We start from the raw sequence: 56,169 nt of genomic DNA, 5'->3' as shown, positions 1-56,169 counted from the left end.
GCGCTGCCAGGCAACCCGGAGGTACGCGTGTTAGAAAGCGGACGTGGACCAGCCCCCACCCGCCGGCATGCACTGGCGGGGCACACCCGTCTCCCGACGCTCCCTCCTGCTCGGCCTCGGCGCGGTCGGCGCGTTCCTCGCCGTCGACCTCGGCGCCGTCGCCTACGCGAACGACTGGATCGGCGGCGCGACGACGCTGACCCGGCAGTCGTTCATCGACCGGTTCCAATCGGTGTTCGGCGTACACCCCGGCTTCCGCCGCAACCACGCCAAGGGCGTCGCCGTCCGCGGACGCTTCGAGAGCACCGGCGACGCCGGCGAACTCTCCAGCGCCGAGGTGTTGCGCGCGGGCACGTCACCCGTCGTCGGCCGCTTCTCGCTGGGCGGCGGCAATCCCGCCGCCGTCGACGCCGCCGGGACGGTGCGCGGCCTCGGGTTGGCCATCGGGTTCCCCGGCCGCCACCAGTGGCGCACTGCGATGCTGAATCTGCCGGTGTTCACGGTCAATTCGCCGCAGGGCTTCTTCGACCAGTTGCTCGCGTCGAAGGCCGACCCCGCGACCGGCAAGCCCGATCCCGCGACCATGGCGGCGTTCCTCGACGCCCACCCCGAGACCGTCGCCGCGACCGCGATCGTCAAGGCGCACCCGCCGACCCCCGGCTTCGCCGACAGCACCTTCTCCAGTCTCAACACGTTCTGGGCGGTCGACGCCTCGGGCACGCGCACGCCGGTCCGGTGGGCGCTGGTCCCCCGGCAGGCCGCGCTCCCTGCGGCGAAGACGGGTGACGACGTCCTCTTCGACGCCCTGGTCCGGCAGCTGAAGACCGCTGCGCTGCACTGGGATCTGCGGTTCACCGTCGGCACCGACGACGACCCGGTCGATCCGACGCTGCCCTGGCCCGGCGACCGGCGGGTGGTGCACGCGGGGGTACTCACCCTCGACACCGTGGAGACCGAAGCCGCAGGCAACGCCCGCGACGTCAACTTCGACCCGCTGGTGCTGCCCGATGGCTTGGAGCCGTCCGACGACCCGATCCTCAGCGCGCGATCGGCCGTCTACGCCGCGTCCTACCGCGCGCGGTCGGGTGAGCCGAAGTCGCCGTCGGCCGTCCAGGTCGACGAGGTGGCGTCGTGACCACGCGTTTCCCCGTCCGGTCGCGGATCCTGCACTGGGCCACCGCCGTCCTCGTCTTCGCCGGGCTCCTGATCGGCTTCGCCATGGTCAACTCGATCGGCTCGTACGCGGCGCTGGTCGCGGTGCACATGACGATCGGCGTGACGATCCTCGCCATCGTGATCGTGCGGCTGATCAACCGGTACACAACCACGCCGCCGAACTGGCCGTCGACGGTCGGACGGGTCGAGGGCAAGCTGATCTCGAACCTCGAACGCCTGATGTACGCGCTGCTGGTGGCCCAACCGCTGGTCGGCTGGGCGATGGTCTCGGCGGCGGGTCGGCCCGTCGTGGTGTTCGGCGGCCTCGCGCTGCCGCGCATCGCGCCGTTCGACGACGGGCTGTTCTTCGTCCTGCGGCAGGCGCATTCGGTGCTGGCGTACCTGCTCGTCGTCGTCATCGCCGCCCACGTCAGCATGATCCTGATGCACACGGTGACGCTGCGCGACCGCATGCTGTCCCGGATGACGTTCGGGAGGACCACCAAGTCCTGACCGAGGTGACACACTTCGGGAATGACCGCACCGGGCGATCCGCGCGTCCTCGCCGACGTCGGCGGAATCGTGGTGGTCGAGCGCGGTGCGCTGGTGGTGGTCGTGGACCGGCGCACCGGCTCGTGGGCCACGCTCGCGTTCGTACTCGGCGTCCTGACGACGGTGTTCGGCCTGTTCGGCGTCGCGACCCTCGGTTCCGCCGCCATGGGCGATGCCACCGTGCCATGGCCGATCGGCGCGGTCGCGTTGGCCGTGGGACTCGTCTTCGGGACGGCACTCAGCGGCGCGATCGCTCACATCCGACGGGTCAACCGCACCGCAGTGGAGGCCTACCGTCCGGTCGCCGTGTTCGACCGGGCCCGGCGGGTGTTGGTCGACGCCGACGGCGTGGCGGTCTGCGCTCTGGACCACGTGCGGTTCCAGCGGAAGACGCAGCTGACCTCGAGTTCACCGATGCTCGTGGCGACCACCCCCGCGGGCACACGAATCATCAAGCGCGGCAACCCATTCAATGGCGGCCTCGGCGACCTTGACGCGGTGCTGACCACCGCGGTGTTCGGCCCGCCGCGCTAGAGCAGGCGGACGCGGCCCATGCGGGCGAGCACGTTGCTCGTCACGGCGTCGACCGCGACGTCGACCTGCTCGCCCGTCGCGAGGTCCTTGACGCCGATGGTGCCGGCCTCGACGTCGCGGTCGCCGACCACCAGCGCGATGGTGGCGCCCGACCGGTCGGCGGCCTTCATCGCGCTCTTCATGCTGCGGTCGCCGTAGGCGAGGTCGGTGCGGATCCCCGCCGCGCGCAGGGCGGCCGCCACCTTGGCCAGTTCCAGCTTGGCCGCGTCGCCGAGCGGCACGGCGAACACGTCGACCGCACTGGTCTGGCCGACCGTCCTGCCCTCCGCCTGCAGGGCTAGCAACGTGCGGTCCACGCCGAGCCCGAACCCGATGCCGGACAGGTCGCGGCCGCCGAGCTGGCGCATCAGCCCGTCGTAGCGGCCGCCGCCGCCGATGCCGGACTGGGCGCCGAGACCGTCGTGGACGAACTCGAACGTCGTCTTGGTGTAGTAGTCCAGCCCGCGCACCATCCGCGGGTTGATCACGTACGGCACCCCGAGGGCGTCGAGGTGGGCGAGCACCGTGTCGAAGTGCGTCCGCGCGACCTCCGACAGGTGGTCGAGCATCAGCGGGGCGTCGGCGGTCATCTCGCGGACGTGCGGACGCTTGTCGTCGAGCACGCGCAGCGGGTTGATCTCCGCCCGTCGCCGGGTGTCCTCGTCCAGGTCGAGCCCGAACAGGAACTCCTGCAGCAGCTCCCGGTACTGCGGCCGGCAGGTGTCGTCGCCGAGCGAGGTGATCTCCAGGCGGAACCCGTCGAGCCCGAGCGACCGGAAGCCGCCGTCGGCGATCGCGATGACCTCCGCGTCCAGCGCCGGGTCGTCGACGCCGATCGCCTCGACGCCCACCTGCTGGAGCTGGCGGTAGCGCCCCGCCTGCGGCCGCTCGTACCGGAAGAACGGTCCCGAGTAGCAGAGCTTCGCGGGCAGCGCGCCGCGGTCGACGCCGTGTTCGATGACCGCGCGCATCACGCCGGCGGTGCCCTCGGGCCGCAGCGTCACCGACCGGTCGCCGCGGTCGGCGAACGTGTACATCTCCTTGGACACCACGTCGGTGGACTCGCCGACACCGCGCGCGAACAGCGAGGTGTCCTCGAAGATCGGCAGCTCGACGTAGCCGTAGCCGGCGAGGCGTGCGGATTCGAGCAGACCGTCGCGCACGGCGACGAACTGCGCCGAGGCGGGCGGCAGGTAATCCGGGACGCCCTTGGGCGCCTGAAACTCACTCATCTAGAGACCTTCGAGGAACGGGTTGGTTCGGCGCTCGGCGCCGATGGTGGTCTTCGGGCCGTGTCCCGGCAGGACCACGGTGGCGTCGTCGAGCGTCAGCAGCTTGTCGACGATGGAGGTGTAGAGGTCGCGGCCGCTGCCGCCCTCGAGATCGGTGCGGCCAATCGACTTCTTGAACAATGTGTCACCGGTGAACGCTAGGTCGACCGGGCCGTCGGGGATCCGGAACGTCACCGACCCGCGGGTGTGTCCCGGCGTGTGGTCGACCGTCACGGTCATGCCGCCCAGTTGAATCTTGTCCCCGTCCCGGTCGAGTTCGACCACCTGGCGCGGTTCGCCGAACAGCACGCCGACGGCGAGCTGCGCGAGCCGCGGCCCCATCCCCTTGATGGGGTCGGTGAGCATGCTGCGGTCCTCGGGATGGATGTAGGCCGGACAGCCGTAGGTGTCCGCCACCTTCTGCGCCGACCAGATGTGGTCGATGTGGCCGTGGGTCAGCAGCACCGCCGCCGGGGTGAGCCGGTTCTCGTCGAGGATCTTGCGCAGCCGCGGCATCGCCTTCTGGCCGGGATCGACGACGATGGCGTCGGCCCCCTGCCGCGGCGCCAGCACGTAGCAGTTGCACTGCAACCAGCCCGCCGGGAACGCCTCGATCAACACACCGACCAGTTTCCCATCCCCACCCGCCGGCCGGGTTCCGCGGGTCGAACAGCCCGTCGTCAGGATCTGCTGGCACACTCGGACCCGACTGTGAGCGCGGTCGCCGGCCCGGTGACCCAGTCGATCACCAGGAGGACAGCGGCGGTGCCGACCAACGAACAGCGCAGAGCGGCGGCCAAACGCAAGCTCGAACGTCAGATGGAACGCCGGGAGACCCAGGCCAAGCGGCGGCGCCTGGTCACGATCGGCGGTTCCGCACTCGCTGCGGTCGTCGTCATCGGCGTCGTGGTCGCCCTGGTCGTCACCAACCGCGACTCCGGCAGCACCACGGCCTCGGCGTCGACCACCACCGCCGAGTCGACGTCGGCGGCCCCCACGCAGCCGAGCGCCGCGGGTTCCGCACTGCCCGCGTTCGCCCCGCCCGCCGATCTGGGTGCCGACTGCCAGTACCCGGCCGCGGGGCCCGCCAGCAAGAAGGTCAACCCGCCCCGTACCGGCAAGGTGCCGACCGATCCCGCCGAGGTGAGCGCGAGCATGGGCACCAGCGAGGGCAACATCGGCCTGCAGCTGGACAACGCCAAGGCGCCCTGCACCGTCAACAGCTTCGCCAGCCTCGCGCAGCAGGACTACTTCAACGACACCCCGTGCCACCGCCTGACCACCGGCGGCCTGGCCGTGCTGCAGTGCGGCGACCCGACCGGCAAGGGCACCGGCGGCCCCGGTTATGCATTCGCGGACGAGTACCCGGCCAACCAGTACCGCCCGGACGACCCGGCGCTGCAGTCGCCGGTCATCTATCCCCGCGGCACGCTGGCGATGGCCAATGCCGGACCCGGCACCAACGGCAGCCAGTTCTTCCTCGTCTACCAGGATTCGCAGCTGCCGCCGAACTACACCGCCTTCGGCACCATCGACCAGACCGGGCTGGCCACGCTCGACAAGATCGCGGCCGCCGGCGTCGAGGGTGGCGGCGGCGACGGCCCACCCGCCAAGCCGGTCCAGATCAAGCTGATCGCGCTCGACTGACACGCCACGAGCCCGGGTCGCCGAGGTGACCGTCCCGCCGTACCGCAACGGGTACGAGCACGGGTACGGCTACGCGCCGCCCCCGCGGGGCACCAACGGGTTGGCGATCGCGGCGCTGGTCTGCGCGGTCCTGTTCGCTCCGCTCGGCATCCTGTTCGGGCACCTCTCGCTGTCGCAGATCAGGCGAACCGGCGAGCAAGGCCACGGGCTGGCGGTGGCCGGTCTGGTGATCGGCTACGTGCTCACGGTCGTCGGTGCGTTGATCCTCGTCGCGACGCTGGTCGTCGCGAGCCTCGCGATCCGCGCCGTCGACGACTGGCGGCCGGGCAGCCCGGGCTTCCCGGCCACGGATCCGGTGCCCGCTGCGGACCTGCCGACGTTCGCTCCCCCGGCCACCCTCGGTTCGAACTGCCAATACCCGGCGACCACCGAGCCGGCGAGCAGGCCGGTCGCTCCCCCGCGCACCGGCCGGGTGCCCACCACGCCGCCCACCGTGTCGGCGACCGTCGACACCTCCAACGGCCCGATCGGTCTGCTGCTCGACAACGCCCAGGCACCGTGCACGGTCAACAACTTCGTCAGCCTGGCGCAGCAGGGCTTCTTCGACGGCACCCGATGCCACCGGTTGAGCACCGCCCCGCACCTCGGCGTCCTGCAGTGCGGCGACCCGACGGGCACCGGCACCGGCGGACCGGGCTACCGGTTCCCCAACGAGTACCCGACCAACCAGTACCGGATGACGGACCCGGCGCTCACCAGGCCGGTCGTCTACCCACGCGGAACGCTCGCGATGGCCAACGCCGGACCGGGCACCAACGGCAGCCAGTTCTACCTGGTGTTCGCCGATTCCAACCTGCCGCCGGCCTACACCGTGTTCGGCACGATCGACGACGTCGGGCTGCAGCGGGTGGACGACGTCGCCGCCGCGGGCGTGGCGGACGGCTCCGACGACGGCCCGCCACGCGAGCCGGTCACGATCGACGCCATCCGACTCGACCCCTAGCGGCTCGACACCACCCGGTCGGACGCCTCCTCGTTGGCGCGGGCGACCACCGATCCGAGCAGACCCGGGACGGCCGCCTCGACCTCGTCGTGGCGCAGCCGCTGATGGATCTGACCGTCGAGCACCAGCCGCTCGATCAGACCCGCCTCACGCAGCGCCTTGAAGTGGTGCGTGGCCGTCGACTTGTTGATGCCGTCGTAGAGCAGCGCGCACTGCGTGGGCCGGCCGGCGTTGCTCAGCCTGCGGACCATCTCGAGGCGGACGGGGTCGGCCAGGGCGGCGAGCACGTGCTGGACGCCGGCCACGGGCGCCGGGTCGGTCGACATCGTGCCCTCCGTCACAACTGGTTTGATGATCATCAAACCCCAGCGTACCGTCGATCGAGTTCGACGTCCGTCAAACCCTACGCAGGAGGCACCCGGTGACCGTGGTCGCAGCCGACACGACTCCCGTCGACACCCAGCGCTGGGCGTACTCGCTGCTGCTGGTGCTGTCCGGTGTCGCCCTCGGCGTCTCCGGCCTGCCCGCGCCGCTGTACCGGATGTACGAGGAGGTCTGGCACCTCTCCCCGCTGGCCACCACGATCGTGTTCGCCGTCTACGCCGTCGCCGCACTCGGCGCGGTCCTGGTGTCGGGACGCATCTCCGACGTCGTCGGCCGCAAGCCCGTCCTGCTCGGTGCGCTCGCCGCGATGATCGTGGGCCTCGGCGTGTTCCTGATCGCGGACAACATGGCGCTGCTGATCGTCGCCCGCGCCATCCACGGTGCAGCTGTCGGATCCATCGTCGTCGCCGGCGCCGCGGCGCTGCTGGACCTGCGGCCCGACCACGGCGTCCGGTCCGGCCAGCTCAGCGGCGTCAGCTTCAACGTCGGCATGACGGTCGCCATCCTCGGCTCGTCGCTGCTCGCCCAGTACGTGCCCCACCCGATGCGCACCCCGTACGCGGTGGTGGCGGTCGTCTGCGCCGTCGTCGGCATCGGCATCGTCGCGCTGCGCGAGCCGCACCTCGACCGCGCCAAGGGCCCGATCCGCATCGCGAAACCCGCGGTGCCGCGCGAGATCCGGGGCGACTTCTGGTTCTCGGCGCTCGGCGTGATCGCCTCCTGGTCGGTACTCGGCGTGCTGCTGTCGCTGTACCCGTCGCTGGCCTCGCAGCAGACCGGCGTGCACAACCTGGTGTTCGGCGGCGCCGTGGTCGGCACGACGGCGTTCTCGGCGGCCATGGCCCAACTGCTCGCGACGCGCGTGCCGGCCCACCGGTCGGCGATCATCGGCGACGTCGGCATGGCCGTCGCCCTGATGCTCACCATCCCCGCGCTCGCGACCCATCACTGGTGGCTGGTCCTCGGCGCCGCCGCGCTGCTCGGCGCGACGTTCGGCCTCGGCTTCGGCGGATCGCTGCGCCACCTGTCCCACGTCGTGCCCGCCGACCGACGCGGCGAGACGATGTCGGCGTACTACCTGCTGGCCTACACGGCGATGGCCGTCCCGACGATCGTCGCCGGCTGGGCGGCCACGCGGTGGCCGCTGTCGGAGGTGTTCCCCTGGTTCGCGGGCGCGGTCGCGCTGGCGTGCCTCGCGGCCGCGGGGATCGGTGCGCTCAGCACCCGCCGCGCGGCGTCTCAGCCCAGGACGGTCTGACGATCGGTGTGGAAGAACGTGACGGCGGTGGCGAGGGCACAGACCGCCGGCCCCGAAGAGCACGTAGCCGCCGTCGATGATGGTGGCCACGATGCCGCCGAGCACCGCGCCGGTGATGAAGCCCAGATAGAGCAGTGAGTACCCCAGCCAGTCGTACATCGTGCCGCCGCCACGGGCGTGCCGCTCGATCCCCTGCCCGAGCTTGACCAGGGTGCCGGTGACGTAGCTCAGCGGTATCGACACCTCACCGTTCTTCACGAACGCGGCGTTGAGCGCACCGACGGAGAACGCGACGATCACGATCGGCACGTAGGTGACGTCGTTCTGCTGAAATCCGTTGAGCGTCAAGTCCGTCAGGCCCGCGGCGAAGAGCCCGACGGTGGTCAGCACCGTGGTGCCGTGCGGATGGTTCGACCAGAACCGGCGCCGTAGGTACATGGCGGCCACCACGCCGCTGACGAACGCGACGATGAGGAGTCCGGCGTTGATCGCCGACGGACCGATCACGCCGCGTTCGGCGGTGGTCTCGAAGCCCTGCAGCACCGCACGTTCGGTGTTGCCCGTCATGAACGTGACGAAGTAGCCGTCGGAGTCGAGGAACGCCGCCGCGCCGATCATTCCGGCGACCGCCGCGAGCACCCACGACAGCCGGGCCTCGGTCCCGATGGCGTCTTCCTTGGTGATCATCGCCGCTCACCGCCCACGGCGGCGGGACGGTGGGCCGTCGGCGAGCGACGACGGGCATGACGACGGGACATAGGAGAGACCGCTTCCACGTATTGGATGGCGCAGACGGGCGCCGGGCGTCCACGGGAGGCACTGTGCGTGCCGCGCACCGGAGGCCACGACGGACCTCGACGGTGAGGTTGATCAATGCTAGCAAAGGCGGCCCGCAGACGCCGGTTCTCGCCCGACGGCGGGCGGGCCGGAAGGCATCGCGAGAAACGTTGCAAACCAATGTTTTCCGACGTATTGCTAGGGCGCACGCATGGAACGGGTCACACAATCGTCACCGCTGTGACCGGCTGGCGAACGCCGGAGCGGCTACGCCGCCGACGTCACCCGGTAGACGTCGTAGACGCCCTCGACGTTGCGCACCACGTTCAGCACGTGCCCGAGGTGCTTGGGATCGCCCATCTCGAAGGTGAACCGGCTGATCGCCACGCGGTCGTTGGACGTGGTCACCGACGCCGACAGGATGTTGACCTTCTCGTCGGCCAGCACCCGCGTGACGTCGGACAGCAGCCGGTGCCGGTCGAGCGCCTCCACCTGGATGGCGACCAGGAACACCGACGAGGGCGACGGCGCCCACTTGACCTCGATGATCCGTTCCGACTGCTGCTGCAGCGACTCGGCGTTGGTGCAGTCGGTGCGGTGCACGCTGACCCCGCCGCCGCGGGTGACGAAGCCCATGATGTTGTCGCCCGGCACCGGCGTGCAGCACTTGGCGAGCTTGCACAGCACGCCCGGCGCGCCGGGAACCGACACCCCGACGTCGTCGCTGGTGCGTTGGCGCACCGGCATCGTCGCGGGCGTCGACCGTTCGGCGATCTCGTTCTCCGCCTCGTCGTCACCGCCCAGCTGGGCCAGCAGGCGCTGCACGACGTGGCGCGCGGAGACGTGTCCCTCGCCCACCGCCGTGTACAGCGCCGAGACGTCGAGATAGCGCAACTCCCGGGCGAGTGCACCCATCGAGTCCGCACTCATCAAGCGCTGCAACGGAAGTCCGCCGCGGCGCACCTCGCGGGCGATCGAGTCCTTGCCTGACTCGAGGGCCTCCTCGCGGCGCTCCTTGGCGAACCACTGCCGGATCTTGGCCTTGGCGCGCGGCGAGACGACGAACGTCTGCCAGTCCCGCGACGGCCCCGCGGTGGGTGCCTTCGAGGTGAACACCTCGACCGCCTCGCCGTTCTCCAGCTTGCGCTCGAGCGCCACCAGCCTGCCGTTGACGCGGGCGCCGATGCAGCGGTGTCCGACCTCGGTGTGCACGGCGTAGGCGAAGTCGACCGGCGTGGACCCGGTGGGCAGCGTGATGACGTCGCCCTTGGGGGTGAACACGAAGATCTCCTGCACCGCGAGGTCGTAGCGCAGCGACTCGAGGAACTCCCCCGGGTCCGCGGCCTCCCGCTGCCAGTCGAGCAGCTGGCGCATCCACGCCATGTCGTCGATCTCGTTCGCGGCGTGGGTGGCGGGCAATCCGTTGCGGCCCTTGGACTCCTTGTACCGCCAGTGCGCGGCGATGCCGAACTCCGCGGTCTTGTGCATGTCCTCGGTGCGGATCTGCACCTCCAGCGGCTTGCCCTCCGGGCCGACCACCGTGGTGTGCAGCGACTGGTAGACGCCGTAGCGGGGCTGCGCGATGTAGTCCTTGAAGCGACCGCCCATCGGCTGCCACAGCGAGTGCACGACGCCGACGGCGGCGTAGCAGTCCCGGATCTCGTCGCACAGGATCCGCATGCCCACCAGGTCGTGGATGTCGTCGAAGTCGCGGCCCTTCACGATCATCTTCTGGTAGATCGACCAGTAGTGCTTGGGCCGGCCCTCCACGACCGCGCTGATCTTCGAGGCGTTCAGCGAGGCGGTGATCTGGGCCCGCACCTTCGCCAGATACGTGTCGCGCGACGGCGCCCGGTCGGCCACCAGGCGGACGATCTCCTCGTACTTCTTGGGGTGCAGGATCGCGAACGAGAGGTCCTCGAGTTCCCACTTCACGGTGGCCATGCCGAGGCGGTGGGCCAGCGGGGCGATCACCTCGAGGGTCTCGCGCGCCTTGCGGGCCTGCTTCTCCGGCGGCAGGAACCGCATCGTGCGCATGTTGTGCAGCCGGTCGGCGACCTTGATCACCAGCACGCGCGGGTCGCGGGCCATCGCGATGATCATCTTGCGGATGGTCTCGCCCTCGGCGGCCGAACCCAGCGCCACCTTGTCGAGCTTGGTGACGCCGTCGACGAGGTGGCCGACCTCCGTGCCGAACTCGGTGGTCAGCGCCTCGAGCGTGTACCCGGTGTCCTCGACGGTGTCGTGCAGCAGCGCCGCGATCAGCGTGGTGGTGTCCATGCCCAGCTCGGCCAGGATGTTCGCCACCGCCAGCGGATGGGTGATGTACGGATCGCCGGAGCGGCGCAGCTGATCGGCGTGCCGCTGCTCGGCGACGTCGTAGGCCCGCTGCAGCAGCGCCAGGTTCGCCTTCGGATAGAACTCCTTGTGCACCGCCACCAGCGGTTCGAGCACCGCGTTGACCGGACTGCGCTGCGCGGTCATGCGGCGCGCGAGCCGCGCCCGCACCCGCCGCGACGCACTCGACGTCGCCTTGGGCGCCTCGGCGTCGGACACCGCGTCGGCCGGGATCACCGGCATCGGCTGGGTCTGGGTCAGGGCGTCGGCCCGCGTGTCCTCACTGGTCACCGCCACCACCTCCTGCCCACGACGCGCGCATGGTCGAGGATATCCCTCAGGACCCGATGTTCTTCGCGCGAGCGCTCATCACACCAAATACAGGCTGCTGACCGACACCGGCCGGACGCGGTCGCGTCCACCCAGCGCGGTCAGTTCGAGCACGACGGCCGCGCCCGTGACGATCGCACCGGCACGCTCGAGCAACTGGGCCGCCGCGGCGACGGTGCCGCCCGTTGCGAGCACGTCGTCGATGATGAGAACGCGTTTCCCGGTCAGATCGATTCCATCGGACGGGATCTCCAGCACGGCCGTGCCGTATTCGAGGCTGTAGGACTCGCTGAACACCGGCGGCGGCAGCTTGCCGCCCTTGCGTACGGCCAGCACGCCCGTGCGCAGCCGGGTGGCCACCGCGGCGCCGAGCAGGAACCCGCGCGCGTCGATGCCGGCGACGAGGTCCGAGCCGTCGGCGACCGCGGCCAGCGCCTCGGTGACCGCGGCCAGCCCGCCGGCGTCGGCCAGCACCGGGGTGAGGTCCTTGAACTGGATGCCCGGCTCCGGGAAGTCGGGGACCTCCCGGGTCAGCTGAGCGATGATGCGCGCCACCTCGGTGTCGTTGCGCTCGTCGGTCACGTCTCGAGGACCCAACGGTCCATGTTCCAGCCTGCACCCCAACGGGTCGGATTACTGCTCACGGCGTCCATCTTGGTGGATACCAGGAGCATGCGCTGCTGCCGGTACAGCGGAAGGGTCGGCATGCCGTCCCACAGCACCCGGCTGCCGTCGCCCAGCAGGCGCGCGGACTCCTTCGGATCGGCCGTCACCGCGAGCGCGCCGATGATGCCGTCGATCTGCTCGTTGGAGTATCCGGACAGGTTGTTGCCGTTGCCGGTGTGCAGGTCGTAGGCGTCCATCGCCGACGATCCGGTCGATCCGCTGCCCGCGGCACCACCCGTGCTGGCGAGCAGCGCGTCGATCTGGCCGTCCCGCAGCGTCTGCGGGCCCACGGCGTCACCCGCCGCGTCCTCGACCACCAGACCGGCGGGCGCACACGCCCGCGCGATGGTGCCGACGATCGCGGCGAGCCGGGCGTTGGGGCTCTGGTACCCCATCCGCACGGTGAGCGGCCGGTTGCCGAGCGCGGCCCGGGCGGCCGCCGGGTCGGCGACGACGAACTGCTCCGCGCCTCCCCCGCTCTCCGCGGCGGTGATGGAGTCCTCGGCCGCCGGGTTGAGCCGGCTGTTCGCGATCGGCACCTCGGCGTTGCGGGCGATGACGTCCCGCGGCGTGCACAGCGCGAGCGCCCGCCGGGCGGCCGGGTCGGCCAGCGGTCCCCGGGCGCCGAAGATCACCTGTTCGATGCCGGCGGACGGGGTGTCGGTCCGCCGGAACTCGTCGGGCAGCGTCAGGGTGCCCGATGATCCCGCCGCCACGTCGACGACGTCGTAGAAGCTCTCGTTGACCCGGTCCTGGATGTCGGCGCCGCGGGGCCAGACGGTGATCCGCGGGGTGAGCGGCTTGGCGCCCCACCACTTGTCGTTGGCGACCAGCACGACCGCGCCGTCCTCGGTCACCGACTCGAGCGCGTAGGGGCCCGACGAGGGGAACTTGGCGAGGTCGACGTCCGGCGTCAGGGTCCACGTCTCGTTCCATCCCCGCGCGATGCGGTCGATGGTGGGCGCGTCGCCGCCCTGGACCGCCGCGACGATGCCACCGTCCCCGAGTCCGAGTTCGTCGGCGAGGACGTGCGCCGGCATCATCGACGTCGCCGCGAACAGCTGGCCGAAGTCCACGAACGCGCGGTCCTGGGCGAACGTCACGCGGGCCTTCTTCTGGCCCGGTGCGCAGTCGATGTTCGCGATGTCCGAGTAGCCCGCCCGGTTCGCCGCGTCGAACGCCGGGAAGCGGCCGGACTGCGCGGCCCAGGCCAGGACCATGTCGTCGCACGTGATCGGCTTGCCGTCGGAGTACACCGCGGCGTCATTGATCTCGTAGTCGAGCACCTGCGGGTTGCGCCCCACCACGGCGATCGACCCGAAGTCCCGGTCGCCGACGATCTGGCCGTCCGGACCGTGGTAGTTGAACCCGGTGAGCACGCGCGAGAACGCCTGCGGACCACCCGACGCGGCACCGGTGACGGTGTTCGTGTTGTAGGTGAGCAGCGCGCCGTCGACGGCGTAGTCGATCGTGTCGGCGGTACCGCCCGAACACGACGCCGTCAGCGCAGCGACGAGCGACAGCGTGGCCGCCAGGATCGCGGCTCGCCGGGACCGGGCAGTCATGACTACTACCGCCTGGGGCTCCGCTTGCCGGACGGGCGGCCCGTCGGGCGCGACGGCCTGGCCCCCGGCGCGGGCTTGTCCGGTGCGATGATCGCCGGCCCGGCCGCCACGGTCGCGGGCTCGGATCCCGTCGACGACTCGTCGGCGGTCACGGTCTTCGCGGCCTTGCCCTGGCGCCGGTTCATGACGCGTCGGGTGTGGTTGCGCACCAGTTCGGTCCGCTCACGCATCGTCACCAGCAGCGGCGTCGCGAAGTAGATCGACGAGTAGGTGCCGATGATGACGCCCACCAGCTGGACCAGGGCGAGGTCCTGCAGCGTCCCGACGCCCAGCAGCCACACCGCGACCACGATCAGCGCGAGGATCGGCAGCACCGAGATGAGGCTGGTGTTGATCGATCTCATGAACGTCTGGTTGATCGCGAGGTTGGCCTGCTCCGCGAACGTCCGGCGGGTCGTGTGCTCGAACCCGTTGGTGTTCTCCTCGACCTTGTCGAACACGATGACGGTGTCGTAGAGGGAGAAACCGAGGATCGTCAGCAGGCCGATCACCGTGGCCGGTGTCACCTCGAAGCCGACGATCGAGTAGACCCCCGCGGTGACGATGAGGTCGAAGACCAGCGCGGCCAGCGACGCGAGCGCCATGTAGCGCTCGTACCGCAGGGTGATGTAGATCGTGACGAGCACGAGGAAGACCACCAGCGCGATGAGCGCCTTCTGGGTGATCTGCCCGCCCCAGGTCTCCGACACCGCCGAGTCGGAGATCGACGCCCGGCTGGGCTGGCCGTCCCCGCCCTTGGGCTGGAACTCGTCGAACAGCGCGGAGCGCAGCGTCTCGGTCTGGTCGTTGTCGAGCGCCTCCGAGCGGATCTGCACCGTCGCCGAGTCGCCGCTGCCGACGATGACGACGGTGTCGGGCGCCTGACCGAGGGCCCGGTCGTAGACGTCCTCGACCTGCTGGGTGGTGATCTGCCCCTGGGCGCCCTGCGCGGGCATCGACACCTTGGTGCCGCCCTCGAAGTCGATGCCGAAGGTGAAGCCGCGCAGCAGCATGCTGACCAGGCAGATCAGCACGATCCCACCGCTGATCGCGAACCACAGCTTGCGCTTGCCGACGACGTCGAACGCGCCGGTACCCGTGTACAGCCGGATGAAGAAGCCGTGCTGCGGCGCACCCGCGGTGGCCGTGCCGAGTTCGGCGCCGGTCGACGTCACCTCGACGTCGTCACCGGCGGTCTCGTCGCCGGTCGATTCGTGTTTCGACATGTCGCTACCTCGTTCCCGCTGAGGCCGCCGCAGCCCGTCGCTCTCTGGCGATCTGCTGAACGGCGCCGAGGCCGTTCAGTCCGGGCTTGGACAGCTGTGTGGACTTGGACGCCAGGTACACCAGCGGCCACGTCACGAGGAACACCACGACGACGTCGAGGATGGTGGTGAGCCCCAGCGTGAACGCGAAGCCCTTGACCTGGCCGACGGCCAGCACGTAGAGCACCGCGGCGGCGATGAAGCTGACCGCGTTGCCCGACAGGATGGTCTTGCGGGCGCGTGCCCAGCCGCGTGGCACCGCCGAGCGGAAGGATCTGCCCTCGCGGATCTCGTCCTTGATGCGTTCGAAGAACACGACGAACGAGTCGGCGGTGGTACCGATGCCGATGATCAGACCCGCGATGCCCGCCAGGTCGAGCGTGTAGTTGATGTAGCGGCCTAGCAGCACCAGGATCGCGAACACCATGGCGCCCGAGGCGATCAGCGACAGCGCGGTGAGCAGGCCCAGCACGCGGTAGTAGACCAGCGCGTACGCCAGCACCAGCCCGAGGCCGATCGCGCCGGCGATCAGACCGGCCCGCAGCGACGTCAGACCCAGTGTCGCCGAGACCGTTTCGGCCTCCGACGACTCGAACGACAGCGGCAGCGAGCCGTACTTCAGCACGTTGGCCAGTTCGCGCGCCGAGTCGTTGGTGAAGGATCCGGTGATCTGCGTGCGGCCACCGGGGATGGGCTCGTTGATCTGCGGGGCGCTGACCACCTGCGAGTCCAGCGTGAAGGCCGTCTGCGTACCCACGTTGGCCGCGGTGAAGTCCGCCCAGATGGTGGCGGCGTCGCCCTTGAACTGGACGTCGACGACGTACTCGCCGCGCTGCGAATCCAGCCCCGACGACGCGGTCTCGATCTGCTCGCCGTTGATGATCGACTTGTCCAGCAGGTAGACCGTCTTGTGGTCCTGCGAGCAGGTCACCAGCGGCAGGTTCGGGTCGTCGTTGCCGGCCAGCACGTCCTCGTCGTCGCAGCGGGTGGCCTGGAACTGCAGGGCCAGCAGCTGGATCTGCTGATCGGCGCTCTGACGCAGGGCCTTCTCGTCGGTGATGCGCTGCGCGAGCTGCGCACGCGGATCACCGTTGGCCGGCGGTGCGCCCGGCGCGCCCGGCGCACCGGGGGCGGGCGACGCGGGCGTGGGTGCCGGGGCCGACGGGGACGGCGCCGGGGTCGGCGAGGGTGCCGGTTCCTCCGGGTAGGGCCGCGGCTGCGGTGCGGGCGAGGCCGGCGGCTGGCCGGCGGGCTGACCCGGGTTCGGCGAGACGATCGGCGCCTGCGGCTCGGCGGGCGAGATCAGCGGCGGCATGCCGCCGGGTCCACCGGGCAGACCGGGCGCGCCGGGCAGACCCGGCAGTCCGGGCGCACCGCCGGCAGGCGCCTGGCCGGGCGGCGGGCCCTGTCCCTCGGCCGGGATCGAGTGGATCACCGGTCGCACGTAGAGACGCGCGGTCTGGCCCAGGTTGCGCGCCTCGCTGCTGTCGTTGCCGGGGACGGTGATGACGAGGTTGTCGCCGTCGATCACCACCTCCGACCCGGAGACGCCGAGACCGTTGACGCGATCACTGATGATCTGCTGCGCCTGGTCCAGGGCTTCCCGGGTGGGGCGCGAGCCGTCGGGCGTGCGCGCGGTCAGGGTCACACGGGTCCCGCCCTGCAGATCGATGCCGAGCTTGGGCTCGGCCTGCTTGTCTCCGGTGAGGAAGACCAACAGGTAGGCACCGATCAGCAGAACCAGGAAGAGCGTCAGGTAGCGGTACGGGTGCACCGGCGCGGAAGACGATGCCACGTTCCTCGTATCTCCTCAGGTCTGTACGTCAAGCAACCGCAAAGGGTACGGGGTCGAACTGAGTACCCCGCTGTCAGTCCTACTTGACCTGGTCGGGGTTGTTCTTCTCGCCGGGAAGGGGCTCGACGGCGGACGACGACGCACCGGCACTGTTGAAGCCGACCTCGTAGTCCTCGACGGCGGTCTCGTCGTCCTCGTATTCCTCGTCGTACTCGTCGTCGGCCTCGATGCGGTCGCGCACGGCCAGCTTCATCCACGTGGTGACGACACCGGGGGCGATCTCCAGGTCCACGCTGTCGGCGTTCACGCCGGTGATGGTGGCCTCGAGGCCGGACGTGGTGTGCACGCGGTCGCCCACGGTCAGCGACTCGTGCAGGTCGATGGTGGCCTGCATGGCCTTCTTCTGTTTGCGCGACGCGAAGAACATGAACGCGCCGAGGATGATGAGCAGGGGAAGGAAGACGACCAGGTCCATCTCGAGAATCTTTCGTGTCGGTTGCGCATCGGTTGGCGGCGTCCGGACGGATGTGTCACGGGGGTCACGGAGGCGCCTCGTCAGCCCCTAGTGTGCCATCACCGCACGTCGCCGCGGACCGCCCGTCGCTCCGGCACCCGGCGCCCACGGAAACCGCAGCCGAAATCGACGATCGCGGTCCATCTCGTCGATCGTCGGGTCGCGTACCGACGGTTCCGGTGGAGCGAGCCGGTGCGGGGACTAGGCTCGACCGAGACGACACCCTTGCGCCGAGAACTGGAGTCAGACGTGAGCACCCTCGACCAGAGCCGCTACCTGGCCACCGCCATCCCCGGGCCGCAGTCGGCCGCCCTCATCGAGCGCCGGGGCACCGCGGTGGCCCGCGGCATCGGCAGCACCATGGCGGTGTACGCGGCCCGCGCCGGCGGCGGCATCGTCGAGGACGTCGACGGCAACCGCCTGATCGACCTCGGTTCCGGCATCGCCGTCACGACCATCGGCAACGCGTCGCCGCGCGTCGCCGCGGCCGTGGCCGCCCAGGCCGCCGACTTCACCCACACCTGCTTCATGGTGACGCCGTACGAGGAGTACGTCGCCGTGTGCGAGCACCTCAACCGCCTCACCCCGGTGGCCGGCGAGAAGCGGTCGGCCCTGTTCAACTCCGGCTCCGAGGCCGTCGAGAACGCCGTGAAGATCGCGCGGGCGTACACCGGCAAGCAGGCCGTCGTCGCGTTCGACCACGCCTACCACGGCCGCACCAACCTGACCATGGCCCTGACCGCCAAGTCGATGCCCTACAAGCACGGGTTCGGGCCGTTCGCTCCCGAGGTGTACCGCGCTCCCCTGTCCTATCCCTTCCGCGACGCGGAGTTCGGCAAGGAGCTGGCCACCGACGGCGAGCTGGCGGCCCGGCGCGCGATCAGCGTCATCGACAAGCAGGTCGGCGCCGACAACCTGGCCGCGATCATCATCGAACCGATCCAGGGCGAGGGCGGGTTCATCGTGCCCGCCGAGGGCTTCCTGCCCACGCTCCTCGAGTGGTGCCGCGCCAACGGCGTCGTCTTCATCGCCGACGAGGTGCAGACCGGGTTCGCGCGCACGGGCGCGATGTTCGCGTGCGAGCACGAGGGCATCGACCCGGACCTGATCGTCACCGCCAAGGGCATCGCCGACGGCCTGCCGCTGTCGGCCGTCACCGGCCGCGCCGAAATCATGGACTCCCCGCACGTCGGCGGTCTGGGTGGGACCTACGGCGGCAACCCGCTCGCGTGCGCGGCGGCCCTGGCCACGATCGAGACGATCGAGACCGACGGGATGGTCGAGCGCGCCCAGCAGGTCGAGACGCTGATGAAGGCCCGCCTCGGCCGGCTGCAGGCCGACGACGACCGCATCGGCGACGTCCGTGGCCGCGGCGCCATGATCGCCGTCGAACTGGTCAAGCCCGGCACCCTCGAGCCCGACGCCGATCTGACGAAGGCGCTGTGCGCCGGCGCCCACGCCCAGGGCGTGATCGTGCTGTCGTGCGGCACCTACGGCAACGTGCTGCGCTTCCTGCCGCCGCTGGCGATCAGCGACGAACTCCTCGAAGAGGGGCTCGACGTGCTCGAGCGGGTGCTGGCCGACCTGTAGGTCAGGACGCCACGAGGGTGACGACGATCGCCCGCAGCTCGTCGGCGGTGAGTCCCTCGCCGTCGACGTCGGCGAGCACGAGATCGTTCGTCAGGTCGTCGGTGGGTCGCCAGCACCGGTCGGCGATCATCACGTCGGCGTAGGCGCTCAGCGCCTCGGTCGACCGCTCGTCGTCCTGCCACACCAGCCGGGACAGCCGGGCCCAATCCTTGCGGGGCACACCGAGAGTCGCGCACACCAGCCGCATCGGCGACCTCGCCGCAATGCTCCGGATGACGTCGTCGGGCCCACCGACCGCGGCCAGCACCTCGGCCCGCAGCGCCGCGACGCTGCGCCTGCTGACGTCGTCGGTGAGCGGTTCGGAGCGGATCAGTGCGCCCGTGGCGGCGTGGGTCGATCCCATGGTCGATGTCTACCGCGCCGCACCGGCCGACTGCCACCCACGCGGCCCCCGTGTGACCGAGCGAACAGCGGTCAGCGGTCGGCGAGGGTGCGGTCGCGGCGGCCGCGTCCGCGCAGCATGTTCCGCAGGCCACCGCGACGCCCGTCGCGGCGGACCACCGTGGTGTCGGCGGTGCCGTCGGTGACGATCGGGCCGGTGCCGGTGGTCTGCCCCGGGCCGACGTGCCGGTCGATCGGACGGTTGGCGTACTCCACGTCGCGGACGGAACGCACCGAGAGGCGGCCGAGCGCGAGGGCGCCGAGGAACACGATGACGGCGCCGAGACCGTAGAAGTAGGACAGCTCGAGCCACACCCGCTTGGTGTCGGTGTCGGCGACGGGCGTGCCCACGTCGCCGAGGCCCAACGGGCCGGCGAAGGCGCGTCCCACGACGAACCACGCGCCCGCGGCGACGGCCAGCCAGCCGCCGAGCATCCCGGACACGCGGTTGCGCGACGTCAGCAGGAGCAGTCCGCCGATGACCGCGACGACACCCGGCAGCACTTCGAGCCAGCCGCGTCCCATCGTCCAGTCGCCGCCGAGGCTGTAGGCGAAGTCGAAGTTCGGGCCGAGGAACGGGACCAGCGCCCCCCAGATGCCGAGCAGGACCACGAGCAGCCCGCTCAGTGCGCCGCGACTCCGCGGCATGGTGAGACGTCCACCGCGGACGCGGGTGTCGGGATCGGTCATGGGGTCCTCCTAGGTTGGCCGGAGGAGTACCCATGCGGGCCCGCCGGTAACCCACCGCGCCGTGGCCGCCGACCACCGTCGGGGCGTGTCGCGGCGCGGCGCGCGGAAGATCAAAACTTCCGCAGCAAACTGCATCACGGTTTTGTACCATTCACGTGGGGGCTCTCCGGCGCGATGGAGTCCGAGCAGATCCGTCCGCGCCGCGACCGCGGTCCGGGCCGACTACCACGAATAGTGAGCACATCGCAGTGGAGCCGATTCGTCAGTGGTGGCGACAACCCGATCACTTCGACTGGTTGTCCGCCTACCTCGCGGCGCGCAACCTGCAGCGGTTCACGCGGCTGATGATGGCGGCGATCGTGCTCCTGCTGGCCGTCGCGCCGGTGCTGATGCTGGGCAGCCCGACGGGCCCGCAAGGCCCCCTGACCCGCACACTCTCGATCGCGGTCGCGGTCGTCTGCGCCGTCATGGCGGTGCTGTGGGTCGCCGCCTGGCCGAGCCACCGTCAGTCGCTGGCGTTCGTCGCCGTGGCCAACGCGTGCGTCGCCACCGTGTGCCTGATCCAGCCCACCCCGAGCGCTGGCCTGCATGCGGCCACGACGTTCGCCGCCGTCGCGGGCTACGTGGCGTTCTTCCACTCCAGTCGGGCCCTGTTGCTCTCGTTGCTCGTCGCGGTGTCGACGGCGGCGATCTGCGCAGTTCACGTCGCTGCGGCCGGGGATTTCTACGGGGCGCTCAGCAAATTGCTGATTCTGTTCGTCGGCGTGTTGGCGGTGCCGTTCTCGGCTCAGGTGCTCACGCACTTCCTGGGCGTCGACGCCCTGCGCTCGGACACCGACCCGCTCACCGAGTTGCCGAACCGGCGCGGCTTCCACCGCGCGATGCGCCGGCTCGCCGTCGAGTCGATCAATGGTCGGTCCACCGATTTGTCGGCGGTGATGATCGACCTGGACGCGTTCAAGCGGGTCAACGACACCGCCGGCCACGCCGCGGGCGACCGGACGCTCATCGAGGTGGCCGACATCCTGCGCCACACCCGCCGCGGCGACTCGGTGGTCGCGCGCATCGGGGGCGAGGAGTTCGTGGTCGGCCTGGCCGGTACGCGTGACGATGCCGTCGGCCTCGCCGAGCGCCTGCGCCGCGAGATCGCGCAGACGCCGCGCCGCATCACCGCGAGCGTGGGCGTCGCGACGGTCACGCTCGGCCGCACGCCCGCCGACGGACTGCGCGCCTTCCTGCAGGGACTGGTGGAGTCGGCCGACCGCGCCATGTACGTCGCGAAGCGCGCCGGCGGGAACCGCGTGCACGTCGCGGGTGCGCCGCCGGTGGACTACGCCCCGGCGCCCAGCCAGAGCCCGATGCCCAGCAGGACCACGGCCACCAGGGGGAACGTCCCCTGGATCATTGCGGACCGCAGCTTGTCGCGTGCGGAGACGACCAGCACGACCGCCGCCGCCAGCATCGACCCGACGCCCGCGAAGACCAGGGCCGCGCCGACCGCGGTGCCGCCCGACGTCATCAGCCCGACGCCCACGGCGGCGACGATGGCCAGGAAGAGGTTGTAGAACCCCTGGTTGAACGCCAGGAGCCGGGTGGTCTCGGCCTCCTCGGCCGTCGTCCCGAAGGTGGCGCGCGTCTTCGGCGCGGTCCACCGGAACGACTCCAGGACGAAGATGTACACGTGCAGCGCGGCGGCGAGCGCGGCGAACACCAGACCGGCGTTGATCATCAGGGGAACCTACTCGAACAGGTCGGGCTGTCCCAGCGCCGTGACACCGATCGGCGGTGTCAGGCCCAGGTGCCCCCACGCCTTGGACGTCGCGACGCGGCCTCGCGGGGTGCGGGCGATCATGCCGGCCCGGACCAGGAAGGGCTCGCAGACCTCCTCGACGGTGGTGGACTCCTCGCCGACCGCGACGGCCAGCGTGGACACGCCGACCGGTCCCCCGCCGAAGCTGCGGGTCAGCGCCGACAGCACGGCGCGGTCCAGCCGATCGAGGCCCAGCTCGTCGACGTCGTACACCGCGAGTGCGAGCTTCGCGATGTCGCGCGTGATGATGCCGTCGGCCCGCACCTCGGCGTAGTCCCGGACCCGCCGGAGCAGCCGGTTGGCGATGCGTGGCGTGCCGCGCGAGCGGCGGGCGATCTCCGATCCGGCGTCGCTGCCCAGCTCGATGCCGAGGATGCCCGCCGACCGGGTCAGCACGCGTTCGAGTTCGACCGGCTCGTAGAAGTCCATGTGGGCGGTGAACCCGAACCGGTCGCGGAGCGGACCGGTCAGCGCGCCGGAGCGCGTGGTGGCGCCGACGAGCGTGAACGGGGCGACCTCCAGCGGGATCGACGTCGCCCCCGGCCCCTTGCCGACGACGACGTCGACGCGGAAGTCCTCCATCGCCAGGTAGAGCATCTCCTCGGCCGGCCGTGCGATGCGGTGGATCTCGTCGATGAACAGCACGTCGCCCTCGACGAGGTTCGACAGCATCGCCGCGAGGTCGCCGGCGCGCTCGAGGGCGGGGCCGGAGGTGACCCGCAGCGACGAGCCCAGTTCACCGGCGATGATCATCGCCAGCGAGGTCTTGCCCAGCCCGGGCGGACCGGACAGCAGGATGTGGTCGGGCGTGCCGCCGCGGTTCTTCGCACCCTCCAGTACGAGCTGCAGCTGCTCGCGCACCCGGGGCTGACCGATGAACTCCCGCAGCGACTTCGGCCGGAGACTGGCGTCGACGTCGCCCTCGCCGACGGTCAACGCCGCGGAGACGTCCCGTTCGTCGTCGGGCTCCTGATCGTCCTCGAAGCGGCCCATCACTTCCTGCCCAGCATGGACAGCGCCTCCCGCAGCACCGTCTGCGTGGTGGCGTCGGGAGTCGCCGCGAGCACCGTGTCGGTGGCCTCCTCGGACTGCTTGGCCGCGAAGCCTAGGCCGATCAGCGCCTCCACGACCGGCGCGCGGACGGCGTGCCCGCCCATGACGGCCACGCCGCTGGCCGTCGACTGGCCGATCTTGTCGCGCAGTTCGAGCACCAGGCGTTCGGCGCCGCGCTTGCCGATCCCCGGCACCCGGGTGAGCGCGGTGACGTCGCCGTCGCCGAGCGCCTGCCGCAGCGTCGGGGCGTCGTACACCGCGAGCGTCGCCAGGGCGATCTTGGGGCCGACGCCGGACACGCCGAGCAGGGTGGTGAACAGGTCGCGCGACTCGGTGTCGGCGAAGCCGTACAGCGTCATCGAGTCCTCGCGCACGATCATCGCGGTGATGAGCCGGGCCTCGGTGCCGCGCCGCAGCGTCGACAGCGTCGCGGGGGTGGTCAGTACCCGGTATCCGACGCCGGCGGCCTCGATGACGGCGTGGTCGAGCGCGATGTCGAGGACCTCGCCGCGTACCGAGGCGATCACCGGACCGCCTTGAGCTTGGCCTGGTATCTGCGCTTCTGTTCTGCGGCCATCGCCTCCGCCTCGGCCATCTTCGCGATCATCGGGGCGCGCCAGCAGTGACAGATCGCCAGCGCGAGCGCATCGGCGGCGTCGGCGGGCGTCGGCTTCGCCTGCAGCGCAAGGATCTTCGTGATCATCGTGGTCACCTGGGCCTTATCCGCGCGGCCGTTGCCGGTGACCGCGGCCTTCACCTCGCTGGGCGTGTGGAAGTGCACGTCGATGCCCCGCTTGGCCGCCGCGAGCGCGATGACGCCACCGGCCTGCGCGGTCCCCATCGCCGTGTTGGCGTTGTTGTTGGCGAAGACCCGTTCGATGGCGACCACGTCGGGCAGGTGGGTGTCCATCCAGTGCTCGACGGTGTCGCTGATGGCCAGCAGCCGGTGGGCCAGCGGATGGTCGGCCGGCGTGCGCACCACGTCGACGTCGAGCGCCGTCACCGTGCGGCCACGGCCGCTCTCGATCACCGACAGGCCGCAGCGCGTCAGGCCCGGGTCCACGCCCATCACGCGCACGCGATCTCCTCAGGGTCTAGAACAGCTGTTCGATACCTTAACGGCCCGCTCGGACGCCGCGGAGCAGGACACGCCGCCACCGCCGGTGCGCGGCGGCGCCATTCGTGCGATTCGCCACAGCACGCGTGACGGTCCGCGATCGCGGTTACGCGTGTGACGGCGGTGGCCTTCGTCGCTACCGTCGAAGACGTCCATCACACCAGAAATCAGGGAGCAAGCCACTAGATGCCAGACGACACCGAACTGGAGTCCGCCACCAACCTCGCCGTCACACTCGCCTGGGTCGCAGGCGCCATCGTGATCGCGTACCTGGTGGGGGTGGTCCTCACCTGGGTGTTGAGGCGGATCGGCCGGCGCGCCGACGTGGTCGACGACGTCGCCACGTTCAGCCGGCTCCCGGTGCGGGCGACGCTGACGGTGTTCGCCGCCTCGATCGCGGTGCAGCGCACGTCCAGCGACGCCGACCCGTGGCGCGACTGGGTGGACCACACGCTCCTGATCGTGAACATCGCCACCATCACCTGGTTGATGGTCAGCTTCGTGCAGGTCGCGGAGCGACGCGCGATCGCCCGGTTCGCCGGCGGTGACGACGAGATCACCGACGCCGACCGTCGCTGGCGCCGGGTGCGCACGCAGGTCACCGTGCTGCGGCGGTTGGCCGTCGCCGCGGTGGTCGTCCTCGGCGCCGCCGCGATCATGATGACGTTCCCGTCGTTCTCCGACATCGGCACCACGGTGTTCGCGTCGGCCGGCGTGCTGTCGGTGGTGGCGGGCCTCGCGGCCCAGACGTCACTCGGTGCGGTGTTCGCCGGCCTGCAGATCGCCTTCTCCGGCGCGATCCGGGTGGGCGACGTGGTCGAGCTGGAGGAGGCGCGCTGGTGGGGCCGCATCGAGGAGATCACCCTCACCTACGTGGTCGTCCGGCTGTGGGACGAGCGACGCCTCGTCCTCCCATCGACGTACTTCACCACCACGCCGTTCGAGAACTGGACCCGCAACGCCACCGAGATCATGGGCACCGTCGAGTTCGACGTCGACTTCCGGGTGCCGCTGCACGAGATGCGCGCCGAGGTGGACCGTCTGCTCGCCCAGAGCGACCAATGGGACGGCCGGCGCGGCGTCCTGCAGGTGACCAACGCCATCGGCGGTGTCGTGCGCGTGCGCATCGTCGTCAGCGCGCCGAACGCCGGCGCGCTGTTCGACCTGCGCTGCGTGGTCCGCGAGGGTCTCGTCGACTGGCTGCACCGCACCGGCGGAGCGCTGCCGATGCAGCGCCTCGTCCAGTACGACCCCGACTCGGAGACGGTGCACCGCCGCCACGGCGACGGCGAGACCTCGCGCGTGGGATCGAGCCTGTTCTCGGGCAGCCCGCACGCCGACGAGCGGGCCCGGCTGTTCGACGAACGGCAGTTCGAGGAACCGGCCGACGACTACGCGACGTCCAACGGACGCGGTCGCGCCTGACTCCTACCCGGAGACCGCGGCGCGCGCTTCGAGCGCGACGCCGCGGTACCCGGGGGCCAGCACCCGGCCGGCGGCCAGCAGCGGTTCGGGGCTGCGCAGCGTGCGGGCGAGGATGAAGGCGCCCTCGAGTGCACCCACCAGGGCCACGGTCAGGTCCCGCGCCTCCGTCGCGGCCAGTCCCCGCGCCCGGAAGTAGGCAGTGCCGCCGTCGAGCCAGCCGGTGAACACCTCCGCCGTCGCCTCGCGCAACTCCTCGACGGTGTCTGCGGTCTCGGCGGCGACGCCGGCGACCGGGCACATGTTGGCGTAGCCGGTGGCCGCCATGTCGTCCGCGGCCTGCGCGAACACCGACTCGATGGCGTCACCGAGGTCGTCGTGCGGATCGACCAGCGTCGGGATCAGCAGGCCGTAGGCCGCGCCGGCATTCACCAGCGCCTCGCGTGCGATCTGCACCTTGCCCCGCGGGAAGTGGTGGTACAGCGAGCCGATGGGCACGCCCGCCGCGGCGACCAGATCCTTCATGCCGACGGCCGCGTACCCGCGGTGGCGCATGAGTTCCGCGGCCGCGGTCAGGATCGATTCCCTGGTGGACCTTGCCATCGTGACCTCCCGAGGTCAGACTAGAGCACTCATTCTAGAATCAGTGTTCTAGGGGAGGTCCGATGAAGTCGGTGGAGATCAACGCGGGGACCATCGAGTACCGCGACGAGGGCGACCCTAACGGCCCACCCGTGGTGCTGCTGCACGGGGTGCTGATGAACGACGCGCAGTGGCAGCTCGTTCTCCCCCTGCTGCCCAAGGGCTTTCGCTACGTGCTACCCGTCCTGCCGCTGGGCGGGCACCGCGTGCCCATGCGCGACGACGCCCGCCTGGACCTGCCGGGGGCGGTGGACGTGGTCGCCGACGTGCTCGACGCCCTGGACCTCGAGGACGTCACGCTGGTGGTCACCGACTGGGGTGGGCCGCTCTTCCTCACGCACTACGGCCGCGATCAGCGCGTGGCCCGGATGATCGTCTGTCCGGCCGAGGCGTTCACGAACTTCCCACCCGGGTTTCCCGGCAAGATGACGTGGCTGGCCAGTCGCACCACCGGCACCCTGGCACTCGCGATGCGGCAGATGCGCGCGAGGCGGCTGCGCGACCGGTTCTTCATGTTCGGCATGATGGCCGCCCGCTCCGTCCCGCAGGACGTCATGGAGGCGTGGACCGACCCGGGGCTGGCCGACGTCCGGGTGCGGCGCGATCTGCTGAAGTACTGCCGGACCCGGTTCGACGACGCCGAACTGACGAGGGCCACCGAGCGGCTGGCCGACTTCCGCGGCGACGTCCTGGTGCTGTGGAGCCGCAACCGGGTGATGCCGCTGCGACACGGCGAGGAACTGGCCCGCCTGACCGGCGGCACCCTGCGCGTACTCGACGACGCGAAGGTGCTGATCATGCTGGATCAACCGGAGCGGACCGCTCGCGAAATCGGGGCCTTCCTCGCGTCGTCGGTTCAGTCCTCGTCGAGCTGAGCCGCCACCTCGTCGGAGATGTCGACGTTGGTCCACACGTCCTGGACGTCGTCGCTGTCCTCGAGGGCGTCGACGAGCTTCAACACCTTGCGCGCACCCTCGACGTCGACGGGCACCGACACCGACGGCTGAAAGCTGGCGTCGGCCGAGTCGTAGTCGATGCCGGCGTCCTGCAGCGCCGTGCGGACGGCCACCAGGTCGGTCGGCTCGGAGATGACCTCGAACATCTCGCCCAGGTCGTTGACGTCCTCGGCGCCGGCATCGAGCACCGCGGTCAGCACGTCGTCCTCGGTGAGCCCGTTCTTCTCCAGCGTCACCACGCCCTTGCGGGAGAACAGGTAGGACACCGATCCCGGGTCGGCCATGTTGCCGCCGTTGCGGGTCATCGCCACGCGCACCTCGCCGGCGGCCCGGTTCTTGTTGTCGGTCAGACACTCGACGAGCACCGCGACGCCGTTGGGGCCGTACCCCTCGTACATGATGGTCTGCCAGTCGGCGCCGCCCGCCTCTTCACCGGCGCCGCGCTTGCGGGCGCGCTCGATGTTGTCGTTGGGCACCGACGTCTTCTTGGCCTTCTGGATGGCGTCGAACAGCGTCGGGTTGCCCGACGGGTCGCCGCCGCCGGTTCGGGCGGCCACTTCGATGTTCTTGATCAGCCGGGCGAATTCCTTGCCGCGGCGGGCGTCCTTGACGGCCTTCTGATGCTTGGTGGTGGCCCACTTGGAATGGCCGCTCATGCAGCTGTTACCTCTTCTTGTCTTCTGCGAAGTCCGATCGACCAGTCTATCCGGACACCGAGCCGGGCAGCCATGCTGCCCGCGCCGCCGGGTTAGAGCGAATCGACGAACAGGTGGTGCACGCGCCGGTCGCCGGTGATCTCGGGATGGAACGCGGTGGCGAACACCCGGCCCTGGCGGACGGCGACGGGATGCCCGGCGGCGCGCGCCAGCACCTCGACGTCGTCGCCGACCCGCTCCACCCACGGCGCCCGGATGAACACCGCGTGCACGGTGCCGTCGAGGCCGGAGAACGGGATGTCCTCCTCGAAGGAGTCCACCTGCCTGCCGAAGGCATTGCGCCGCACCGTGATGTCGAGTCCGCCCAGCGGCAGTGCCTCGCGGCCGGGCACGCCGGCGTCCACGATCTCGCTGGCCAGCATGATCATCCCGGCGCACGAACCGTAGGCGGGCATGCCGTCGCGCAGCCGTTCGCGCAGCGGTTCGAGGAGGTCGAGTTCGCGCAGCAGGTGGCTCATCGTCGTCGACTCCCCGCCGGGGATCACCAGCGCGTCGACGGCGGCGAGTTCGCCGGCGCGGCGCACGGTGACCGCATCCGCCCCGGCCTCGGCCAGGGCGGCCAGGTGCTCTCGGGTGTCCCCCTGCAGCGCGAGGACGCCGACGCGCGGGGCGCTCACGTGGCCGACGGCGTGAAGCTGCGCTGGTAGCGGGTCAGACCTTCCTGCATGACCGCGGCCACCATCTCGCCGTACCGGTTGAACAGCTTGCCCTGGGTCAGGGCACGGCCGCCGCACGCCGACGGCGACGACTGGTCGTACAGCAGCCATTCGTCGGCACGGAACGTGCGCATGAACCACATGGCGTGGTCGAGCGAGGCCACCATGAGGTGCTTGCGCTCCTCGGGATGGTTGACCTGCGCGGAGCCGAGCAGCGTGAGGTCGCTGAGGTAGGCCAGCGCGCAGATGTGCAGCACCGAGTCGTCGGGCAGCGGATCGCGGTGCCGGAACCACACCTGCTGCTGGGACGCCTTGCCCGGCAGGAAGCTCATCTGCTCGCGCGGCACGATGCGGACGTCCCACTCGTCGAACTGCCGGAAGCTGGCGTCGTCGAACACCTTGCTCGCCGACTTGAAGTCGGGGATGTCGTCCGGCGGTGGAGCGGTGGGCATGGCGTCCTGGTGCTCGATGCCGCTCTGGTCGGTCTGGAACGACGCCGACATCGAGAAGATGGTCTCGCCGTGCTGGATCGCGCTGACCCGGCGGGTGCAGAACGATCCGCCGTCACGAATGCGCTCGACGCTGTACACCGTGGGCGACCGCGCGTCACCGCCCTTGAGGAAGTAGCCGTGCAGCGAGTGCACCTGGTACTTCGGGTCGACGGTGCGCACGGCGGACACCAGCGACTGCCCGGCGACGTGACCGCCGAACGTGCGCTGCAGGAATCCGGACTCCGGGCTGAACACGCCGCCGCGATAGATGTTGATCTCGATCTGCTCCAGATCGAGGATCTCTTCGATCGCCACGTCGGGGCTTACCAGCCGCGTTCGGCGAGCCGGTGCGGGACGGGGATGTCGTCGACGTTGATGCCGACCATCGCCTCGCCCAGCCCGCGCGACACCTTGGCGAGCATGTCCGGATCGTCGTAGAAGGTGGTGGCCTTGACGATCGCCGCGGCGCGTTCCGCGGGGTTGCCGGACTTGAAGATGCCGGAGCCCACGAAGACGCCCTCGGCACCGAGCTGCATCATCATCGCGGCGTCGGCGGGGGTGGCGATGCCGCCAGCGGTGAACAGCGTCACGGGCAGCTTGCCCGACCGCGCGACCTCGGCGACCAGGTCGTAGGGCGCCTGCAGTTCCTTGGCGGCGACGAACAGTTCGTCCTCGGACAGCGACCCGAGCCGGCGGATCTCGCCGCCGATCTTGCGCATGTGGGTGGTCGCGTTCGACACGTCGCCGGTGCCCGCCTCGCCCTTGGAGCGGATCATCGCCGCACCCTCGGTCAGGCGGCGCAGCGCCTCACCGAGGTTGGTCGCGCCGCACACGAACGGCACGGTGAACTTCCACTTGTCGATGTGGTTGGCGTAGTCGGCGGGCGTCAGCACCTCGGACTCGTCGATGTAGTCGACGCCGAGGCTCTGCAGGATCTGCGCCTCGACGAAGTGGCCGATGCGCACCTTGGCCATCACCGGGATGGTCACGGCGGCGACGATGCCCTCGATCATGTCGGGGTCGCTCATCCGGGAGACGCCGCCCTGGGCGCGGATGTCGGCCGGTACCCGCTCGAGCGCCATCACGGCGACCGCACCGGCGGCCTCGGCGATGCGGGCCTGCTCGGCGGTGACGACGTCCATGATGACGCCACCCTTGAGCATCTCCGCCATGCCGCGCTTCACGCGGGCGGTACCGGTCTGGCTACTGCCCGACCCATTGGCGGACCCGTTGACGCGATCGCTGCCGATATCCACTGCCATCTCCTCCATGAGTCTTCTGATTCAGTCTAAGGGCCGCTCCAAATCGCTTCGATCCGCAACGGCACGGCGTCAGTGAATCGACTCCAGCGCGGCGCTCGAGACCCTCGGCGCACCCGCCGCCAGCTCGTTGGCCTCGGCGAGCCGATCGGCGAGTTGCACCGGGTACACCGTCTCACCGCCGGCGGCCAGTTCGCGAATGGCGTCCGCGTCGCACCAGCGGTGGCCCTGGATGTACCGGCGTTCGAGCGCGGTGTGACCGGTGGTGACCGGCTCGAAGCGGGTGGTCCGGAGGACGAAGAACATCTCCTCGCTGCGCACCACGGAGCCGTTGAAGTCGATGACGGCGTCGCGGCGCCACACCGGTCCCACCAGGTCGTCGACGGACGCGATCAACCCCGTCTCCTCGGCCAGTTCGCGCACCGCGGCGTCGGGCAGCGCCTCGCCGGGATGCACGGCGCCGCCGATGGTGAACCACCACCGCGGGGCGTTGCCGGACGCGTTGGCCGGGTCGGAGCCGCGGAACAGCAGCACTTCGCCGTCCTCGTCGAGCAGGATCACCCGCGCCGACGTCCGCGTGCCGCTCGCGCCGACGACGGTGCGGTTGGCGCGTTCGGAGATCTCGAAGTAGGTGGGCATGGCCGCGGTCCCCCCGAGGTGCAACGCCCGCACCAGCGGACGTTCGCGCAGGGCCAGGGTGTCGCGCACGGCGTCGTTGTGGAAGCGGCGGGCGAGCAGCACCCGCGCCTCGGCGTCGGCGAGTTCGGCGACCAGCGGCAGCGGCAACGACGCCGGATCGACCTGGGCGAGTTCGTTGGACAGCTCGTTCTCGGCGTCCTCGCGGGCGGAGCGCGGTGCGTGCTCCGCGGCGTCGGCCAGCGCACTGAGCCGATGCCCCGGTGGGCTCCCGGCGTAGGCGTCGGTGGCGACGGCGCGGGCGACGACCGCCCGGCGGGCCAGCGCGCCGTCCAGCGCCTGCCACGACAGGTCGTAGCGGACGTGCAAGCGGTCCAGCCGGTTGGCGGTCTGGAACGCCCAGGTGCCGCCGACGACGAGCACCAGGACCAGGAGTGCGAGCAGGACGCCGACGAGCCACCCGACCGTCATCGGCCGGTCCCCCTCGCGTTCTCGCGGGTGGTGGTGCCGGCGACCCGCACCTTGGTGCCGGATCCGGCGACCGTCTCGTAGACCTGCTGGATCTGGCGGGCGACCACCGACCAGTCGTAGCGGCGCACCGCGGCGCTCGCGGCCGCGACGTAGCGCGACCGGGCCTCCTCGTCACCGAGCATCTCGACGAGCGCCGCGGCCAGCGCGGCGGCGTCGTCGACGGGGACCAGCCGTCCAGCGGTGCCGTCCTCGAGCACCCGGCGGAAGGCGTCGAGGTCGCTGGCCACCACGGGCGTGCCCGCCGCCATCGCCTCGACGAGCACGATGCCGAAGCTCTCGCCGCCGGTGTTGGGCGCGCAATACACGTCGGCGCTGCGCATGGCGGACGCCTTCGCCGCATCGTCGACGAGTCCGAGGAAGCGAAGGTGGCCCGCCAGCGGACCGGCCCGCTCGGCGAGTTCCTCCTCGTCACCGCGACCCACGATCAGCACCTCGACGTCGTCGAACGCGGCGACGAGGTCCGGCAGCGCCGCGAGCAGCACGCTCATGCCCTTGCGCGGCTCGTCGAACCTGCCGAGGAACAGCACCGTCCGCCCGGCGCGAGGGTAGCCCTCGAGCGGCGGTGCGGACGCGAACGATGCGACGTCGACGCCGTTGGGGATCTGGACCGCATCGGAGCCCAGGGCCTCCATCTGCCACCGCCGCGCCAGGTCGGACACCGCGATGCGGCCGACGATCTTCTCGTGCCACGGCCGCAGGATCCCCTGGAACACCGACAGCGTCAGCGACTTCGTGGTGGACGTGTGGAAGGTCGCGACGATCGGCCCCTCGGCGATCATCAGCGCCAGCATCGACAGGCTGGGCGCGTTCGGTTCGTGCAGGTGCAGGACGTCGAAGTCACCGTCGACGATCCACTTCTTGACCCTGCGGTGGGTGGCGGGACCGAAGCGCAGCCGTGCGACGGACCCGTTGTAGGGAATGGGCACGGCCTTGCCGCCGGAGACCACGTAGTCCGGCAGGGTCGCGCCGGGCGAGAACGGCGCCAGCACGCTGACCTCGTGGCCGTACCCGAGCATGACCTCCGCGAGCTGCAGGACGTGCGCCTGCACTCCCCCGGGCACGTCGAACGAGTACGGGCACACCATGCCGATGCGCATCAGGACCCGCCGTGCTCACCCGCGAGCCGGGACCGGCGCTCCTCGGACAGGTCCTCGATCCACTGCGGCTGCATCATGTGCCAGTCCGCGGGGTGGGCCGCGATGTTGGTGGCGAAGCGGTCGGCCAGCGCCTGGGTGATCGCGCCCACGTCGCCCGAGGACGTGTCCAGCGGCGGGTCGAAGCCGATGACGGTGACGTCTGCCTCGTACCAGGTGTGCACCGGCAGCAGCGCGGCCCCGGTCTCGACCGCGAGGCGGGCGGGCCCGGCGGGTAGCCGGGTGGCCTCGCCGAAGAAGGTCACCTCGACGCCGGAGCGCGTCAGGTCGCGGTCCGACATCAGGCACACCAGGCCGTTGTCGCGCAGCCGCTCGGAGAGCACGTCGAAGGGCGGGCGGTTGCCGCCGGTCAGCGGCAGCACCTCGAAGCCCAGGCTCTCCCGGTACTCGACGAACCGGTGGTACAGCGATTCGGGCTTGAGCCGCTCGGCGACGGTGGCGAACCGGCCGTGGGTGTTGACCAGCCACACCCCGGCCATGTCCCAGTTGCCGCTGTGCGGGAGCGCCATGATCGCGCCGCGGCCGTCCTTCAGCGCCTCGTCGAGGTGGTCGGCGCCCCGGACCGCCTGGTCGAGCCGCCGGGCGAGCAGCTCGTGGTCCATCGAGGGCAGCCGGAAGGCCTCGCGCCAGTAGCGGGCGTAGGAGCCCAGCGACGCGCGCAGCAGGCTGTCCGGCACCTCGGCGGGCGGGACGCCGGTCACGCGGGCCAGGTTCCTGCGGAGCTGGTCGGGTCCGCCGCCGCGCGCCGCGTACGCCGCGCCGGCTTCGAAGGCGTTGCGGGCGGCGAACTCCGGCAGTGCCCGCACCAACCGCCACCCGGCGGCGTATCCGAGGTCGGTCAGCCGGCCGGTGTTCACGACTCGCCCGTCTCCCCGGCGGACGGCGGCGCGGCGGACCGCAGCGGCTCGACGGCCCCCGGTGAGGTGCGCACCGAGTGCACCCGCTGGCCCAGCGTGATCAGGCTGGCGACGGCCAGTGCCCACATCGCGACGTGGATCAGCCACGGCACGTGCAGGAACGGCACGCCGGACAGCCCGGCGCCGATCAGCACGATGAGGAGCCGTTCGGGGCGTTCGATGGTGCCGCCGTCGCCGCTGAGGCCGTTGGCCTCGGCGCGGGCCTTGATGTAGGAGATGACCTGCGAGGTGACCAGGCAGATCATGGTGGCGACCACCAGCGGCGTGTCGTGGATGCCGAACGCGGCCCACCACAGCAGCCCGCAGAAGATGGCCCCGTCGGCGATCCGGTCGCAGGTGGCGTCGAGCACGCCGCCGAACCTGGTGCCGTAGCCGCGTTCTCGGGCCATCGCACCGTCAAGCATGTCGGCGAGGACGAACACGGCGACCGTGAACGCACCCCACCACAGCTGGCCGTGCGGGAACAGCGTCAGCGCGGCGATGACGGTGCCCGCGGTGCCGAGGATCGTGATGCCGTCCGGCGTGAGGCCCACGCGCAGCGCGGCCCGGGCGACCGGTCCGCTCAGCTTCGCGTAGGCCGCGCGGGTCAGGAGGTAGAAGTCGCTCACGCCTGTTGGGCCCATTCCGTCGCCAGCAGCTCACGGGTGTCGCGCAGCAGCTGCGGGATCACCTTGGCCCCGCCGATCACCGTGATGAAGTTCGCGTCGCCGCCCCAGCGCGGCACCACGTGCATGTGCAGGTGCTCGGCGAGCGAGCCGCCCGCCGAGGTACCCAGGTTGAGGCCGACGTTGAAGCCGTGCGGCCGGGAGACGCGCTTCATCACGCGGATCGCCTTCTGCGTGAAGGCCATCAGCTCGACGCTCTCGTCGTCGGTGAGGTTCTCCAGCTCGGCGACCCGGCGGTACGGCACCACCATGAGGTGTCCCGGGTTGTACGGGTACAGGTTCAGCACCGCGTAGACGTGCTCACCGCGCGCGACCACCAGGCCGTCCTCGTCGGTCATCGTCGGGATGTCGGTGAACGGCTCGGACGACTTCGCCGAACCGGACTTGATGGCGTCGGCGATGTAGTTCATCCGGTGCGGCGTCCAGAGTCGCTGCAGGTGGTCGCCGTCGCCGACGCCGCGGTCTATCACGGTCCGCTCGTCGGAACCCTCGTCGGCGGTACTCACGCGGGACTGCCCACCTCGACGAGATCGGCCGTGGGAGCGGCGTTCTCGCGGCGCGCGACCCAGCCCGCGATGGCGTCGACGGCCTCGTCCCGGCTGATGCCGTTGATCTGCGTCCGGTCGCCGAACCGGAAGCTGACCGCGCCCGCCTCGACGTCGCGGTCCCCCGCCAGCAGCATGAACGGCACTTTCTGGTTGGTCTGGTTGACGATCTTCTTCGCCATCCGGTCGTCGCTGCGGTCCACCTCGGCGCGGATGCCGCGCGCCTTGAGCTGGGCCACGACGTCGACGAGGTAGTCGACGTGGGCGTCGGACACCGGGATGCCCACCACCTGGACCGGGGCGAGCCACGCAGGGAAGGCGCCGGCGTAGTGCTCGGTGAGCACCCCGAAGAAGCGTTCGATCGATCCGAACAGCGCGCGGTGGATCAGGACCGGACGCTGCCGGGTGCCGTCGGCCGCGGTGTACTCCAGCTCGAAGCGCTCGGGCATGTTGAAGTCCAGCTGGATGGTCGACATCTGCCAGGTGCGGCCCAGGGCGTCCTTGACCTGCACCGAGATCTTCGGGCCGTAGAACGCCGCGCCACCCGGATCGGGCACCAGGTCCAGGCCGGACGCCTCGGCGACCTCGCGCAGCGTGTCGGTGGCCTCGTCCCACACGTCGTCGTCGCCGACGTACTTGACCGGGTCCTTGGTGGACAGTTCGAGGTAGTAGTCGTCGAGGCCGTAGTCGGCCAGCAGGTCCAGCACGAAGCGCAGCAGCGAGGTGAGTTCGTCGCGCATCTGCTCGCGGGTGGTGTAGATGTGCGCGTCGTCCTGGGTCATGCCCCGCACGCGGGTCAGCCCGTGGATGACGCCGGACTTCTCGTAGCGGTACACCGACCCGAACTCGAACAACCGCAGCGGCAGTTCGCGGTACGACCGGCCGCGCGCCCGGTAGATGAGGTGGTGCATCGGGCAGTTCATCGGCTTGAGGTAGTAGTTCTGGCCGGGCTTGCGGACCGTGCCGTCGGCGTTGAGTTCCTCGTCGATGTGCATCGGCGGGAACATGCCGTCGGCGTACCACTCGAGGTGGCCGGACGTGACGTAGAGGTGTTCCTTGGTGATGTGCGGGGTGTTGACGAACTCGTAGCCGGCCTGCTCGTGCGCCCGGCGCGAGTAGTCCTCGAGTTCACGGCGGATGATGCCGCCCTTGGGGTGGAACACCGGCAGCCCGGAGCCCAGCTCGTCGGGGAAGCTGAACAGGTCGAGTTCGACGCCGAGCTTGCGGTGGTCGCGTCGCTGCGCCTCCTCGATCAGCTCGAGGTGGCGGTCGAGCGCCTCCTGCGACTCCCAGGCGGTGCCGTAGATGCGCTGCAGGCTGGCGTTGGCCTGGTTGCCGCGCCAGTAGGCCGCCGAGCTGCGGGTCAGCCGGAAGGCCGGGATGAAGCGGGTGGTCGGGATGTGCGGGCCCCGGCACAAATCGCCCCAGATGCGTTCCCGTGTACGGGGATTGAGGTTGTCGTAGGCGGTCAGCTCGTCGCCGCCCACCTCCATCACGTCCGGGTCGCCCGACTTGTCGTCGACGAGTTCCAGCTTGAACGGCTCGTCGGCCAGCTCCTCGCGTGCCGCCTCCTGCGAGGCGTATACGCGGCGGTCGAACAGCTGCCCGTCCTTGACGATCTGGCGCATACGCTTCTCGAGCGCGGCGAGGTCGTCGGGCGTGAACGCACGCGGCACCTCGAAGTCGTAGTAGAAGCCGTCGGTGATCGGCGGGCCGATGCCCAGCTTCGCCTCGGGGAACAGTCCCTGCACCGCCTGCGCCAGGACGTGGGCCGCGGAGTGCCGGATCACGCTGCGGCCGTCCTCGGTGTCGGCGGCGACCGGGGTCACCTCGACGTCCTCGGCGGGGGTCCACGACAGGTCGCGCAGCCGGCCCTCGGCGTCGCGGACCACGACGATCGCGTCGGAGGCGCCGCGGCTCGGCAACCCCGCCTCGCGCACGGCGGACGCCGCGGTCGTCCCGGCAGGCACCCGGATCGGGGCTGCGGGGGCGGTGCTGGCGGCGGCGGTCATCGGCGGATCTCCATCGGGTCGTGGGGGGTGGTGACCGCGACCATGCTATCGGGGTGCGGGCTCAGTCAGAGAACCCGTCGCTCCGCTCGCCCGGCTAGTCACCGAAGCCGATGGGACTGTTGAACCAGTCGGGGTTCAGGCCCACGAGTTCGGCACCCCAGTCCAGCGCGCCGAGCAACCACAGCGTCGCCGCGACGAAGAGCGCGGTGAGCACCCCGCCGAGCACCTGAACCCACGCCGGCTGGCTCTGGAACCAGTCCATGAACCTGTCGTAGCGCTCCTTGGCGTAGGCCAGCAGCTTGCGAGCCCAGTCGAACTCGGTGGCCAGGATGCCCAGGCCCACGAAGACGATCGCCCAGCCGGGGCCGGGGTACGGGATGGCGAGGATGCCGAGCCCGAGGACGATCAGTCCGACGACGCCCACGGCGATGCGGTAGAAGAAGTCGATCCGCGGGCGTTCGCGCAGGCGGTCGCGCCAGCGGCCCCACCGGCGCTTCAGCTCGGAGAGGCGGTGCTTCTTGCCGTCACCGGCCTCGTTCGCGTCGGCTCGGCCCTCGTCGGTCCTGCCCTCGTCGGTCACGGCTGACCGGGCTTCAGCATCACGAACAGGGCCTCGGCGTCGCACAGCACGTCGTCGCCGTCGAGCAGCCGGCCCGCCACGAAGATCTTGCGCCCCTCGATCCGGTCGATGGTCGACTCCACCCGAAGCTCCTTGTCGATCAGTGCGATCTTGCGGTAGTTGACGTGCAGGAACGCCGTGCGCTGCTTCTTGCTCTCGGTCAGCTTGTAGGCCGTGAAGCCCAGCAGCGAGTCGAAGAGGTGGGCCAGCGACCCGCCGTGCACCGCGCCGTTGCGGCCGAGGTGGAAGCGCCGGAAGGTCGCGGTGCCGCGGATCCAGCCGTCGTCGGTGACGTGGAGGTCGACGGGGACGGACAGGATGCTGCCCCGGTTCGGCAGATCCATGCGGCGTCCTGACGGGGCGTGCCACTCGTCGGCCTCGTGGGGGCGCAGCAACCGGTTGACGCGTTCGATGGCGTCGGCGGCCTCGGTGACGACGTCGTCGGGGGCGTCGGCGCCGCGGGTCAGGTCCTGCAGCGTGCGGACGGCCTCGACGAACCGCCCGTAGTCCGGGCCGCCCCTGGTGGTCGGCTCCGGTGCGTTGAACCCGCCCCCGGCCGCGGCGACCGGGGTCCGGCCCTGGGCATCCTGGTCGGTGTCCACCCGCCCACCGTATTCGGTGTGCCTGCGGTCGACGATGGCAAGGTGGTCGGGTGCGCCTCAGCGACCTCGCAAACCTGCCCTTTACCTACCCCGAGATCGGGGCGACGAGGGGCCCGCTGCCCGGCGGCTACCACCACGTGCGCGAGACCGCGCCGATCGGGCACGGCCGCGACCGGTTCGAGGCGGCCGGCGACGCGGTGCTGCGCTGGGGCATGTTGCGCGGCGCGGGCGCGCGGGTGCGGGCGACGTCGGAGGTCGCGTGCGTGGGCGCCGAGGTGATCGTCGGACTCGGGCCGGTGAGCGCGCCGTGCCGGGTGGTCTACGTGCTCGACGAGCCAGACCGGCGCGGCTTCGCCTACGGCACGCTGCGCGGCCACGCGGAGACCGGCGAGGAACTCTTCGCCGTCCGGTACGACCCGGCCGACGGCGCGGTGTACGCCGAGGTGACGGCGTTCTCCCGGCACGGGACGTGGTGGAGCAGGCTCGCGGGGCCGGTCACGTCGCTGATCCAGGGCTGGATGAGCCGACGCTACGTGCGGGCGGTGTGACCTCCGGGTCAGGCGAGGGTCCGCTCGCGACAGCCATGGCGCGACGTTGCGATCGGCGCCCGCGGCGACGGCAGGAACGGCTCGGCGGCAAGCACTCTCGGCAGGATCGCCAGCAGATGCGGCAGTGATCGCAGCCGAGGCCACAGCACGCCGGGCGGCACCGACGCGAGCACCGCGTCGTCGCTGGGATCGCGACCCGGCAGCGTCGGCACGCAGACGCGGTGGCCGGCCGATCGCAGCAGCCGAGTCCACGGATCGAGCAGTCCGGGCGACCCGAACAGGCCGTGCAGGAACAGGATCGGCGATCGTCGCGGTGCTGTCACGGACCCAGTGTCGCGCGGGGATCGCCGGAGATCGATTACCTCCGGGGTAACCCCCGCGCGTTTGCCACCGCCGGAGTGGGTATGTTGCGGGTGCCGAGCGAAGGGAGCCACCACACGCCATGCGGGTGCACCACCTCAACTGCGGCACCATGGACTCCCTCGGCGCCGCCATCGTCTGCCACGTCCTGCTGGTGGAGACCGATGGTGGACTCGTGTTGGTGGACACCGGCTTCGGCCTCCGGGACTGCGCCGACCCCCGGCGGATCGGGCCCGTCCGGCACGTGCTGCGGCCGCGGTTCGACGCCGCCGAGACCGCGGCCCGGCAGGTCGAGCGGCTCGGGTTCCGCATCGACGACGTGCGCCACATCGTGACCACCCACTTCGACATCGACCACATCGGCGGCCTCGCGGACTTCCCGGACGCCCAGGTGCACGTGACCGCCGCGGAACTCCGCGGTGCGCTGCATCCGATCCGCCGGGAGCGGTTCCGGTTTCGGCCGCCGCAGTGGGAGCACGGCCCGCACCTCGTCACCCACGAGCCCGACGGCGAGGCGTGGCGCGGGTTCGCGGCCGCCAAGGAACTCGACGACATCGCGCCGGGCATCGTGCTGGTGTCGCTGCCCGGACACAGCGCGGGCCACGCGTGCGTCGCCGTCGACGCGGGCGACCGGTGGATCCTGCATGCCGGCGATGCGTTCTACTACCGCGGCACCATCGACGGCGTCGGCGCGGTGCCGCTGGGCATGCGGCTGTCGGAGTCGCTGATCGCCTACGACAAGCAGCGGGTCCGCGACAACCACGCCCGGCTCGCCGAGCTGTACGCCCGCCGCGACCCGGACCTGCTGATCGTCTCCGCCCACGATCCGGCGCTGCTCGCCGAGGCGCTACACGGGAAGCGTTGAGCCGGTTTCCTTCTCGGCGAAGTCGACCAGGCGCGCGGCGAGTTCGTAGTCGCACGCCACGGCGGAGCGGCCGATCAGCACCGGGCCGCCGCGCAGCCCAAATCGGCCGTCGACGCCGACGTAGCTACCCGGCGGGATCGGCTCGCTGAGGCAGTACAGCGTGGGGGCGGCACCCTGGTCGATGTCGTTGGCCAGCACGCCGCCCACGGCCTGCACACCTCGGTGCAGCAGCGACATGAGCGGCTTGTCGGAGACGTGCGACAGGTTGGAGGCCACCCAGCCCGGGTGCACCAGCTGTGCGACGACGGGTGATCCGGCGGCGCGCAGGCGGCGGTCCAGTTCCAGCCCCCACAGCATCACGGCGAGCTTGGACCGCGCGTAGGCGCCCATCACGTTCCAGGACGTGTTCCGCAGGTGCATGTCGTCGAGGCGCAACGTCGCCGAGCGGTGCGCGTCGGAGCCGACGTTGACGATCGTCGACCGGATGCGGTCGAACAGGAGGTTCGTGAGCAGGAACGGGCCGAGCAGATTGGTGCCGATCGTCATCTCGAAGCCGTCGACGGTGTCGGTGTGGTGCTGCGACAGCGCGCCGGCGTTGTTGATCAGGACGTCGACGTCCCCGTCGATCCGCTCGGCGAACGCGCGCACCGACGCGAGGTTCGCGAGGTCGAGTTCGACGATCGACGTCGATCCGCCGATCTCGGTTGCGCGCTGGGCACCGAGGGTGGTGTTGCGGACGGCGAGGATCACGTGTGCGCCGGCCCGGCTGAGCGCCCGGGCGGTCCCGAGGCCGACGCCGTTGGTCGCCCCGGTCACGATGATGCGCTTACCGCTCAGGTCGCCGAGCCTGTCCGGTGTCCAGTTCGTCGTCACGCTCGCGACACTACCGAGCAGCGCGGCACGTCACGCGATGGCGCCGGAATCCTTCAGCGCCTCGATGCGGTCCCAGTCGAGACCGAGTTCCATCAGCACCACCTCGGTGTGCTCGGACGCCTGCGGGGCCCTGGTGGTCTCCAACGGTTCGTGGTTGAACTGCACGGGCCCGCGGACCACCTTGAACGGCGCACCGCCGTCGCCGGCCTCGAACTCGGCGACCATGTCGTTGGCCAGCGCCTGCTCGTCGGCGGCCAGGTCGATCAGGCTCTGGAACGGCGCCCACTGGCCCCGCATGGTCTTGAGGTGCTGCCGCCAGTAGTCGAACGGCTTGCTCCGGATCGACTCGGCGATCAGTTCGGCTGCGGCGGAGGCGTTCTCGATCAGCGGCAGCACGTCGCAGAACCGGGGGTCGTCCGCGAGTTCGGGCAACCCCAGGTGTTCGAACGCGTCCCGGATGTAGCCGGTGGGGCTGACGATGCACAGGTTGATCGTGCCGCGGTCCGAGGTCAGGTAGTTGCCGAGGAACGGGTTGACGGTCAGCCCGACCTCGGTGGGCAGCGTCGAGCGCATCGTCTGCCCGGTCTCCATGCCCTGCGTCACGCTGGCCCCGGCCGCCCACCACGCCGTGCTCAGCAGCGACACGTCGATCTCGGCGGTCTCGCCGGTGCGCTCGCGGTGGAACAGCGCCGCGGAGATGCCACCGGCGATGTTCATGCCGCCGATCGAGTCGCCGAACGCCGGGATCCCCTGCGGCAGCGCGCCTCCGATGCCTTCGGGGGTCAGTGCGTGTCCGACGCCGCTGCGCGTCCAGAACGCCGTCCCGTCGAATCCGCCGACGAGCCGCTCCGGCCCCTTGTCGCCGTAGGCGCTGCCGCGCGCGTAGATGATGTCGGGGTTGGCGGCGCGGATGTGTTCGACGTCGAACTTGTTCTTCTGCCGCGCCTGCGGCATGTAGTTGGTGAGGAAGACGTCGGCGGTCTTGGCGAGTTCGTACAGCACCTCCTGGCCGTCGGGTGTCGACACGTCGATGCCGACGCTGCGCTTGCCGCGGTTGGGATGCTCCATCAGTGGGTGCCGGTCGGGATCCAGCTGGATGCCGCCCATGTAGAGGAAGCCGCGCTGGGTGTCGCCGCGGACGGGGTGCTCGACCTTGATGACGTCGGCTCCCCAGTCGGCGAGGATGGCGCCCGCCGCGGGGACGAAGGTGAACTGCGCAACCTCGAGGACCCGCACGCCCTGCATCACCTTGATCACGTCGGTACTCCCCGTTCGGTCGTCACAGTTGGTCGTTACAGTTGAAGCCTCGACTGTAACCGTAGTCAGCGCCAGGCACGGCGGGTCTGGGCATCGATTCCGGGGTCGTGGATGCGTTGGAAGTTGCGCCCGCCGCGCGCGAACGTCGCGAGCACGGCCGCCGGCACCGTCCCGTACGGCACCGGCGCGTCGAGCCACTCGCAGTCGCGGACGTGGACGAGGTCGACGGCCGCCGCGGCGGCACAGTCGTCGTACCGCCACGGCCCGGCGAGCCTGCCCAGCCAGAATTCGCCGTCGCCGTCGCGGGTCCACACGAAGGCGCCGATGGGCACCGCGGCGAAGCGCTCGATCCGCCGGGCCAGCCGCTCGTCGTACCGGTCCCGGGCGAGCAGCACCGCGTCGTCGAGGTCACCCGGCGGCGGAGCGAGCACGCCGCCGACGCCGCAGACCGCCACGCGCAGCGCCCGTGCGACCGACGCCTCGAGCGGGACGTCGTCGCGCCGCGAGCGCATCGGTGCGCGGTAGACGCCGGGCGTCACCGCGCTATCCGTCCAGCCGCGCGGTCATGCCGCGGCGCGCGTCGTGCACCAGCATGGCGACGTGCAGCGAGGTCATCGACTCGGCGTCGTCGAGGTCGACGCCGAGGATCCGCTCGATGGTCGCGAGGCGCTTGTAGAGCGCGGGTCGGCTGATGTGGAGCCGGCCGGCGAGCGCGGCCTTGTTGCCCGCCGACCGGAGGTACTCGCGCAGCACGGTCAGGTTCGTCGGCTCGGCGGTATCCGAAGTGCGCAGCAGCGCACCGAGTTCGGTCTCCGCGAAGCCCTGCACGCGCGGATCGTCGCGCAGCAGGGCGAGCAGCCCGCGCAGCCGCACGTCGGATGCCCGGAAGTAGGAGCGCGCGTCGGGGCCCAGGCCGAGGGCCACCTCCGCGACGTGCGCGGCCTCGCCGAGTCCGCCCACCGCGTCGACGACGTCGGCCGAGGTGGGTCCCACGGCGGTCACCGCGCCGACGCCGTGGACGCGCCGGATCTCCGTGCGCAGCTCCTCGCCGAGCGCGGTGAGCGCCTTCTCGTCGGCGCCCGCGCGAATGGTGCTGAGCGCCAGGACAGCGCCGACCTCGCCGTCGCGGCGGATGGTGAACAGCCCGGTGTGCCCAGACGCGTTCACCACGTGCGCGACGGTGTCCAGCAGCTCGACGTTGCGCCGTTGCGCCGCAACGGGATCGGTGCCTGCCGTCGGCCGGTCCACGCGTACCGTCACGGGCAGGTAGCGCGACGCCTTGCGGAGCCCGAGGGCATGCGCGCGGGCCGCGGCCTCGCGCTCGTCGGTGATGCGGCCGCGCACCACGTCGTCGATGAGGCCGCTCTGCGCCTGCTGGTGCAGGCCGGACCGGTCGCGTTCGATCATGCGGTGCAGCGCCAGGGCCGCCGCGGCGCGCTCGAGCACCCGGCGGGCGCGCCCCGCGTCGGCGGGCGGCCTCGGCACGATCAGCCGGCCCCACTCCTCGGCGCGCGGACCCACCGACGTGACCAGCCATTGCTCGTCGCCGCCGTCGGTGACGCGCCGCGACCGGGTCTCCCAGTCGTCGAGCAGGGCCGCGGCCACCCGTCCGGTGGCCGACGTCGCGAGCGCCTGGTGGGCGAGGTCCTCGAGCACCACCGGCTCGTCGAGCATCCGTGCGGCCGCGGCGACGATCCCGGTGACCGAGGCACGCTTCATGCTCAGCTCCGTGAAGACCTCGTGCACCCGCCGGTCGAAGGCCACCTCCTCGTACTGCTCGGCGACGATCCGGCGGTGGACGGCCTCGGTCACCTCGACGAACTTGATCTCGCGGTGCAGCGCGATCAGGGCGAGGTTCAGGCGCCGCGCGGTGGCCGCGACCGTCGCGGACACGGCGGGCAGCGAGGGCCCCAGCTCCACGACGACGCCGAGTGCTCCCGCGTCGGCCAGGCTCTGCAGGTACACCCGCGGCGAGCGGCGCAGGGCCGTGCCCGTGGTGAGGAGCAGTTCGCCGCCCTGCAGCAGCGAGGAGAAGTCGGTGACGTCGCCGACGTGCACCCAGCGGATCTCGTCGTGCCAGCGGCTGTCGCTGACCACCTCGGGTTCACCGCGTTGGACGACGGGCAGTGCGACGACGTCGGCCACGGTCAGGGGCATGTACACAGTGTAATCAAATCGGCCAGAGCGGTGACGGTGTGTATCCGCGCGAGCGGCGCCGCGGCTGCCAGACTCGACGGTGTCACCACCAGCAGCGCGGCTGGGCCGGTCCACCACCGCACGAAGGACGCCTCCATGCCCACGATCTCCCACTGGCTGAACAACGAGACCTTCGCAGGCGAGAGCAGCGCGACGGCCCCCGTCACCAACCCCGCGACCGGCGAGGTCACCGGCGAGGTGTCGCTGGCCAGCGTCGCCGACGCCCAGGCCGTGATCGACGCCGCGGCCGCCGCGTTCCCGGCGTGGCGCGACACCAGCCTGGCCAAGCGCACCCAGATCCTGTTCAACTTCCGCGAGCTGCTCAACTCCCGCAAGGGCGAGCTGGCCGCACTCATCACCGCCGAGCACGGCAAGGTGCTGTCCGACGCCCTGGGCGAGGTGAGCCGCGGCCAGGAGGTCGTCGAGTTCGCCTGCGGCATCCCGCATCTGCTCAAGGGTGGCTTCACCGAGAACGCCTCGACCAACGTCGACGTCTACTCGATCCGCCAGCCGCTCGGCGTCGTCGGCGTCATCTCGCCGTTCAACTTCCCCGCGATGGTGCCGATGTGGTTCTTCCCCATCGCGATCGCGACCGGCAACACCGTCGTCCTCAAGCCGTCGGAGAAGGATCCGTCGGCGTCGCTGTGGATCGCCGCACTCTGGGCCGAGGCCGGCCTGCCCGCGGGCGTGTTCAACGTGCTGCAGGGCGACAAGACTGCCGTCGACGAGCTGCTCACCAACCCGAAGGTGAAGTCGGTCAGCTTCGTCGGGTCCACCCCGATCGCGCAGTACGTCTACGCCACCGGCACGACCGCAGGCAAGCGCGTCCAGGCCCTCGGCGGCGCCAAGAACCACGCCGTGGTGCTGCCGGACGCCGACCTGGACCTGGCCGCCGACGCGATGGTCAATGCCGGCTTCGGCTCCGCCGGTGAGCGCTGCATGGCGATCTCGGCCTGCGTCGCCGTCGGCCCGATCGCCGACGACCTGGTCGCCAAGATCGCCGAGCGCACGACGCCGCTGAAGATCGGCGACGGCACCAAGGACTCCGACATGGGCCCGCTGGTGACCAAGGCCCACCGCGACAAGGTGGCGTCCTACATCGACGCCGGCGAGAACGACGGCGCGAAGATCGTCGTCGACGGCCGCACCGTCACGGCCGACGGTGGTCAGGACGGCTTCTGGCTGGGCCCCACCCTGATCGACCAGGTGACGCCGCAGATGAGCGTCTACACCGACGAGATCTTCGGCCCGGTGCTGTCGGTCGTGCGCGTCGAGACCTACGACGAGGCGATGGAGCTGATCAACGCCAACCCCTACGGCAACGGCACCGCGATCTTCACCAACGACGGCGGTGCGGCCCGCCGCTTCCAGAACGAGGTGCAGGTCGGCATGGTCGGCATCAACGTGCCGATCCCGGTGCCGATGGCGTACTACAGCTTCGGCGGCTGGAAGAACTCGCTGTTCGGCGACTCCCACGCGCACGGCATGGACGGCGTGCACTTCTTCACCCGCCAGAAGGCCATCACCCAGCGCTGGCTCGACCCGAGCCACGGCGGCATCAACCTGGGCTTCCCCGAGAACAGTTAACCCCCTTCTCCGGCGAGCGTGCGTGTCTGCGGGCGACACGCCGGACGCGTACCCGAGTTCGCGCACGCTCGTCGTGGAACTAGTTGCTTGCCCACGCCGACCACAGTGAAAGATGGACCCATGACCACCACCCAGGACACCGCGACCCTGCCCAACGGCCTGTCGGTCGAGGACGCGCGCGCCGAGGCAGCCCGCACCTACGAACTCGACCGCACCCACGTGTTCCACTCGTGGTCGGCGCAGGGGCAGATCAAGCCGATGACGATCGTGGCGTCGGACGGCTCCTACGTGTGGGACGGCGACGGCAACAAGCTGCTCGACTTCTCCGGGCAGCTGGTGTTCACCAACATCGGCCACCAGCACCCCAAGGTCGTCGCGGCGATCCAGGCCCAGGCCGCCAAGCTGTGCACGGTCGCGCCGCAGCACGCCAACGACGCGCGCTCGGAGGCCGCCCGCCTGATCGCCGAGCGCACGCCGGGTGACCTGAACCGGGTGTTCTTCACCAACGGCGGCGCCGACGCCGTCGAGCACGCCGTGCGCATGGCCCGGCTGCACACCGGCCGCTACAAGGTGCTGTCGCGCTACCGCTCGTACCACGGCGGCACCGACACCGCGATCAACCTGACCGGCGACCCGCGCCGCTACCCCAACGACTACGCCAGCGCCGGTGTCGTGCACTTCAACGGCCCGTTCCTGTACCGCAGCTCCTTCCACGCCGAGAACGAGCAGCAGGAGACCGAACGCGCGCTGGAGTACCTCGACCGGTTGATCCAGCACGAGGGCGCGTCGTCGTTCGCCGCGATCATCCTCGAGTCGGTGCCCGGCACCGCGGGCATCATGGTGCCGCCGCCCGGCTACATGGCCGGCGTGCGGGAGATCTGCGACAGGTACGGCATGGTGATGATCGCCGACGAGGTGATGGCCGGATTCGGCCGCACCGGTGAGTGGTTCGCGATCCAGAACTTCGACGTGACGCCCGACCTCATCACGTTCGCGAAGGGCGTCACCTCGGGCTACGTGCCGCTGGGCGGCGTCGCGATCAGCGAGGAGATCGCCGCGACGTTCAACGATCGCGCCTACCCGGGCGGGCTCACCTACTCCGGCCATCCGCTGGCGTGTGCGGCGGCCGTCGCCACGATCAACGCGATGGAGGACGAGGGAATGGTGGCCAATGCCAAGCGCATCGGCACCGACGTCCTCGGCCCCGGACTGCGCGACCTGGCGGCCAAGCACCGCTGCGTCGGCGAGGTCCGCGGCCTCGGCGTGTTCTGGGCGATCGAGCTGGTGGCCGACCAGCAGACCCGGGAACCGTTGGCGCCGTACGGCGGTTCGAGCCCCGCGATGAACGCGGTCATCGGCGCCTGCAAGTCGGGTGGCCTGCTGCCGTTCGCGAACTTCAACCGCATCCACGCCGTGCCCGCGTGCAACGTCACCGACGACGAGGTGGCCGAGGGTCTGCGCATCCTCGACGCCGCGTTCGACGTGGCCGACGCGGAACTGTAGGCGAGAGTCACGCCTGCCGGATCAGCGCCAGTTCGTCGATCTGGTGGGCGCGGCCGCTGAAGCGCTCGCGAAGAGTCGATTCCGCGTACTCGGAGCGGAATAGCCTGCGCTCCCGCAGGATCGGGACGACCTCGTCGACGAACACCTCGAGGCCGTCGGGGAAGACGTCGGGCATCAGGTTGAATCCGTCGGCGGCTCCGGCGAGGAACCACCGCTCGATGGTGTCGGCGACGTCGACGGGAGTGCCGACGACGACGCGGTGGCCGGCACCGCTGAACGCCCGAAGCGCCTGCCGCAGGGTCAGATCCTCGCTCTGGATCAGCCGCACGACGGACTCTCGGAAGCCCAACGAAGCGACGAACGTGGCGGCGTCGACGTCGCCGAGCACCCGCGGCGGCACCGGCTCGTCGAGCGCGAGACCGGTCAGGTCCTCGCCGAGTGTCTGCGACAGCCGTTCCAGGTCGTGGTCGGGCGGTAGCAGCGCGTTCTGCTCGTCGTAGCGGCGATCAGCCTCAGCGCTGGTGCTGCCGATCGTGGTGATGAGCCCGGGCAGGATCTTCACGTCCCCGCGCCGCCTGCCGTGCGCAACCGCGACGTCCTTGACCAATCGGCAGTGATCGATGCCTGCGCGCAGGTCGAGTTCGGCGCTGAACACCGCGTCGGCAGCGCGACCGGCCAGCTCGCGGCCCTGGGGTGAGCCGCCCGCCTGTACCAGGAGAGGGTGTCCCTGCGGCGACGGGCCCTGCGGCAGCGAGCCGACGACGGTGAAGAACTCGCCATGGTGGTCGATGCCCTTGCCGCCGACGTACGCCGCGTCGCGCCACAGCTGCGTCACGACGTCGACGAACTCCGCGGCGCGGCGGTAGCGGGTGTCACGGTCCGGATAGTCGTCGAGGCCGAAGTTGCCACCGGCGGGCAGCGAGTACGTGGTGACGACGTTCCACGCCAGCCGCCCACCGGACAGTTCATCGAGCGCCAAGAGCCGGTGCGCGAGTTCCACCGGGTCGTTGAACGTCGACGACAGCGTGCCGATGATGCCGAGCCGTTCGGTCTCGGCAGCGACCGCACCGAGGATGACACTCGGCTCGAGCGCCTGCGACGGGCGGAGCGCGGGGTGCTCTCGCAGTGCCGGTCCATCGGCGAGGAACAGTGCGTCGAGGGTGCCCCGCTCGGCGATCCGCGCCATCCGGACGTAGTAGCCCGGGTCTGCGAACGCCGTGGGCGGTTCGTTCGTGCGCTGCCAGGAACCGGTGTGGATGCCGGTGTTGAGCACGTTGACGTTGAGGATCACGTGGTCGTGGGGCAGGTTCACAGCCGTCCTCCCGGGTTGGGTGCCGGCGCGAAGGCCGGAGGGTTCGTCGACACGTCGGGGGCGGTCGGGACGGGCAGGCGCAGTCGGTGCCGCAGCGTGCCGCGCATCGGGTCGGCGATCCGGCCACGTCGGCGCGCGACGGGCAGGATGCCGTCCAGAACGGTTGCCAGCGAATTCTTCTCGAGCCGCAGCAGCACACCGACCACGCCGTCCGCGAGTGCTGTGCGCTCGAGTGCGGCGCCGATGCGCTGGATGGTCCGCAGCCGGACGACCGCGGGCAGGCCGTCGGGGAGCTCGTCGCCGTCCTCGACGACCGCGAGGTCGGCGCCGCCGACCGATGCGGGGTCGGCCGGTGTCCACTGCCGCCAGACGGGGAGATCGCCCTGCGCGGATCCCGGGACGTTCAGCGGGCCGGAGATCGAGTAGCCGCGGGTGACGTCGGCACGCCGGATCTGGGACGGGTCGGCGAAGACGCCGCCGGATCGGTCGCCCACCACCGATTCCAGCGGCCAGGTCCGCCACAGCGTGCGGACGGCGTCGACCGCGTCCGCCGTGTGCGCCGGCGCGAGGGTAGCGCCGGTCCACGTGTCGGTCACGGCGTTCAGGGCGATGCCGTGGTCGAAGTCCAATGCCAGCCAACCCAATCGGCCGCCTGCCGCGTGGTCGGCGGACACCAGCCGTCGAGCCAGGTTGTAGGGGTGGTCGCGGTGGGCCGCGGCGGCTACCACCAGTCCCAGATCGGTGCTGTGCCGGGCAGCGACGGTCGCGACGAGCGACGGGTCGAGCGTCGCACTCTTGGTCACCGGCTTCTCGCCGCGTTCGGCGCCGATCAACCAGTAGGACACGCCGGCCGCCTCCAGCCGGCCGGCCAGCGAGGCGATGCCTCCGACCCGCCCGTTCGTGAGCGAGGACCCGTCCTCGAATCCATCGCCGACGACTTCAACTCCCACCGACAGTGCGAATGTCATTGCGCCGAATGTAATCCGCGGTCCGGGCGGCACAACGTTTGCAATCACCGCAACCGAAAGGTCCGTCGGCCCCGCACAGTTAAGCTGCGGTGAACCAACGGCTTAAAACTCCTAACGGACGGAACCGTCGACGCTCGCGATCGCCGGCAATACCTTTCGGCATGTGTTGAGTTTCGCGCTGAGACGGGTCGGACAGTCGATCGTCGTGATCGTACTTGCCTATACGGCAGTCTTCTTCGTCCTCAACGTGCTGCCCGGGGATCCCATCGAGACGCAGATCTCGAACCCCGAGAACGCCATCTCGAAGGACGACGCCGAAGTGCTGCGCGACTACTACCGGCTCAATGATCCGGCGATCGTGCAGTTCGGCGTCTCGGTCCAGCGGCTGCTCACCGGCGATCTCGGCTACTCGCTGAACAGCGGCCAGTCCGTCGCCACGCTGCTGGGGCATGCACTGCCGTCGACGATGGCCCTCGCGGGGGTGGCCTTCGTGCTGGCCGCCGCACTGGGCTTCGGCATCGCGCTTGCCGCGGTGTTCGCGCCGTGGCCCGCCGTCCGCGAGGCGGTACGGTCGTTGCCGCCGCTGTTCCTGTCCGTACCCGTCTTCGTAACCGGTCTCATTGCGCTGCAGGTCTTCTCATTCAGTCTCGGCTGGGTGTCGGCCGTGCACGACGAGGGGTTGCGATCCACGGCGCTGGCGGCGCTGCCACTGGCCCTACCGGTGGCGGCCCCGATCGCGCAGGTGCTGATCCAAGGGCTGAGCAACGCCGCCGACCAGCCCTACGTCGAGGTGCTCCGTGCCAAGGGCCTGTCCAACGATCGTGTCATCTTCGGCCACCTGGTGAAGAACGGCTCGATCCCCACCCTGACCATCGTCGCCATCACGGTGGGCGAGCTGTTGGCCGGGTCGGTGATCACCGAGACGATCTTCAACCGAACGGGCATCGGATACCTGACCGAAACTGCGGTGCGCAACCAGGACACCCCGATCATCCAGGCCGTGGTCATCACGGTGTCGGTGACGTTCGTCGCAATCAACCTCGTGGTGGACCTGCTCTATCCCCTGATCGACCCACGCATCGGCAGAGTGTCGACGACCCGCGAGGTGGTACCCGCATGAGCATCACGACCGCCCTGCCGACGGTCCGGCTCCCGCGGACCCTGCCCCGGCTCTCGTTGAGCGCGTCGGACGTTCCGCCACTACTGGTCCTCGCCCTGGTGACGCTGATGATCGTCGCACCGGGTGTCGTCGCGCCGTACGACCCCCTGCAGGAGAACCCGGCGCTGCCGCTGGCCGGCCCCAGCCTGGCCCACCCGTTCGGCACCGACTACATCGGTCGGGATCTGCTGAGCCGCGTCGTCGCGGGCACCGCTGCCACGATCGCAGGATCGTTCATCGCGGTCGTCATCGGCCTCGTGGTCGGGACGGTGCTCGGACTGCTGGCGGCGTACTTCGGTCGCGCCACCGACAGCATCATCAGCAGGATCGTCGACGTCCTGCTGTCGATTCCGACGCTGCTGCTGTCGATCACGATCATCGTCGCGCTGGGCTTCGGCACGGTGAACGCGGCCATCGCCGTCGGTGTCTCGTCGATCGCGGTGTTCGCCAGGCTGGCACGCTCCGAGGTACTCGCCACCCGCAACCTGCCGTTCGTCGAAGCCAGTGAGCACCTCGGCGCGGGGCACCTGCGGCTGCTCTTCCGCCACGTGCTGCCGAACTCGTACTCGTCGGTCCTGTCGCTGGCCGCGCTGCAATTCGGCACCGCGATCCTCGCAATCGCGTCGCTGAGCTTCCTCGGTTACGGCGCACAGCCGCCCGAGCCCGAGTGGGGTCTGCTGATCTCCGAGGGGCGCAACTACATCAACTCCGCACCGGGCCTGGTGTACTTCCCTTCGCTGGCCATCGTGCTGACCGTGATGAGCCTGTCCCGGCTCGCTCACATCGTTCGAAGGAAGGTCGGTTGACATGAGTTCTCCACCATTGCTCTCGGTTTCGGGTCTGACGGTCGAGTACGACACCCCGGTGGTGCACGACGTCTCCTTCGACGTCCACCCCGGCAAGGTCGTGGCCGTCGTCGGGCAGTCCGGCTCCGGTAAGTCGACGATCGCCCGCGCCGTCCAGGGCCTGCTGCCCGGCAACGGACGGGTGACGGCCGGTCGCATCGGCGTCGACGGCGTGTCCGCCGTGGGCTTGACGCAGCGGCAGTGGCGCGAGCTGCGCGGCACCACGATCGGCTTCGTGCCGCAGGACCCGCTCGGCTCGCTCGATCCCCTGAAGCGGGTGGGCGACCAGGTGGCGGAGGTCCTGACCGTCCATCGCATCGCCGGCCGCGGACGGGCCCGCGACCAGGCGGTGTCGATCCTCGAGCGTGTCGGGATCCCGGACGCACACCGGCGGGCGAACGACTACCCGCATCAGCTGTCCGGCGGTCAGCTGCAACGGGTACTCATCGCGATCGCCATCGCGGGTGACCCGAAGATCCTGGTGGCCGACGAGCCGACGTCGGCGCTCGACGTGACCGTCCAGCAGCGCATCCTGGAGCTGCTGGACGAACTCCGCCGCGAACGTGGGCTCGGCATCGTCTTCATCACCCACGACCTGGCCCTCGCCGAGCACCACAGCGACGAGGTGGTGGTGCTGCGCGACGGGCGGATCCGCGAGACGGGCAGTACTGCAACGGTACTCGTCGCGCCTCGTGACGAATACACCCGTCAGCTGATCGCGGACGCGCCTGCGCTGTCGCCGGACAAGTACGCCCGGCCACTACACGTCTCCCGCGACGACGATGCCTTGCTCCGGGTGTCCGGTCTGGTGAAGCGCTTCGGCGGCGTCCCGGCGCTCGACGACGTCTCGTTCGACGTGCGCGGCGGGTCGATCCACGCGCTGGTGGGCGAATCGGGTTCCGGCAAGACCACGGCGGCCCGCGTGCTGGCCGGCCTCACCGGATTCGACGCGGGCTCGGTGCGCGTCGACGGCGCCGTCCGAACGTCGACGATGCCGTTCGGAGCCACGCAGCAGCGGGCGCAGGCGCGGACGCTGCAGATGGTGCACCAGAACCCGCTCGCCGCTCTGGATCCACGGCTCACCGTCGGCGACGCCATCGCCGAACCACTGCGCATCAACCGGATCGGCAATCGCGACGAGCAGAGCGCCGAGGTGCTGGGTGCACTGGACCGGGTGGGTCTGCCCGCCGCGCTGTTCGACCGCAGGCCTCGCGAAATCTCCGGCGGCCAGCGGCAGCGCGTCGTCCTCGCGCGCGCCCTGGTCCTGCAACCGCCGATCCTGGTGCTCGACGAGCCCACGTCGGCGCTCGACGTGACCGTCCAGTCGCAAGTGGTGGATCTCCTCATCGAGTTGCAACGGGAACTGGGCCTCACCTACCTCTTCATCTCCCACGACCTGAGCCTGGTGCGCCAGATCGCTGACGAGGTCAGCGTTCTCGAGCACGGCCGCCTGGTCGAGACGGGCCGGGTGGCCGACGTGTTCTCCTCCCCCGCAGCCGCGTACACGCGTCGACTGCTCGACGCGGTGCCCGGCGCACGGGCACGCGCCGCATGAACGTCCCGCGGCGACTGGCTGTCGCGTTGCTCGTCGTCACGATGGGCCTGACTGCGTGCGGTACGGACGTCCCGCGCAGTGCGTCCCCGACGGGTGGGCAGCGGGGCGGCAACCTGGTGTACCTCGACGCCGAGGCTCCTGCCTCACTGCAGATCCAGGTCAGCTACTGGCAGAACAGCCTGCTGAAGGACCAGATGCTCGATCGGCTCGTCTACCAGGACCCGAAGACGTTCGACTACCGGCCGTGGATCGCCGAGAAGTGGACGCTCGACGACACGCACACCGTCTACGAGTTCACCATCCGCGAGGGCGTCACCTATAGCAACGGACAGCCGGTCGACGCGGAGTCGGTGCGTCGCAACCTGGACTGGGAGGCCCACGGCGACAAGCCCAAGGGCATCACCCGCAACACCTACTTCCCCAGGGTCGCGTCGATCACCGCCGATCAGGCCAGTCGCACGGTGTGGGTCACGCTCGACGAACCGTACGCACCGTTCATCGGGGTCCTGTCGCTGAACACTTCGGGGCTGGTGGCCGACGCGACCATCGACGCGACGAAGGAGGAGCAGTCGGTCGTCACGAACCTGATCGGATCCGGACCGTTCGTCGCGGAGTCCGAGATCCCGGACAAGCAGATCGTCCTGGCCAGACGGCACGGGTACGACTGGGCGCCCGTCGGCGCACCGCACCAGGGCGAGGCGTTCCTCGACACCGTGACCGTCATCCCCGTCACCGAGGACAGCGTCCGAGTCGGCGCACTGCGTGCCGGGCAGGCCGACGCCATCCGCTACGCCCAGCCACCCGATGAACGTCTGCTCGAGCGCGAGGGCTTCGACGTGCGCGGCCTGCGCACACCCGGTCTCTCGAACACGCTCGACATCCGGCAGACCGCGCCGTTCCTGAAGGACGTCGACGTCCGCAGGGCGCTTGGCTTCGGCATCGACCGGCGCGAGATCCTGTCGACGCTGTACACGAACAACTGGAAACCTGCGCAGAACATCGTCACTCCCGGCTTCCCGGGGTACACCGACCGCAGCGACGCCGTCCGCTACGACCCGGACGAAGCGGGCAGGCTCCTCGACGAATCCGGGTGGACCCGTCGGAACGACGCCGGGTACCGCGTCAAAGACGGTGCGGAGCTGTCCGTCAAGATTTACGTCGACGTCTACGACCACACCGCGAAGCCGATGTACGAACTGATCCAACGACAGCTCGCCCGGATCGGCGTCAACCTGGTGATCCGACAGACCGACTTCGCGAACTACCCGACCGCGAGCGTCGAGGACTCGGTGGGATTGCGCCGAAACGGCTGGCCCACTGCGGATCCAGTTCGCCTGTGGCAGAACTACGGGAAGGACGGCGGTGATCTGTACGCCCTCGACGGCGCCGATCCGGAAATCGACCGTCTGCTGGACGCGCAGATCGCGGCCACCGACCCGGCCGAGAGACTCAAGATTCTCGAGCAGTACAACGACTACGTCATCGACAACGCGTACACGATCCCGCTGCTCGAGGACACCCAGATCTTCGCCGTCGCACCGCGCGTTCGGGGCTTCGCGAACGCCGCCAACTCGGTGCCGTGGTTCTACGGCGCGTGGATCGACGACACCCAACCTGGAAGGGACTGATCACGATGACGACGGAGTTCGCGGTACGGGCGGAGTCGGCCGAGGCGAAGGCGCCGCTGTCCGAGGTACTGGACGCCATCGCGGCGGACCACGGGCGGCGACTCCGCGACGGAGGGCACGAACCCCCGGTCGAGGGGCTGCGCCTGGTGCGCGCGCACCGTCTGGGGGCGGTGCGGCTGGCCCGCGACCTCGGCGGCCACGGCTACACCGCAACCGAGTTCTTCGAGTTCGCGATTGCGCTGGCCGCCGCCGACCCCGACCTCACGCACATTCTGCGCGTGCACTATTCGATAGTCGAGGAACTGCAGCGGGTGCCACGACGCCCTGGCGCCGACCGGTGGATCGCCATCGTCGCGGCGGGCCAGTTGATCGGCGGGACCTCCTCGGAGCAGAGTTCCCGGCAGGTCGGCGCACAGGCGTTCGACACCAAGCTGATCCGCGACGGTGACGGGCTGCGGCTGCGGGGTCGGAAGTTCTACAGCACCGGCGCCCGGTTCTCGGACTACGTGCGGGTGAGCGCCGAGGACGACGACGGCAGGCCGGTCGCCGCCGTGGTCCCGGTCGACCGGGCCGGCATCGTGCACGTCGACGACTGGGACGGCGTCGGACAGCGCCACACCGGGAGCGGAACCACGATTCTGGACGACGTGGTAGTCCATGACGACGAGTTGTTCGCGCTGGGAACCACACTCGGCGTCGACCGGGCGCGGGGTGCGCTGGTGCAGCTGTACCTGCATGCGATCGCCGCCGGCATCCTCCGGACCGTCGCCGCGGACGCTGCGGAGGTGGTCCGGAGCAGGCACCGCACGTACACGTTCGCGACGGCCGAGTCTCCGTCCTCGGATCCGCAACTGCTCGCCGTCGTCGGGGAGATCGACGCGACCGCCTACGCAGCCGAGGCGCTGGTGCTCCGCGCCGCCGGCGAACTCGCCACCGCGCTCGACGCCGCACGTGTCTCGGGCATCGACGCGGAATTGGAGGACGCGGCGTCGCTGGCGGCGGCCCGGGTGAAGGTCGCGCTGGAGGGTCCGGCGTTGCACGCGGCGGCGAGACTGTTCGACGTGGGTGGCGCATCGTCGATCCGTGCCTCGACCAACCTCGACCGGCACTGGCGCAACCTGCGAACGCTGTTCTCGCACAACCCGACCGTGTACAAGGCGCGGGTGCTGGGCGACGTCGCCGTCAACGGCGCCCAGCTCCCCCCGTCCAGCTTCTACTGAGTCACTGCCCGGCCGCCGCGAGTGGCGCCTCGGTGCCGAGGTTCTCGGGGCGGACCGACCGGTGACCGGCCACCTGGCCGGCGATGTGCTCGAGCCCGGCGAGCTGCTCGGCGGTCAGCGCAACCGTGCGAGCGCCGAGGTTCTCGTGCAGGAACTCGACGTGTCGGGTGCCCGGGATCGGCACGACGTCGTCACCGCGGGAGAGCACCCAGGCCAGCGCGACCTGGCCGGGGGCGACGCCGATCTGGGCGGCGACGGCCGACACGACGCCGACGAGGGCCCGGTTGCGCTCGAACGCCGCCTCGGAGAAGCGCGGGTGACTGCGGCGGTTCCCCTCGACGTCCGCGGGGGTGTCGATCCGGCCGCTCAGCCAGCCGCGCCCCAGTGGCGAGTAGGGGACGATCCCGATGCCCAGTTCCCTGGCCAGCGGCACGGCGCCGAACTCGATGTCCCTGGTGAACAGCGACCACTCGTTCTGGATGGCGGTGATCGGGTGCACCGCGTGGGCACGGCGCACGGTGTCGAGACCGGGTTCGGACAGACCGAGGTAGCGGACCTTTCCCGCGTCGACGAGATCGCTCAGGGCGCCCACGGTGTCCTCGATCGGCACCTCGGGGTCGACCCTGTGCAGGTAGTAC

General features: G+C 70.5%; 54 protein-coding genes and 2 pseudogenes (1 of these 56 running past the window's edge). 19 read left to right on the top strand and 37 right to left on the bottom strand.

Translation table 11 applies throughout. From position 1 onward, the window contains the following. The first annotated feature begins 67 nt into the window (after positions 1-67). Genes AC1MEY_RS07225 through AC1MEY_RS07215 form a run of 3 tightly spaced genes read left to right on the top strand, consistent with a single transcriptional unit; the run spans position 68 to position 2,241 of the window. The gene (locus AC1MEY_RS07225) at positions 68-1,135 is read left to right on the top strand and encodes a catalase family peroxidase (RefSeq protein WP_480231349.1); all 1,068 of its coding nucleotides are present in this window, start codon (positions 68-70) and stop codon (positions 1,133-1,135) included. Continuing rightward, positions 1,132-1,668 (top strand): cytochrome b, encoded by a 537-nt coding sequence (locus AC1MEY_RS07220; protein ID WP_480230000.1) that lies wholly within the window; start codon positions 1,132-1,134, stop codon positions 1,666-1,668. Before AC1MEY_RS07225 ends, AC1MEY_RS07220 begins: the two co-directional genes overlap by 4 nt. A 21-nt stretch (positions 1,669-1,689) precedes the next feature. Continuing rightward, a complete protein-coding gene (locus tag AC1MEY_RS07215) occupies positions 1,690-2,241 on the top strand; it encodes a hypothetical protein (protein WP_480229999.1) in 552 nt (183 codons plus the stop codon). Here the strand turns inward: AC1MEY_RS07215 and hisS are convergent. Continuing rightward, positions 2,238-3,512, bottom strand: coding sequence for a histidine--tRNA ligase (hisS, locus tag AC1MEY_RS07210; protein WP_480229998.1), 1,275 nt, complete (start codon positions 3,510-3,512; stop codon positions 2,238-2,240). The two genes, AC1MEY_RS07215 and hisS, sit on opposite strands and share 4 nt — an antisense overlap. Then, positions 3,513-4,172: an MBL fold metallo-hydrolase gene (locus AC1MEY_RS07205; protein ID WP_480229997.1), complete on the bottom strand. Its 660-nt coding sequence runs from the start codon at positions 4,170-4,172 to the stop codon at positions 3,513-3,515. It abuts the gene before it with no gap. A gap of 144 nt (positions 4,173-4,316) precedes the next feature. On the opposite strand from AC1MEY_RS07205, the gene AC1MEY_RS07200 reads away from it, so the two are divergent. Next, a complete protein-coding gene (locus tag AC1MEY_RS07200) occupies positions 4,317-5,198 on the top strand; it encodes a peptidylprolyl isomerase (RefSeq protein WP_480229996.1) in 882 nt (293 codons plus the stop codon). A 25-nt stretch (positions 5,199-5,223) separates the two neighbouring features. Further along, the gene (locus tag AC1MEY_RS07195; RefSeq protein ID WP_480229995.1) at positions 5,224-6,201 is read left to right on the top strand and encodes a peptidylprolyl isomerase; all 978 of its coding nucleotides are present in this window, start codon (positions 5,224-5,226) and stop codon (positions 6,199-6,201) included. Here the strand turns inward: AC1MEY_RS07195 and AC1MEY_RS07190 are convergent. Then, on the bottom strand, positions 6,198-6,527 hold the full coding sequence (locus AC1MEY_RS07190; protein WP_480229994.1) for an ArsR/SmtB family transcription factor: 330 nt from the start codon (positions 6,525-6,527) through the stop codon (positions 6,198-6,200). The two genes, AC1MEY_RS07195 and AC1MEY_RS07190, sit on opposite strands and share 4 nt — an antisense overlap. Before the next feature lie 101 nt (positions 6,528-6,628). On the opposite strand from AC1MEY_RS07190, the gene AC1MEY_RS07185 reads away from it, so the two are divergent. Continuing rightward, complete coding sequence (locus AC1MEY_RS07185) at positions 6,629-7,843, top strand: MFS transporter (protein ID WP_480231348.1); 1,215 nt, start codon at positions 6,629-6,631, stop codon at positions 7,841-7,843. Here the strand turns inward: AC1MEY_RS07185 and AC1MEY_RS07180 are convergent. The 7 genes and pseudogenes from AC1MEY_RS07180 to yajC form a co-directional block, all read right to left on the bottom strand. Beyond that, positions 7,825-8,530: pseudogene (locus AC1MEY_RS07180) on the bottom strand (YoaK family protein). The gene AC1MEY_RS07185 and the pseudogene AC1MEY_RS07180 overlap by 19 nt on opposite strands. A 357-nt stretch (positions 8,531-8,887) precedes the next feature. Beyond that, positions 8,888-11,200 carry a RelA/SpoT family protein gene (locus AC1MEY_RS07175; protein WP_480231347.1) on the bottom strand — a complete coding sequence of 771 codons (2,313 nt, stop codon included), beginning with the start codon at positions 11,198-11,200 and terminating at the stop codon, positions 8,888-8,890. 126 nt (positions 11,201-11,326) lie between these two features. Continuing rightward, positions 11,327-11,842 (bottom strand): adenine phosphoribosyltransferase, encoded by a 516-nt coding sequence (locus tag AC1MEY_RS07170; RefSeq protein WP_480231346.1) that lies wholly within the window; start codon positions 11,840-11,842, stop codon positions 11,327-11,329. Between the two features lie 23 nt (positions 11,843-11,865). Then, positions 11,866-13,518, bottom strand: coding sequence for an ABC transporter substrate-binding protein (locus tag AC1MEY_RS07165; protein WP_480229993.1), 1,653 nt, complete (start codon positions 13,516-13,518; stop codon positions 11,866-11,868). Positions 13,519-13,523: 5 nt separating this feature from the next. Next, on the bottom strand, positions 13,524-14,783 hold the full coding sequence (gene secF, locus AC1MEY_RS07160) for a protein translocase subunit SecF (protein ID WP_480229992.1): 1,260 nt from the start codon (positions 14,781-14,783) through the stop codon (positions 13,524-13,526). A 4-nt stretch (positions 14,784-14,787) separates the two neighbouring features. Further along, the gene (gene secD, locus AC1MEY_RS07155) at positions 14,788-16,617 is read right to left on the bottom strand and encodes a protein translocase subunit SecD (protein ID WP_480229991.1); all 1,830 of its coding nucleotides are present in this window, start codon (positions 16,615-16,617) and stop codon (positions 14,788-14,790) included. Between the two features lie 79 nt (positions 16,618-16,696). After that, complete coding sequence (yajC, locus tag AC1MEY_RS07150) at positions 16,697-17,092, bottom strand: preprotein translocase subunit YajC (protein ID WP_480229990.1); 396 nt, start codon at positions 17,090-17,092, stop codon at positions 16,697-16,699. Between the two features lie 288 nt (positions 17,093-17,380). Here yajC and gabT point away from each other — a divergent pair, with 288 nt between their 5' ends. Beyond that, a complete protein-coding gene (gene gabT, locus AC1MEY_RS07145; RefSeq protein ID WP_480229989.1) occupies positions 17,381-18,721 on the top strand; it encodes a 4-aminobutyrate--2-oxoglutarate transaminase in 1,341 nt (446 codons plus the stop codon). Between the two features lies 1 nt (position 18,722). Here the strand turns inward: gabT and AC1MEY_RS07140 are convergent, their stop codons facing one another. Together AC1MEY_RS07140 and AC1MEY_RS07135 are read right to left on the bottom strand one after the other, a co-directional pair. Continuing rightward, on the bottom strand, positions 18,723-19,124 hold the full coding sequence (locus AC1MEY_RS07140; RefSeq protein ID WP_480229988.1) for a hypothetical protein: 402 nt from the start codon (positions 19,122-19,124) through the stop codon (positions 18,723-18,725). A gap of 71 nt (positions 19,125-19,195) precedes the next feature. Then, the gene (locus AC1MEY_RS07135) at positions 19,196-19,852 is read right to left on the bottom strand and encodes a hypothetical protein (protein WP_480229987.1); all 657 of its coding nucleotides are present in this window, start codon (positions 19,850-19,852) and stop codon (positions 19,196-19,198) included. A 344-nt stretch (positions 19,853-20,196) separates the two neighbouring features. Here AC1MEY_RS07135 and AC1MEY_RS07130 point away from each other — a divergent pair. Continuing rightward, a pseudogene (locus AC1MEY_RS07130) lies at positions 20,197-21,102 on the top strand (GGDEF domain-containing protein); the annotation flags it as partial. Between the two features lie 80 nt (positions 21,103-21,182). Here the strand turns inward: AC1MEY_RS07130 and AC1MEY_RS07125 are convergent. The 4 genes from AC1MEY_RS07125 to ruvC are packed head-to-tail and all read right to left on the bottom strand — an operon-like array spanning position 21,183 to position 23,793. Beyond that, a complete protein-coding gene (locus tag AC1MEY_RS07125) occupies positions 21,183-21,581 on the bottom strand; it encodes a DUF1304 domain-containing protein (protein WP_480229986.1) in 399 nt (132 codons plus the stop codon). Positions 21,582-21,590: 9 nt separating this feature from the next. After that, positions 21,591-22,655 (bottom strand): Holliday junction branch migration DNA helicase RuvB, encoded by a 1,065-nt coding sequence (gene ruvB, locus AC1MEY_RS07120; protein ID WP_480229985.1) that lies wholly within the window; start codon positions 22,653-22,655, stop codon positions 21,591-21,593. Then, positions 22,655-23,242, bottom strand: coding sequence for a Holliday junction branch migration protein RuvA (gene ruvA / locus AC1MEY_RS07115; RefSeq protein WP_480229984.1), 588 nt, complete (start codon positions 23,240-23,242; stop codon positions 22,655-22,657). The genes ruvB and ruvA overlap by 1 nt, the downstream gene beginning before the upstream one ends. Further along, positions 23,239-23,793 (bottom strand): crossover junction endodeoxyribonuclease RuvC, encoded by a 555-nt coding sequence (ruvC, locus tag AC1MEY_RS07110; RefSeq protein ID WP_480229983.1) that lies wholly within the window; start codon positions 23,791-23,793, stop codon positions 23,239-23,241. Before ruvC ends, ruvA begins: the two co-directional genes overlap by 4 nt. A gap of 225 nt (positions 23,794-24,018) precedes the next feature. Between ruvC and AC1MEY_RS07105 the strand changes: the two genes are divergently transcribed. Then, on the top strand, positions 24,019-25,257 hold the full coding sequence (locus tag AC1MEY_RS07105) for a mechanosensitive ion channel family protein (protein ID WP_480229982.1): 1,239 nt from the start codon (positions 24,019-24,021) through the stop codon (positions 25,255-25,257). 3 nt (positions 25,258-25,260) lie between these two features. Here the strand turns inward: AC1MEY_RS07105 and AC1MEY_RS07100 are convergent, their stop codons facing one another. Beyond that, complete coding sequence (locus AC1MEY_RS07100) at positions 25,261-25,857, bottom strand: TetR/AcrR family transcriptional regulator (RefSeq protein WP_480229981.1); 597 nt, start codon at positions 25,855-25,857, stop codon at positions 25,261-25,263. A 62-nt stretch (positions 25,858-25,919) separates the two neighbouring features. On the opposite strand from AC1MEY_RS07100, the gene AC1MEY_RS07095 reads away from it, so the two are divergent. Then, the gene (locus AC1MEY_RS07095; protein WP_480229980.1) at positions 25,920-26,771 is read left to right on the top strand and encodes an alpha/beta fold hydrolase; all 852 of its coding nucleotides are present in this window, start codon (positions 25,920-25,922) and stop codon (positions 26,769-26,771) included. Here AC1MEY_RS07095 and AC1MEY_RS07090 read toward each other — a convergent pair. From AC1MEY_RS07090 to AC1MEY_RS07035, 12 genes are all read right to left on the bottom strand, one after another. Further along, positions 26,753-27,508, bottom strand: a complete 756-nt coding sequence (locus tag AC1MEY_RS07090; RefSeq protein ID WP_480229979.1) for a YebC/PmpR family DNA-binding transcriptional regulator — start codon at positions 27,506-27,508, stop codon at positions 26,753-26,755. The two genes, AC1MEY_RS07095 and AC1MEY_RS07090, sit on opposite strands and share 19 nt — an antisense overlap. A 92-nt stretch (positions 27,509-27,600) precedes the next feature. Further along, complete coding sequence (pdxT, locus tag AC1MEY_RS07085; RefSeq protein WP_480229978.1) at positions 27,601-28,185, bottom strand: pyridoxal 5'-phosphate synthase glutaminase subunit PdxT; 585 nt, start codon at positions 28,183-28,185, stop codon at positions 27,601-27,603. Then, positions 28,182-29,030: an acyl-CoA thioesterase II gene (gene tesB / locus AC1MEY_RS07080; protein ID WP_480229977.1), complete on the bottom strand. Its 849-nt coding sequence runs from the start codon at positions 29,028-29,030 to the stop codon at positions 28,182-28,184. Before tesB ends, pdxT begins: the two co-directional genes overlap by 4 nt. A gap of 8 nt (positions 29,031-29,038) precedes the next feature. Further along, complete coding sequence (gene pdxS / locus AC1MEY_RS07075; RefSeq protein ID WP_480229976.1) at positions 29,039-29,977, bottom strand: pyridoxal 5'-phosphate synthase lyase subunit PdxS; 939 nt, start codon at positions 29,975-29,977, stop codon at positions 29,039-29,041. Positions 29,978-30,046: 69 nt separating this feature from the next. After that, complete coding sequence (locus AC1MEY_RS07070; RefSeq protein ID WP_480229975.1) at positions 30,047-31,081, bottom strand: NUDIX hydrolase; 1,035 nt, start codon at positions 31,079-31,081, stop codon at positions 30,047-30,049. Continuing rightward, on the bottom strand, positions 31,078-32,238 hold the full coding sequence (locus AC1MEY_RS07065) for a glycosyltransferase family 4 protein (RefSeq protein ID WP_480229974.1): 1,161 nt from the start codon (positions 32,236-32,238) through the stop codon (positions 31,078-31,080). Before AC1MEY_RS07065 ends, AC1MEY_RS07070 begins: the two co-directional genes overlap by 4 nt. Then, the gene (locus AC1MEY_RS07060) at positions 32,238-33,152 is read right to left on the bottom strand and encodes a phosphatidylinositol mannoside acyltransferase (protein WP_480229973.1); all 915 of its coding nucleotides are present in this window, start codon (positions 33,150-33,152) and stop codon (positions 32,238-32,240) included. Before AC1MEY_RS07060 ends, AC1MEY_RS07065 begins: the two co-directional genes overlap by 1 nt. Next, positions 33,149-33,820, bottom strand: coding sequence for a phosphatidylinositol phosphate synthase (gene pgsA / locus AC1MEY_RS07055; RefSeq protein ID WP_480229972.1), 672 nt, complete (start codon positions 33,818-33,820; stop codon positions 33,149-33,151). Before pgsA ends, AC1MEY_RS07060 begins: the two co-directional genes overlap by 4 nt. Next, positions 33,817-34,383, bottom strand: coding sequence for an ATP adenylyltransferase (locus tag AC1MEY_RS07050; RefSeq protein WP_480229971.1), 567 nt, complete (start codon positions 34,381-34,383; stop codon positions 33,817-33,819). The genes pgsA and AC1MEY_RS07050 overlap by 4 nt, the downstream gene beginning before the upstream one ends. Then, positions 34,380-36,434 carry a threonine--tRNA ligase gene (gene thrS / locus AC1MEY_RS07045; protein WP_480229970.1) on the bottom strand — a complete coding sequence of 685 codons (2,055 nt, stop codon included), beginning with the start codon at positions 36,432-36,434 and terminating at the stop codon, positions 34,380-34,382. The genes AC1MEY_RS07050 and thrS overlap by 4 nt, the downstream gene beginning before the upstream one ends. Positions 36,435-36,528: 94 nt before the next feature. Then, complete coding sequence (locus AC1MEY_RS07040; RefSeq protein WP_480231345.1) at positions 36,529-36,933, bottom strand: TIGR02611 family protein; 405 nt, start codon at positions 36,931-36,933, stop codon at positions 36,529-36,531. A 77-nt stretch (positions 36,934-37,010) separates the two neighbouring features. After that, positions 37,011-37,655 carry a PaaI family thioesterase gene (locus tag AC1MEY_RS07035; protein ID WP_480229969.1) on the bottom strand — a complete coding sequence of 215 codons (645 nt, stop codon included), beginning with the start codon at positions 37,653-37,655 and terminating at the stop codon, positions 37,011-37,013. A 50-nt stretch (positions 37,656-37,705) separates the two neighbouring features. Between AC1MEY_RS07035 and AC1MEY_RS07030 the strand changes: the two genes are divergently transcribed. Next, the gene (locus AC1MEY_RS07030; RefSeq protein WP_480229968.1) at positions 37,706-38,203 is read left to right on the top strand and encodes a DUF1990 domain-containing protein; all 498 of its coding nucleotides are present in this window, start codon (positions 37,706-37,708) and stop codon (positions 38,201-38,203) included. A gap of 8 nt (positions 38,204-38,211) precedes the next feature. Here AC1MEY_RS07030 and AC1MEY_RS07025 read toward each other — a convergent pair whose 3' ends face one another. Then, entirely contained in the window at positions 38,212-38,526 is a 315-nt protein-coding gene (locus AC1MEY_RS07025; protein ID WP_480229967.1) for an esterase/lipase family protein, read from the bottom strand. A gap of 119 nt (positions 38,527-38,645) precedes the next feature. On the opposite strand from AC1MEY_RS07025, the gene AC1MEY_RS07020 reads away from it, so the two are divergent. Further along, on the top strand, positions 38,646-39,428 hold the full coding sequence (locus AC1MEY_RS07020) for an MBL fold metallo-hydrolase (RefSeq protein ID WP_480229966.1): 783 nt from the start codon (positions 38,646-38,648) through the stop codon (positions 39,426-39,428). Here the strand turns inward: AC1MEY_RS07020 and AC1MEY_RS07015 are convergent. The 4 genes from AC1MEY_RS07015 to AC1MEY_RS07000 form a co-directional block, all read right to left on the bottom strand. Continuing rightward, positions 39,411-40,301 carry an SDR family NAD(P)-dependent oxidoreductase gene (locus AC1MEY_RS07015; protein ID WP_480229965.1) on the bottom strand — a complete coding sequence of 297 codons (891 nt, stop codon included), beginning with the start codon at positions 40,299-40,301 and terminating at the stop codon, positions 39,411-39,413. The genes AC1MEY_RS07020 and AC1MEY_RS07015 overlap by 18 nt on opposite strands. A gap of 30 nt (positions 40,302-40,331) precedes the next feature. Beyond that, complete coding sequence (locus AC1MEY_RS07010) at positions 40,332-41,546, bottom strand: CaiB/BaiF CoA transferase family protein (protein WP_480231344.1); 1,215 nt, start codon at positions 41,544-41,546, stop codon at positions 40,332-40,334. 77 nt (positions 41,547-41,623) lie between these two features. Beyond that, positions 41,624-42,097 (bottom strand): GAF domain-containing protein, encoded by a 474-nt coding sequence (locus AC1MEY_RS07005; protein WP_480229964.1) that lies wholly within the window; start codon positions 42,095-42,097, stop codon positions 41,624-41,626. A 4-nt stretch (positions 42,098-42,101) separates the two neighbouring features. After that, complete coding sequence (locus AC1MEY_RS07000; RefSeq protein WP_480229963.1) at positions 42,102-43,715, bottom strand: PucR family transcriptional regulator; 1,614 nt, start codon at positions 43,713-43,715, stop codon at positions 42,102-42,104. Positions 43,716-43,850: 135 nt separating this feature from the next. On the opposite strand from AC1MEY_RS07000, the gene AC1MEY_RS06995 reads away from it, so the two are divergent. Continuing rightward, a complete protein-coding gene (locus AC1MEY_RS06995) occupies positions 43,851-45,341 on the top strand; it encodes a CoA-acylating methylmalonate-semialdehyde dehydrogenase (RefSeq protein ID WP_480229962.1) in 1,491 nt (496 codons plus the stop codon). Between the two features lie 120 nt (positions 45,342-45,461). Continuing rightward, on the top strand, positions 45,462-46,844 hold the full coding sequence (locus tag AC1MEY_RS06990; protein ID WP_480229961.1) for an aminotransferase class III-fold pyridoxal phosphate-dependent enzyme: 1,383 nt from the start codon (positions 45,462-45,464) through the stop codon (positions 46,842-46,844). Between the two features lie 7 nt (positions 46,845-46,851). On the opposite strand, the gene AC1MEY_RS06985 is transcribed toward AC1MEY_RS06990, so the two are convergent. Both AC1MEY_RS06985 and AC1MEY_RS06980 read right to left on the bottom strand, forming a co-directional pair. Beyond that, entirely contained in the window at positions 46,852-48,117 is a 1,266-nt protein-coding gene (locus AC1MEY_RS06985; RefSeq protein WP_480231343.1) for an NtaA/DmoA family FMN-dependent monooxygenase, read from the bottom strand. Positions 48,118-48,152: 35 nt separating this feature from the next. After that, on the bottom strand, positions 48,153-49,124 hold the full coding sequence (locus AC1MEY_RS06980; RefSeq protein WP_480229960.1) for an LLM class oxidoreductase: 972 nt from the start codon (positions 49,122-49,124) through the stop codon (positions 48,153-48,155). 205 nt (positions 49,125-49,329) lie between these two features. Here AC1MEY_RS06980 and AC1MEY_RS06975 point away from each other — a divergent pair, with 205 nt between their 5' ends. Genes AC1MEY_RS06975 through AC1MEY_RS06955 form a run of 5 tightly spaced genes read left to right on the top strand, consistent with a single transcriptional unit; the run spans position 49,330 to position 55,531 of the window. Then, positions 49,330-50,244, top strand: coding sequence for an ABC transporter permease (locus AC1MEY_RS06975; protein WP_480229959.1), 915 nt, complete (start codon positions 49,330-49,332; stop codon positions 50,242-50,244). Next, positions 50,241-51,089, top strand: coding sequence for an ABC transporter permease (locus AC1MEY_RS06970; protein WP_480229958.1), 849 nt, complete (start codon positions 50,241-50,243; stop codon positions 51,087-51,089). The genes AC1MEY_RS06975 and AC1MEY_RS06970 overlap by 4 nt, the downstream gene beginning before the upstream one ends. 1 nt (position 51,090) lies before the next feature. After that, entirely contained in the window at positions 51,091-52,683 is a 1,593-nt protein-coding gene (locus AC1MEY_RS06965; protein ID WP_480229957.1) for a dipeptide ABC transporter ATP-binding protein, read from the top strand. Continuing rightward, positions 52,680-54,311, top strand: coding sequence for an ABC transporter substrate-binding protein (locus tag AC1MEY_RS06960; protein ID WP_480229956.1), 1,632 nt, complete (start codon positions 52,680-52,682; stop codon positions 54,309-54,311). Before AC1MEY_RS06965 ends, AC1MEY_RS06960 begins: the two co-directional genes overlap by 4 nt. A gap of 5 nt (positions 54,312-54,316) precedes the next feature. Next, positions 54,317-55,531 carry an acyl-CoA dehydrogenase family protein gene (locus tag AC1MEY_RS06955; RefSeq protein WP_480229955.1) on the top strand — a complete coding sequence of 405 codons (1,215 nt, stop codon included), beginning with the start codon at positions 54,317-54,319 and terminating at the stop codon, positions 55,529-55,531. 1 nt (position 55,532) lies between these two features. Here the strand turns inward: AC1MEY_RS06955 and AC1MEY_RS06950 are convergent, their stop codons facing one another. After that, positions 55,533-56,169 carry the 3' portion of an aldo/keto reductase gene (locus AC1MEY_RS06950; RefSeq protein ID WP_480229954.1) on the bottom strand. Its footprint extends 368 nt past the window's final position, so 637 of the gene's 1,005 nt are visible here — the last part of the coding sequence; its start codon lies off the right edge, out of view — the gene reads right to left on this strand; its stop codon occupies positions 55,533-55,535.

Source organism: Mycobacterium sp. PTI7 (assembly GCF_056679845.1).
Note: the sequence above shows the minus strand (reverse complement) of the source record. Positions and strands in the feature narration are given on the sequence as shown.

Excerpts from the sequence above, each read along its gene's own strand:
- AC1MEY_RS07000 (WP_480229963.1), bottom strand. The coding sequence starts at position 43,715 with ATGCCCCTGACCGTGGCCGACGTCGTCGCACTGCCCGTCGTCCAACGC.
- AC1MEY_RS07165 (WP_480229993.1), bottom strand. The coding sequence starts at position 13,518 with ATGACTGCCCGGTCCCGGCGAGCCGCGATCCTGGCGGCCACGCTGTCG.
- yajC (WP_480229990.1), bottom strand. The coding sequence starts at position 17,092 with ATGGACCTGGTCGTCTTCCTTCCCCTGCTCATCATCCTCGGCGCGTTC.
- AC1MEY_RS07095 (WP_480229980.1), top strand. The coding sequence starts at position 25,920 with ATGAAGTCGGTGGAGATCAACGCGGGGACCATCGAGTACCGCGACGAG.
- AC1MEY_RS06980 (WP_480229960.1), bottom strand. The coding sequence starts at position 49,124 with ATGACATTCGCACTGTCGGTGGGAGTTGAAGTCGTCGGCGATGGATTC.
- AC1MEY_RS07125 (WP_480229986.1), bottom strand. The coding sequence starts at position 21,581 with ATGATCAACGCCGGTCTGGTGTTCGCCGCGCTCGCCGCCGCGCTGCAC.
- AC1MEY_RS07215 (WP_480229999.1), top strand. The coding sequence starts at position 1,690 with ATGACCGCACCGGGCGATCCGCGCGTCCTCGCCGACGTCGGCGGAATC.
- AC1MEY_RS06965 (WP_480229957.1), top strand. The coding sequence starts at position 51,091 with ATGAGTTCTCCACCATTGCTCTCGGTTTCGGGTCTGACGGTCGAGTAC.
- AC1MEY_RS07070 (WP_480229975.1), bottom strand. The coding sequence starts at position 31,081 with ATGACGGTCGGGTGGCTCGTCGGCGTCCTGCTCGCACTCCTGGTCCTG.
- AC1MEY_RS07135 (WP_480229987.1), bottom strand. The coding sequence starts at position 19,852 with ATGACCGATCCCGACACCCGCGTCCGCGGTGGACGTCTCACCATGCCG.
- AC1MEY_RS07010 (WP_480231344.1), bottom strand. The coding sequence starts at position 41,546 with ATGCAGGGCGTGCGGGTCCTCGAGGTTGCGCAGTTCACCTTCGTCCCC.
- ruvB (WP_480229985.1), bottom strand. The coding sequence starts at position 22,655 with ATGGGCCGCTTCGAGGACGATCAGGAGCCCGACGACGAACGGGACGTC.
- secF (WP_480229992.1), bottom strand. The coding sequence starts at position 14,783 with ATGTCGAAACACGAATCGACCGGCGACGAGACCGCCGGTGACGACGTC.
- AC1MEY_RS07140 (WP_480229988.1), bottom strand. The coding sequence starts at position 19,124 with ATGGGATCGACCCACGCCGCCACGGGCGCACTGATCCGCTCCGAACCG.
- AC1MEY_RS07175 (WP_480231347.1), bottom strand. The coding sequence starts at position 11,200 with ATGCCGGTGATCCCGGCCGACGCGGTGTCCGACGCCGAGGCGCCCAAG.
- AC1MEY_RS06990 (WP_480229961.1), top strand. The coding sequence starts at position 45,462 with ATGACCACCACCCAGGACACCGCGACCCTGCCCAACGGCCTGTCGGTC.
- AC1MEY_RS07105 (WP_480229982.1), top strand. The coding sequence starts at position 24,019 with ATGCCAGACGACACCGAACTGGAGTCCGCCACCAACCTCGCCGTCACA.
- AC1MEY_RS06995 (WP_480229962.1), top strand. The coding sequence starts at position 43,851 with ATGCCCACGATCTCCCACTGGCTGAACAACGAGACCTTCGCAGGCGAG.
- AC1MEY_RS07225 (WP_480231349.1), top strand. The coding sequence starts at position 68 with ATGCACTGGCGGGGCACACCCGTCTCCCGACGCTCCCTCCTGCTCGGC.
- pdxS (WP_480229976.1), bottom strand. The coding sequence starts at position 29,977 with ATGGCAGTGGATATCGGCAGCGATCGCGTCAACGGGTCCGCCAATGGG.
- AC1MEY_RS07065 (WP_480229974.1), bottom strand. The coding sequence starts at position 32,238 with ATGCGCATCGGCATGGTGTGCCCGTACTCGTTCGACGTGCCCGGGGGA.
- thrS (WP_480229970.1), bottom strand. The coding sequence starts at position 36,434 with ATGACCGCCGCCGCCAGCACCGCCCCCGCAGCCCCGATCCGGGTGCCT.
- AC1MEY_RS07090 (WP_480229979.1), bottom strand. The coding sequence starts at position 27,508 with ATGAGCGGCCATTCCAAGTGGGCCACCACCAAGCATCAGAAGGCCGTC.
- AC1MEY_RS06955 (WP_480229955.1), top strand. The coding sequence starts at position 54,317 with ATGACGACGGAGTTCGCGGTACGGGCGGAGTCGGCCGAGGCGAAGGCG.
- AC1MEY_RS06970 (WP_480229958.1), top strand. The coding sequence starts at position 50,241 with ATGAGCATCACGACCGCCCTGCCGACGGTCCGGCTCCCGCGGACCCTG.
- AC1MEY_RS06960 (WP_480229956.1), top strand. The coding sequence starts at position 52,680 with ATGAACGTCCCGCGGCGACTGGCTGTCGCGTTGCTCGTCGTCACGATG.
- AC1MEY_RS07020 (WP_480229966.1), top strand. The coding sequence starts at position 38,646 with ATGCGGGTGCACCACCTCAACTGCGGCACCATGGACTCCCTCGGCGCC.
- AC1MEY_RS07100 (WP_480229981.1), bottom strand. The coding sequence starts at position 25,857 with ATGGCAAGGTCCACCAGGGAATCGATCCTGACCGCGGCCGCGGAACTC.
- AC1MEY_RS07190 (WP_480229994.1), bottom strand. The coding sequence starts at position 6,527 with ATGTCGACCGACCCGGCGCCCGTGGCCGGCGTCCAGCACGTGCTCGCC.
- hisS (WP_480229998.1), bottom strand. The coding sequence starts at position 3,512 with ATGAGTGAGTTTCAGGCGCCCAAGGGCGTCCCGGATTACCTGCCGCCC.